The sequence below is a fragment of the Burkholderia sp. AU45388 genome (assembly GCF_030481585.1).
GTDB classification, from domain to species: Bacteria; Pseudomonadota; Gammaproteobacteria; order Burkholderiales; family Burkholderiaceae; genus Burkholderia; species Burkholderia sola.
Genome location: NZ_JAUJPV010000028.1, coordinates 1 through 57,671, shown reverse-complemented (window position 1 = coordinate 57,671; position 57,671 = coordinate 1). Strand labels below are relative to the sequence as shown.

Genomic DNA, 57,671 nt, shown 5'->3' with positions numbered 1-57,671 from the left:
GCCGATACCGCGGCTCAGTATTCGCCGTCGGCCATTTGTATGCACTGGCGGACTGATGACGTTCCCGTCGCCACTCTCGCTCGTCGGGTTGGTCACGGCTTGTTCGTCGCGTGGCTCGTTGCTGCCGCCATTACGCTTGCTGCGGACCTCGTCTGGTCTCCGCCCTCGCCTCTCGCGTTGCGCACACGCCTCGACTCGATCGGACGGCAGAGTGCCGAGCGTAGTCGCGCAAGCCGCGAAGGAGAGGTGAAGTGAGACTCCAGATTACGATCACCAGCATGCGCTCCGCGCCGGCGCCCGACTTTCCGAGCCATCTTTTTGCTGGCGCCGGCAGTGACCGTGCGACCTTCCGGGTAACGCGCGGCGCTGCGCCGTCGCGCGAAGCCATTTCCGTGTTGCTCGAGGACGCCATCGCAGATGTTTGCGTGACGAACTACGATCAGGTCATGGGGCAAGGCAGCTTCGTTGTTGTCGACGGAGCGGCGCCGGCGCCCGGTACGACGATCGAGCTCGATGACGACGCAGTCGCGGATTCGGTCGATTTGTCTGACGGGACGCCCCCGAGCTCGGGGGCGCCAATCCACCGACCCACGATCGAACAGTTTTACGACATGCTCGATCAGCACGACTGGTTTTTCGGTTACTCCGACGATTCCCGGGTATATCGGAATGGAAGCGACGACCTCGAACGTCTGAAGGCGATTGCAGTTTCCGTGGGCGACAACTATGCCGCGCTTCTCGCAGCCTTCCAAAGGCATCACTTCTCCGGTGAGCCATGGTCGACCCCTAAGTGGGACAAACCGCCTCGGCCCGTGAGCGGTGTCGTCAATATCCCGACGGCACCCGCGCCGGCGTCGACAGGGCCGAGCCAGCAGCAGGATGGCCGACTTCCTGTCGTACAGCGTCACGTGCAGCGCGACGACGACTTGGGCGAGTTTGCTGCGTATCAGCGACATTGCATTTCGAACTTGGTTGCCGCGGCTCTCGCCTGGCGGAACGCACGTCGTGCGTTTATGGGCGCAGCGGCGGTGTCGCACAAGCCCAGGGTTCGAAGCCAATTCTTTTGGATGCTCGGCTGGCGGCGGGGTCAATCCGATGCGGCCGAACAGGTCGAGGCGGCGCAGTCCCTGGGCTTCGCAGACGTGCAACTCGAGCAGGCACTCGGGCAATTGATGGACGCCGGCTTTGACGTCGACGCGCACCGGAGCCGGCCATGAGCGCATTCCGTGGCTTCCGGCTCGCGGTAGCGATCCTGCTTCCTGCAGCGCTGGTGGTGTCGCCTATCGCGGATGCTGACGGGTTGGACTACAAGTCCGCCTGGAGCTGCGACGGGCAGGAGAAATTCAACTGGTACTGCGATGACGACAAGCCTGCGGCGCCGTTAGGTGCGAGCGCGGCGAAACCGGCCGATTCCGACGACTTCGACCAGATCAAGTCGGCCGACGAGATGCGCGAGGCACTGAAGCACCGACTCGACGTCGCGAACATGGACCCGACGCCTGAGCACATCAAGGAGTACATCAAGCTCTGGGAGTACGTCCAGCAAAAGAGCGCGGTCTTTGCCGATCAATGGCGCCGCGTCGTATGGCAGAACCCGAGCCTCGATTACTCGCTCAAGCGTCCTACCAATAACGTAGCCGTCCACACCTACGACCGGACCCGGGATTCCGACCAGGAGGGGCAGCTGCGCGCGCTCGCGCAGAAGCACGGCCTGATTTTCTTCTTCCGCTCGGACTGTCCGTACTGTCATGCGATGGCCCCGACGATTGTGCTGCTCGCGCAGCGCTATGGCATCGACGTGCTGCCGGTCTCTCTGGACGGGCGAGGCATCGGCGAGTTTCCGAACCCGACGCCTGACCACGGGCAGGCGTCGGTCTGGGGCGTGCAGCAGGTGCCCGCCCTCTTCATCGCGTCGAAAGAGACTGGCGACCACGCGATGATCGGCTCGGGAACGATGTCCCTTCAGGACATCATCGACCGCATCTTCGTTCTCACTGCCTCGCAGCCTGGGGAGCTTTTCTGATGAAACCGATAAGCTGGATTGTCGCACTGACGGCTGCGGTGATTGCCATCGCCCCGGTCTATGCGCAGGCGATGTCGATGCAGCAGGTCTTCGACTCAATCAACGCCATGGGCAACGTATCGAGCCCGGGGGCGTTGCAGGGCGAGACGATGGATATGTACAGCGGCGGAAGCGTGTTCATGCGCACGCCACACAAGACTTACCAGCTCGCGAGTGTCACGGCCCCGGAATGGGGAGCGGGTTGCGGTGGGATCGACTTGTTCACCGGCGGGTTCAGCTTCATCAACAAAGAGCAATTTGTCGCGCTGCTGCGCAACATCGGCTCGAACGCGTTGGGCTACGCATTCAAGCTCGCCCTACAGAACCTCTGCCCGACCTGCGACAACGTCATGCAGTCGCTGCAGGCCATCGCGCGCGACGTCAACCGGATGAATATCGACTCGTGCCAGGCCGCCGAGGGCATTGTCAATGCCGTGACGCCGGTTGCATGGAAAAAGGAGCAGGCGAACCTGGCCGACACGCTCGGGCCATTCACGAACCTGTATTCGGATATGACCGATGCCTGGACAAATACAGGAAACAGCTCAGCGCAAGCGGCGCAGACGATCAACACGGCTACTGCATCGGATTCCAACCTCGCGGCGAAGCAGCCGTACGGCAATGTGACGTGGCAGGCGCTGCAGCAGCTGCCGGACCTGAGCACGTCGGATCGCGAATTCCTGATGTCGCTGGTGGGTACGGTCATTTTCCCCGACCCGTCGGATTCGGGCGGCACGGAGGTGAACCCCGTATTCCTGCCCAGAATCGGTAGCCTCACGGTGCAGGAGCTGGTCGGTAACGATCCCGCTGCGAACAGCGGCACGACGATCCAGGTGTACGTGTGCGACGAGACGTCGAAATGTCTGAATCCTTCCGTCCAGGAAATTGGGTACACCCCCTTCCGTACGCTGGTACAGCAAAAGCTGCAGGTGATCACAGATGCGATTGCGTCGCGCTCCGCTATCCCGAACCCGGCGGATACGTTTCGGTTCCTGAGCATGACGGACCTGCCGGTCTACAAAATGATCGCGGTCGGCACGCGTCTGAACAATTCGTCTCTTGCCGACCAGCTGTTAAGTACCTACCAGTCGCTGATCGCTGCCAAGTATGCCGAAGCGTATATCCACGGATCGGCTGAAGATCTTCGTCGAGCGATCGCGCGTTACGGCACGGTGAAATCCAGTACGTCGCTACTCGACGAGGCCACGAAGCTCAATACCAACATCGATACGGTGGAATCGGAAGCGCGCAGCGTCGTGATGCAAGCGTTCAGCCAGACGTCGAATGCATGGCAGCTGGTCGAGCAGCTCCAATCGATCGAGCGTGCCGTACACGCGAATGTGTCGTCCTCCCTTCGGAACTCGTTGGCGTTTGGCCAGACGTTGAATGGCGGGAGCACTCAATGAACATGGAAATCGACACCTATGGGAACGTCGATACCTTGTACTACGTCATGCAGGGTATCGCGTCTTTCATGGGTAGCGGCACCTGGTCAGGTCTCATCCGTTACACGCTGTTGTGTGGCGTGGTGATCTGGACGATTGTCGCGATCGGTCGGAAAGGCTATGAGATCTTCCGCTGGTTCGCCGCCGCGATGCTGATGACGCAGCTGCTATTGCTGCCGATTGAGAACGTGTTCATCACCGACGTCAACAACGTGCAGCCGACTCGGGAGGTGGATCACGTCCCGGCATATCTCGCTGCGGTTGCTCAGAGCTTCACGCTCATATCGCGTGTACTGACGCAGGCATACGAAACGATTTTTTCCGTGCCGGATACGCTTACCTTGAAAAAGGGCGATGTGGGTTTCGGCATCTCCGTACTGCAAAAGGTGAACAAAGCTGAAATCACCGATCCGGGACTGCACGCCGACCTTATCCAATTCTTCAAGGAGTGCACGGTCTACGACATCCAGGACGGCGCGATTGATCCGAAGACGATTATGAACGGCACGGATCCGTTCAATACCGTGTTCACGTCGACCAGCCCGGCGCGGTACGTGACGACCAACACGCTCACCGCGAACCCTACGACGGACACCTGTTCCGCGACCGGCACCTTGCTGCTGCTGCGCGTACAGGACGCCGAGCAAGCGGCCGAGCAGATGTATGGCAGCGAGATGTATCCGGAGATCGCCGACCCCTCCATGGCGAAGTCGGAATTCGTCAACGCGATCGGCGATTCGTACGGCTTCATCCTCCAGTCGTCGCAGAACGCGTCGTCGGCGCTGCGCCAGGCAATGTTCAACAACGTGTGGCGTCAGGCGGGCGCCGAGCTGCCCGCGATGCTGAGCGATCCGGCGCGCGTGGCCGAGGTCAACGCGTTGATGAGCTCGGCCCAGGCTGCAGTGGCGACGAACGGTTCGCTTGCCTCCATGGCGATTCTGGCCAAGAACACGCTGCCGACTGTTCGCAACTATGCCGAAGCGATCATCTATGCGGTTTTCCCGCTCATTCTGGTGCTCTGCCTGATCAGCGGCGCGGATGGGGCCAAACGAATCCTCGCGATGTATGCCAAGACGGTGGCATGGGTGTCTGTCTGGCCGATGCTCTTCGCGGTCATCAACGGGCTCTCGCTGATTCACCTGAGCCATGAGATGCGCTCGATGTCGCTGCAGGCCGGCGTGCCGTTCGGCATGGCGGCGAAGTTCGGGCAGACGTTGCTCGACGAGCAGGCGCTGCTTGGATACATGGTGATTATTACGCCTCCCCTTGCGTGGCTGTTGCTGAACTTCGCATCGGCCGGCGTTGTAGGTGCGTTTTCTCAACTGAGCGGCGCGCTTACAGGGTCCGCTCAACAGATCGGTGGCCAGCAGGCGCAAGGCGACGAAAACATCGGCAACGTGCACATGGATTCGTCGTCGATCGATAACGCGTCGCGTAACGTGACCTCGGCGAATAAGTACGACAACACCGTGCAATCGCGCACCGGGTCGATGAACGTCGATACCGGAACCGGCTCGGCCTTCACGAACTTTGCCAATGGCCTGATCGCTCGCACCGAGTTTCAGAACAGCCTCGGCGTTTCGGCCACCTCCCAGGACGCATTCGAGCGGTCGCTCGGCACCGACACCTCGACAGGTGTCGCGGCAAACCGAACGAATTCCACGTTCGCCGGCCGGGAGCAGCTTGCATCCAGCACGAACAGCGTCTCAAGCAGCCAAGAACGGGGAAGCTCGCAACGGCTCGCCGATGAGGCCAGCTCTGGGACGAGGGCCTCCTCGACGCGGTCCGGCGAGCGCCGGACGTCGAACGACCAGCAGTACTCAGTCGATCAGGCACATTCCGTTGAAGGGCAAACGTCGCTTGGCGGAAGAGGCTCGATCATGCTCGGCGGTGGCTTCGATAAGTCGTTTGGAGATGATGCGCAACCGGCCGGCAATGTCGGAGCTGGCGGTGGTGGGTCGGCAAGTGGCAATGGTCGGGGCTCGAGCGGCAATGGGCGGCAGGGATCCGGCAACCCCGCAGGGAACTCGCCTCTATTCAATCAAGCTGAAGAAGACCGACTGGCGCGCAAGGCAGAGTCGCTCGGGAAAACGCCACAAGAAGTGCAGGCGGTGCGCGACGCGTATCGATCGAAGGTTCGCGCTGCGGATTTCGCGACCGGCGGGGGCACCGGAAAGGGACGGTCCAGCCTTAAACTCGGGCTCGATGTTTCGGGTGAGGGCGGCTACACGCACTTCTGGCGAAATTCCGATGCACAGAAGTTCGTCGATCAGTACGGCAGTTTGGGAGCCTATACCGAAAGCGATCAAGTTAGCCGCGAAGGCTCACAGATCCACTCGGACTCGACAGGGATGGAGTCAGGGCAGCACGTTCGCAGCGACCATTCCGCCTCTCTGACGGACCAGGTTTCATCCGGCTCGCGTGTCGCTGCGGATCTCACTCGTAGCGCAGACGTGCGTCAGCGCGGATCGACGCAGGTGGTTTCGCGCGTCGACACCTCGACCAACCTGATGACGCCGGAGAACCTGCAAGCGGTCGCTGCGCGCAACGGCATGCGATACAGCCAACTGATGACCCTGCCCTCTCCGCAGATCGCTCAGCTGGTCGCCCAAGATGCAGCGATGCGCGACATCGTGTCGCGCAACTCGACGTTGCCGACCACGGCTCGCGATGGGGCCGCTCTGCCCGCGAGCGGGGCGGATGTCGTTCGTCAGAACCATCGCAACCAGTCCGGTGTTGGTGCAAGTGCTCCCGCGTCGTTCCAGCGATTTGCGGGTGCGGTTGGGCCAGTTGACACGGCACCGCTGGATGTTGCGACGCCGATTCCCGAAATCGTGACGGACGCTCAGCAGCGTGTGGATGCTATGCAGCAACGGGTCGCGAGCGAGTCCGCCGCGCCGATCAAGCAGGTGCATGATCATGTCGACCCTTCGGCTGACAACAAGCCACTCATGACGCCTGAGCGGGCGCCAGGTCGCCCGCTCTCTCCGTCGCCGGCGGCGACGCCAGCCTCCAACGATAAGGCGCCGCTCACAGCATGGGTGAACTCGATTCAACCGACCGGGCCGGTTGGAACAACATCGACGTCGGCAGCTGTTGAAAACTTCCTGCATCCGAGAACGACGGCAACTGGCCCGACGCGTGAAGCCGCTCAAGCGGCTGGAACCGGCACGGGCTCGCCTGCCACGCAACCGCGCCTGTCCGAATCGGACTTCCGGATCGTGACTCTTCCGGGCGGCAATGACCGCGGAGGCGACCCATCTGCTCCGCGCGACGAGTCTGCTGTCAGCGGCGGGGCGACTTCCCCGAGCGCTCTTGTTTCGGCGAGCCGACTCGGGCGCGGTTCTGCAGATGACTCACGTGGAGTCAAGTCGCTCCCGAGCGCGGACGTTGCAAACGATGACCCCAAGAACCAATGAAAAAGGGGCCTTGCGGCCCCCTCAGAATATGAAGAACTCACTGTCACCAATTTCGCAGAGAATCATTCGGACCGTGGTAGGACTGCTTCCAGCTATTGGTGTAGTCGTCGACAAAGCTACGCGACTTAGCGAAATTGTCGCCATATCCACCGCCCGACCTGTCAGTCATGGCGAGGTGACCGAGTTTTACCGCAATGCCCAATTGGACGAACACGCCGAAGATGCAGGAAAAGAGAGAGCCGAATGCCAAAATGGCAAACGGCAGCTGCATGACCGTAACCACGATGGCCGCAATCAGCAGCGTGGCCAGGTAGCCCCACATGATTTTCCGGTAAATCAATCGGCCACTGCGCGACGCAATAAACGACGTGAAAACCGAGAAAATCACGGCCGCCATTACTGCCATGAAATTCGCAAGTACATAGTCCATGATAAGCGTCCCCGTACGCAATTAGTATTGACGTTACGCCTGATTTCGCGTACTGGCAAGTTAATCCTTGATGACGTAATTCGTCGTGGCGTCAATTCATTTACGTCTTTAATTTGCGCGATCTCGACGGTGAGCCGAGTGCGTCTGGCCGCGCTCACGTTTCCTGCCCTGCTTCTTGCTGCCTGCGCCTCGCCGCACGGTGACGATGCCTGCGCCCGCTCCTATTCGGCGGACGGCCACACCTCCCACGTCGGGAGGCCGGCATGAAGTTTCTCCTCTTCCTCGCGATCGCCGCCGGTGTCGGCTACTACGTGCTGCACGACGGGCCGACACCCGATTTGGGCAATCTGTCATCGTCTGTTGGACATATTGCGAGCTCACTGAAGCACCCGGCCGAAACCACTTCACATTCAGAAAGCGCAGGCGCTGGGGACCGCGCGTCCGTGCAGTTCGCCACTTCGCCCGATGGCCAGGCCGAGGCCCTCGTGCTGAGCGTGATCGACAGCGCACAGTCGGAGCTCGACGTCGCCGCTTACGAGCTCACCAATCGTCGCATCGTTACCCACCTGATCGAGCGCGCCCACGCCGGCGTGCAGGTCCGTGTCGTCCTCGACCGCTCCCAGCTCGATGGCCGTGGTTCGAAGCTCGCGGATCTCGTCGCGGCCGGAATACCGGTTCGCATCGACATGGCCGTACCGCTTATGCACGACAAGTTCATCGTCGCTGACAGCGACACGGCACAGACCGGCTCGATGAACTACACGCAGGCCGGCGCCAACCACAACGCAGAAAACGTCCTCGTCATCTGGCACCACGCCACGGTTGCGGCAGCCGTGCGCGCCGCGTGGACGCGGCTATGGAATGAATCGAAGCCTTACCCAGGTGTTTGACCCGGCACGCATGCGCGCAAGCCTACATTTTGAAAGGAGAACACGATGCCTCATGTCGATTACGAAGTCGCCTGCCAGACGATCGGGCAGCTGATTGCCCACTATGTCGCCGTCATCGCTGAAGAGGAGTCGCGCAGCGAGCCGAACGCGCAGTGCATCGCTATAGCGGACGCGGAACGCAAGACTCTGGTTGCTGCTCGCGATGCGCTGCATCCGGATGATGCGGCCGAGATCGCTCGTGCGCTGGACGTCTACGGCCTGCGTGTCCGCCGACTGAATATCGGTCGCGCCTGACTCCGGAGCCCATCATGGACACTATTCCGGACGTCGTGATGCAGCGCGCGTATGCGCGCGTGGAGCGCGAGGCGATCGACGGTAGCCGCGAGCAGGCCGAGCCGAATGCGATCCTCATCGGCGGCCAGCCCGGTGCCGGCAAGACGGCCCTCGCGCGTCAGGCGATGGGGGAACTCAACGAGCGCGGTGGTGCCGTTTTGATCGATGCCGATCGCATGAGGGAGAACCTGCCGCAGTACAGCCGGCTTCTTCGCGAGGATCCGCAACACGCGGCCGATCTGACGCATGCCGACGCCGGCCGGTGGGCGGGCCGGCTAACCACGGCCGCGTCTGAAGCGCGCCGTGATCTTGTGGTCGACGGCACGATGCGCAACCCCAATAGCCTGCGCAATCTGGCGCGGCGGCTCAAGGAGCGCGGTTACACGCTGGAAGTTCGGGGCGTGGCCATGCCCGCCGACATGTCGCTCACGCGTGCGCAGATGCGTACAGAGCGCGAGATCGCGATGACGGGCGTGGGACGGGTGGTCAATCCCGAGCAGCACGACCAGCCGTATGCCGGCATGCTGGAAACGGTCGCGTTGCTCGAGCGCGAGAAGGCGGTGGATCGAATCCTGATCGTCGATCGGCATCACCGCGAGGTATATCGCAACGAACTGCATCAGGGTGAATGGCGCGAACCGCAAGCGGCCGCGGCCTCGATCGTGCGTGAGCGCGAGCGTCCGATGACGCGTGACGAGATCGCCAATCACCTTCAGATGCTCGATGACATACGTGACGCTCGTACAGAGCGAGGCGCGCCGGCGCCGGAGATAGCCGACATCGCGTTGCGTCGTGAGCAGGCGCTACGCGTCCAGGATGGGGCTGCACAAGCGCTGATCCACGGAGCGCCCGCCAACGAGCGGCCCGCACCGGAGCGCGGCTTGCGCGACGTCCTCCGGTCGATGACGCGAGATGTGCCGAACCTCGGTGGCCGCTTCCCCGATCCGGTCGCCGAGGAAATCGCCGCGTCGCGCCACCTGCCCGCGCTCGAGGCCACGCTGCGCTCGCACGGGATGACCCACCTGACACCGGTGGACGCCGGCGCGTCCTCGGTCGTGCTGGCGGCCGACGACCGGCATGTGGTGCGGCTCGGTACCGGCGAGCTTGCCGTTCGGCCGAAAATTCCTGAGGTCTTGCAGCCCGTGGCGAGCGGCACCGAAGGCAATCTGCGATACGAAATCATGCCCCGCGCGGATATGCGAGGCGTGACGCCGGCCGACGTCGCGCGGATGGCCGACGCGCTTCGTCAGCGCGGATACCACTGGGGTGATCAGGGGCTCGACAATCTGGGTGTCGTGAATGGTCGTGTCGTCGTCGTGGATCCGGGTGGAATCGAGCCGGCGCGCGAGCGGCAAGCGCTGGCGCCCACTCACCAACCCGAACCCGCAAAGGCGGAGGTCGAGGTCGACACGGCACGTGCGCCGCGCCGGCGTACCGTTGATCACGCGCGAGATGCGGAGCGCGGCCGCGCATTCGACACGCTGGGTCGTGACCAGGCGCTCGCCCTCTTCCCTGAGCTCGACGCGGCCTACCACCACCTCGAATCGCGGACCTCGATCAGCACGGTTCCCCGCAGCGAAATCGAGCGCGCCAACCTTTCTGAACAGATCCATCGCGGGCAGCTACCGGAGGGCGACGTGCCGGACGATGTTTCGCGACGGGCGATCGGCCTGGCCGGCGATCACCACAACCTGATTCTGCGCGATGCGCAGCAGTTGGAGCGCCACTACCGCGGTGAGGTGCTCGCCAACTCGACGCACCACTCGCTGGTCAAGATCGGCCAGACCGTTGGCATCGTCTATCCACGCGATCGTCTGTCCCGCGACGTCGAGGTCGGCGAGCAGGTCGCGATTCAGTATTCGCCGGACAGCACGCTGCACCAGGTCAAGGAGCGCGACCACGAAGCTGAACGCGCGGACCGATCACACGACCACCAGCTTTCGATCGAGCGATAGGGGTCGCCATGTCTATTTTCAATCGCCCCCGACGTGTGCAACCCGTTCCGCATTTCACGCGGCTCTATCTCGCCGAACGTCGACACGTTCGCCGTCGGCTGTGGACCAGTCCGCGACTTCTGCGAATCGAAGCGGATTGGGCAGCGCGTTACGTCGCGCAGTGGCTCGCACTGTGCTGGTTGGCATGGGCACCGGCGTTGTTCGTATGGTGGCAACTGATCGCCAACCGATTCCAGTTGGATTACCCGATCACCGTCGAGCCGCGCGCGTCGCTGCCGATGTACGCGTTCGGAGGCCTCGTCGCTTCGCTGTTCTACGCCTGGTGGCGACCGTACATCAGCTACGTGGAGCTGCAGGTCAGGCGCCACATGGACGACTGGTATCGCGCTGTATGTGAGGCAGAGCGATCCGGCCGCTTGTATTAGGCCAGCAACTAATCATCGCCCTTTTTTGACTGTTGATCACACCAAGAGGAAGACCATGAAATTCACGAAGAACACGCTCCTGATCGCCGGCTTGTCGGCCGCAGCGATGCTTGTAGGGTGCGCCACCACTGGCAACGAACACCTCGAATCGGCCACTCAGGCAAGCGTTCAGACCCAGATACAGCAGGGCAAGAGCACGAAACAGGACGTTCAGGATGCCTTCGGTTCACCGAACAAGACCACGTTCACCGATTCCGGGCTCGAGATCTGGACCTACGAGCTCGCGCACGCCACGCCGCACGCGATCAACTTCGTGCCGATCGTCGGTGCGTTTGCACATGGCGCTGACGTGCGGAAGAAGACGTTGACCGTGCTGTTCGACGACAGCGGCGTCGTCAAGAAATACACGTTTGCCGAGACCACCGACGTGGCCAAGGGAGGCATCGGCCAGTAAGTGCCACCACCGAATTGATCCCCGGAAGTGTGTATACCCATTTCGCACTTCCTTTGACGCCAGCCGGCTTGCCGGCTGGTCTTTTTCTCCACTCTCGCGTTTCTGTAGAGGCACCCGCAATGAATCGATATCGCGCATCTTCCATCGAGCGGCGGCAAGCTGCAGCCTCGATCACATGGCCAGAAGGCACGTTGATCCTGACCAATCCGGATCCCTCTGCCCAACGCATGTTGAAGGGCGTGGCAGTCGCGCTTGCAGCGGCGGCTTGCCTGTTTTCCATCACCGGCACAAACGGGCCCTTGCAGTCCTGGGCGCGCGCACGTGAGTACCTCGACATGCGACCTGCGATGGAGGCCGCGCTGAAAGGCGGAAATCGTTCCGCCGGTACATGGCTTGCCGTTCATTTCAGTCGCGACTATCCGGACTTGCTCCAGGCAGAGTCGGACGCTGGCGAACCGACAGCGATGTACCTGGTTGCTCGCATGCGCCTTCAAAAGCACACGGGTTCCGGCCACACCACGGCGGCGACCGATACGGATCACGAAATCGGCATGCAACTCATGCGTCGAGCCGCGGCGATAGGCAGTCAGGACGCCCTGCGCTATCTGGTCAGTGGGCCTGCGAACTGAACACCACGATGGAATCCGACAAATACGTGGCATGTAAAGGAGAAAGCCGTATGCATACGCGTACCCTTCCCCCCACCGTTCATCGTCGACATGTGCGAATCATGCTCGCCGTGTTGGCGCTCGTTACCTGGTTGCTGATCGCGCCCATTACTTACCTCGATGCGCTCGGATTCTGGAATAGCACGGAGCCCGTGTTCATTGCCACGTTCGTTACGGGGCTACTGTTCTCGCCGGCTTTCCGTTCGACGTGCGCTCGACGCGGAACGTGGAGCGCGCTACGTCGTGCGCAACGCGGGTTGCACAGTTTCGGCATGTGTGTCTATCTGATTTGCACGCTGTTGATGATCTTGATCGTCTGGAACTTCGATTCCCCGGCGGCCGGATTGGCGGAATCGGCTTTCGACTTGTGTTTCGACGGGATGGTGGCCGGCGCAACGCTGTACTTCTGGAGCTTACTGGCGCTGCCGGTCTTGCATGGTCTCGCCCGAGCTGAATTGGCGTGGAAGCAGCGAGGTGCACGATGACTGTTCGAACGCGCGTTCTGCGCCGTTTCGTCGTGGCCGTGTCGGTGGCGCTGCTTGCCTGCATAGTGAGTGGTGTCCTCGCTCGCCAGGCACACGCACAACAATTTCTCACGCCAGATCAAGCGTTCCGCGTTCGCATGACCGAAGAGCGTGGCGCTGTCGTCCTACATTTTGCGATCGCCGACGGCTACCGACTCTACGGCGATCGCTTCCGGGTCGCGAGTGATGACGGCCGGGCGCACCTCGGCGCAATTCAGCATGGCGCCGGCAAGGTCGTCGCTGATCCAAGCTTAGGGCGTTCGGTTGAGGTGTTCGAGCGCGAAGTGACGTTGCGCGTGCCGGTCAATGCTCGCGACATGTTCGGCCTCACCGTGACTTATCAAGGCTGTGCAATAAACCAGATCTGCTATCCGCCGATGCAGCGGACTTTTCCGGTGATTGCTGCTGCACTGCTGTCGCAGTCGGAGGCGTCGCGATGACGGCCGTCCTTTCTCGTTTCTCGCGGGCGCTCGAGGCGCGTATCCAGTACGCCTATGCGGTCTGTACGACAGACCCCGGTTCGCCAGCGTGGTTCACCTACCTCCATACCGCTCGGCAACACGCGATAGCACTCGCTCGAGCGTGCGCTAGCGACCACGACGGGGAATGTCCTCCTCTGATTGCCGATATCCCAATGCTGCGCGACGCCTTCGAGGGTGCCGTGCTTGAGATTCACCAAAGGCAGGGCCGTCAGATCGATGGCGATGTTGCCGAAAGAAACCCCCTCTGTTCCCGGAATCTTGGCGGAGGACAGGAACAGAGGGCTCCAGGTCCTGCGCGAGCGCAGGCGTAAACGTCCCGTAGACCGGGCACTCGTTGTTAAGCGGGGATTGTAATGAAATTTTCGAAACGCCCTACACCAAGCGGTTTATCGATCGCGATCGCCGCGGCGATCGCATCGATGGCTGGTCCAGTGCATGCTCAGACGTCTGGAGACGGTGCGCTTTCAGATGGTAATGGTGCCGTTGCCTCTGGCGATTATTCCGTTGCGATCGGCACGGCGGTTACCTCTGCCGGGCCGCGCTCGTTGAGCTTTGGTTACGCGTCGACGGCGGCCGGAGCCGATTCGATCGTGCTCGGGACGTCCAGCACCGCGCAGACGAATGCGGTAGCGGTCGGCAATACGACGGCGGCCGGTACGAATGCAACGGCAATGGGTTCCGCCGCCACTGCTGCGGGCAATGGTTCCGTCGCGATCGGAACCGGCGCCGTCGCGAACAATTCTCAGGATGTCGCAATCGGATCGGGATCCACGACCGGCGCCGCACACCCGCTTAGTAGCTTCGGTATTGCTGGTGAGAACTACTCGGTGGCGGGATCAACGTCCAACGGGGTGGTGAGTTTCGGTGCGCCGCAAAGTCCGAGGCAACTGACTAATGTCGCCGCCGGCGCCGTTAGTGCATCAAGTCTCGACGCCGTCAACGGATCCGAGCTCTATCAAATGGGACAGGCAGTTGGAAGTCTCTCGACGTCGACGAGTCAGTCCGTGACGTCGCTGTCGACTGCGATCGCCAACAATGCCACAGGAGTTGCCGCCGTCTCCTCCGGACTCGCTACGCTGTCCACCACCGCCTCACAATCTTTGTCGTCGCTATCGACAGGGCTCTCGAGCAACACGGCCAACGTCACGAGCTTGTCGAGCAGCGCAGCCTCAAGCGTAGGTTCGCTCTCAACCAGCGTGGCCGGCGCCGGTACGGCGTTGGCCAGCTTGTCGACCGGTATTGCGCAGTCGGCCACGTCGCTGTCAACCGGCCTGGCAAGCAACACGGGCAGCATCACGAGTCTGTCGAGCAGTACGGCATCAGGCTTTGGTTCGCTCTCAACTGGGCTGTCCGACGTCGGCACGACGGTCGGGAGCTTGTCGACGAGCACGGCTGCAGGGTTCTCGTCACTGTCGACGTCGACCGCTCAAACGATCGGAAGTCTGTCGACAGGCACGGTCAGCGCGATTGCGACGTTGTCGACTACGACAAGCCGATCGATCTCGTCTCTTTCGACTGGCCTGGCTGACGACGGCGCGACACTCTCGGCAATGCAGTCCGGTCTGGCTGCAGGGACCGTTGGTCTGGTTCAGCAAGCGGGCGGTGCCGGCACGGGCGCGATCACGATCGGCGCCAGTACCGGCGGTACGGTGCTCAACGTCGCCGGCGACGCGGGCGCGCGGCAGGTCAAGGGTGTGGCTGCAGGCACAGACGCTACCGACGCGGTCGACCTGCAGCAGCTGCAGAGCTTGGCGGGCCAGACGGGCGCGATCGGCGCGAGCGCAGTTAGCTATGACGACGCGTCGCATACCCGCGTCACGCTCGGTGCATCAAGTTCGCCCGTGACCCTCACCAACCTCGCGGACGCCTCGTTGAACGCGAGCAGCACCGACGCTGTGACGGGGCGGCAGCTCTATGCTGCCCAGCAGGCGACGAACGCAAACGTCGGCGCGATCGCTGCCCTATCGACGTCAACGCTGGCGGCAGCGTCCTCGCTTTCCACGGGCATCGCCAGCAACGTCGTCTCGATCGCGAGCCTGTCGACTAGCACGACCACGGCGCTTTCTTCCCTCTCGACCGGCTTGTCGTCGGCCAACGCCGGCGTATCAGCCCTCGCGTCCAGTCTTGCGAACGGGACAGTCGGGCTGGTTCAGCAGTCCGGCGGTGCCGGTACCGGCACGATTACGATCGGCGCCAGCGCCGGCGGCACCGCGCTCGACGTTGGCGGAACTGCGGGCGCGCGGCAGATCAAGGGCGTAGCCGCCGGCACGAACGCCACCGACGCAGTCAACCTCCAGCAACTGCAGGGCGTAACGGCCGCTATGGGTGCCGTGGGCGCCGGCGCAGTCTCCTATGATGACCCGATGCATTCGCGCGTCACGCTCGGCGCTTCCGCAGGATCGCCCGTCCTGCTCACTAACGTCGCAGACGCGGCACTGACGGCCACCAGCACGGACGCGGTGTCTGGTCGGCAGCTCTACACCGCCAACCAGGCGATCAGCACCTACGCGGCCTCGATCGCAACGCTGTCGACGTCGACTGGCTTCGCCGTGTCGTCGTTGTCCTCCAGCGTCGCCAACGGTGGGGCGACGCTTGCCGCGCTGCAGTCGGGACTGGCGGCCGGCACGATTGGCCTGGTGCAGCAGGCCGGCGGTTCTGGCACCAGCACGATCACGATCGGCGCCAGCACCGGAGGTACGGCGCTTGACATCGCCGGCACCGCCGGCGCGCGCCAGGTCAAGGGCGTAGCTGCAGGCACTGACGCCACCGATGCGGTCAACCTCCAGCAGCTGCAGGGCGTGGCGTCTCAGGCCGGGGCGCTCGGCGCGAGCGCGGTCGTCTACGACGATGCCTCGCATACGCGCGTCACTTTAGGCACGGCAGGTGCGCCCGTCACCTTGACCAACGTCGCCGATGCGGCCTTGACGGCGAACAGCACCGACGCGGTCTCGGGACGGCAACTGTATGCGACGAACCAGAGCGTCTCCGCCCTGGCTGGCCAGCTCGCAACGGGTACCGTCGGGCTCGTGCAACAACGCGGCGGCTCGAGCGCCGGCGCCATTACGATCGGCGCCACTACTGGCGGGACCGACATCGACGTCAGCGGCCTGGCTGGCGCGCGCCGCATCTCGGGCGTGGCAGCGGGTGTGAACACCACCGACGCGGTCAATGTCGGCCAGTTGAACCAGGTTATCGGTACGGTCAATACGATCGCCGGCAACGCGCTGTCTTACGACGATCCCACGAAGCTCAGCGTGACGCTTGGAGGGCTCGGAGCCGGGGCGGCTGTCACCATCCATAACCTCGCGCCCGGCTTGTTGTCAGCAACCAGCGCGGATGCGGTCAACGGCGCGCAGCTCTTTGCGACGAATGCAAACGTCGCCGCGAATACCAGCGCGATCGACGCACTTTCTTCCCGGCTTGGCGCGATCCTCCCGTCGAGGTTAAGTCAGAGTCTCCCCGAGCCCGGTCAGGGCAGCCTCAAATATGCCGCGTTTAACAGCACCGGTGCCGGATCCGTCGCAACCGGCGCGGATGCGACGGCGATCGGCAGCAATGCGATGGCTGCGGGCGATCGCAGTGCCGCACTCGGTGTGGGTGCCGTTGCGCAAGGCAGCAGCTCGATCGCGGTCGGCAGTGCTGCGGACGCAACTGGCGCCAATGCCGTGGCGCTTGGCGCCGGCTCAGTGGCCGATCGCGACGATTCGGTGTCGATCGGCAACGCGGCCACTGGTATGACGCGAACACTGACCAATGTCTCGGTCGGAACGGCTCCGACCGATGCCGTCAACGTCCAGCAGCTGAACGACTCGGTGACGAATCTGAGCAACCGCATCGAACACGACCGACGTGACGCCAACGGTGGCATCGCCGCGGCTGTCGCGATCGCCAGTCTGCCCCAGGCGCCGGCGCCCGGAAAGAGCATGGTGGCCATCGGGGGCGGGACGTACGGCGGGCAGTCCGCCATGGCGCTCGGCATTTCAACGTATGCCGGCCACTGGATTCTGAAGGCGAACGGTTCGACCGATACGCGCGGCACCGTGGCCGCCGGCGTAGGCGCTGGATTCGTCTGGTAACCAGGGAGATCACCATGAATTCGAAACTTCCTGCTGGACCGGTCGTGGCGACGGTCATCGGTCTGAGCAATCCCGACGTGCCGATTACTTTCGAGCGCGCGCTGCAGGCTCGTGTCGACTACGCGATGGCGATCTGCACCACCGATGAAGGATCCGAAGCGTGGGACGCACTCCTGAAACGGGCACGCTATGGGGCGAGCGATCTTGGCCGAGACCTTGTCCTGGTCGGTGCCGACGATCTCCGTTGTTCGCCGCTGCTCGCCGACGTGCCCGTGTTGCGAGACGCGTTCGAAAGTGCCGTCAACTGGGCGCAGGTCGACCAGGCCAGCGCCGAGGCTGAACTGGCGGAGGCCTTGGCTGAAGCCGAGAGCGAGCTGGCGCGAGAGAAGGCGGCCGACGAGCGGCGTGCCAAAACGAAGGCGGCAATCGAAGCCGGCGATTGGCCGGCGCTGGATCTACCAACGCCCGAAGCCTTCGTCCAGGCGCTGGCCGCGGGCAAATCGGTCGACGTCGACGGCCACTGGTTCGACTTCGTCAGCGACGAAGGTCTGTGGTGTACGAACCCGTATGGCGTCGATGCCTATTTCGGAGACGCCATACCGTCGATCGCCTACGCCCGTGAACTGCTCGGTGCGATCGCGCTCGGCACCGTTTTCGGCGACGTCCCGCCTGACAGCGATTGAGCTGCCCTATCCCCATACCGGAGCTACCCCATGACCGATCAGGTGTTTCGAAGTGGCAAACCCGTAACCGCGCACAGCATCGTGTCGGCCGCGATCGCAGGCGACATGACAGCCGATGAGGCCGTGGAAGTCGTCCAGCTGCTGATCGAGGCCCGCGCGCGCGGTCTCGACGTGAGGCAGGCCGCGCCCCGGTCACCCAAGGCGCCCTCGCGGAGCTCGGCCAAACGGTCGGCCACCGTCTAAACCAGGAGATCTGGCATGCAGAACTTTGAATTGGACGGGCAGGAATACGAGGCGGGAAGCAATAGTTTCCTTGCGAAACTGCCAGCTGCGCACGAGGCGAAGACACGTCCGCTCTGCCTATGCTCGACCCCGCCGATTCCGATGTACATCGCACGTTTCGAGGGGCGGTATCAGGTCAAGCGTATGCCCGGTACCGGCGCGAAGCACAAGCTCGGCTGCGATTCGTACGAAACCCCGCCCGGCCTGAGCGGTTACGGCGATGTAGAGGGATCGGCCATCGTCGAGGATCCGGAGTCCGGAGAGGTCACACTCAAGTTCGGCTTCGCGTTGGCGAAAGGCGCGGCGCGGGAGATGCCGGAGCCCTCTGGCGATGAGCCTGACAGCATCAAGACGGATGGCAAGAAGCTGACTTTGCGGGGTTTGCTGCACTACCTCTGGGAACAGGCCGGCCTGAATCGCTGGTCGCCGGCCATGACCGGCAAGCGGAACTGGTCGGTGATCCGCAAATATGTGCTGTTGGCCGCCGCGGGCAAGAACGCGAAGAAGATGAGCCTCGAGGACATGCTGTACGTCCCCGAGATGTTCGTCGGCGACCAGAAGGATCGCATCGCCCAGCGACGCACGGAGCATCTCGCCCGGATTTCTGTTTCCGAGTCCGGGAAGCCGCACTTCGTGCTGGTGATCGGTGAGCTCAAGGAAATCGCGACCGCTCGCTTTGGCTTCAAGCTGGTCATCAAGCATCTCCCCGACTATGGCCTGATGGTCGACGAGAAGACCAAGAAGCGGATCGAGAAGGTCTTCGCGTCGGAACTCGATATCTGGGCGGCCACGGAAGGCGCCCACCTCGTGGTCATCGCCACCGCGAGCCTGTCAGCGGCCGGTATCGCCACCGTCCAGGAGGTGTCGATGATGCTGACCAACGAATCGTGGATCCCGTTCGAATCGCTCGCCGACAACGCACTGCTGAAGGCTTTGGCCACCCGTCGTTACCAGAAGTGCCTGCGCTACAACCAGACCGCGAAGCATCCAATCGCCACGGCGTTGTTGACCGACGCCGAGCGCGGTACGGCGCTCTATGTTGTACCGGCCGATGTGTCGTCCGGCTACCAGTCCGAGCTCGACACGCTTATCGCGGAGTCGGAGCTGGATTCTTGGATCTGGCGGCCGGGGACAGAAGTGATGCCCCCGCTTCCCTTGACCGCCTTCGACGCGGCGCGCAAGGCCCAACGGCAACCGCGGCCGCTCGCGTCGGCACCGGCCACCGATGCCGTAGCGGTACCGGGGCCTGCGGCTGCGCGCGAGTCCGAAAACAGAACGCGCGGGGCGGTTAAGGCGCCCGAAACGGAACCGGATCCGACTCCGCTGTTCGCCGAACCTCCGGTCGTCGATGAGCCGCCCCCGATGTTCGATGAAGAACCGCCCTATACCGATGAGGATAGACCGGCGAACTGGTTGTGAGTGCAACTGGTTATGGAATCTCGCAGTTCCGCTGGACTGAAAGAGATTATTTGGGAATGTTGTGTATCGCTAACGAATATGGAGAACTGAATAGGCCAGCCAAAAAAACGCCCCGATTGCACTCGGGGCGCGACCAAGATGACGTACGACAGGGACCTTCAGCGTCGCAGGCGTCACATCAGAAAGTTCGGATTCTAGAACAGAAGCGTTCCCTGTCAAGCGTCATCTATGTGACAGCAATTTAACGAATCAGCACATCAGATGATGATCCAGAACAACATTGGCCGTATTGTCGGTGAGGCATTGAAAACAGATGCAACGGCGCTGCCGCTCCCCTCCGTGGTAGCGGTTGGCGCTGACCCGGATATCCAAAATTCAAGGGTATCGGGTACGGACTGAACCAGCTCATGACTCGGCTGATTCCCGGCACGTCGCCGAATTTGGCGCACGCCCCGACGAATCCGACCTGTCCGGCCGCCAGCGACGACTGGATGGCTGCGCCTACGCACGCCCCCAGTCGACGCGCGGCGCTGCCCGCGCGCGTTTGGCCGGCGGATATTCCGTGTCCGGCGCCGGCGAACAGCCCCCGGCTGCTGCGCGAGTTGAAGTTGCGCCTCGGCCGATATCTTGAAACGCCGCAGGCCTGGTTGCCGGCCCTGAACGCTGCCAATGGAAGCCGCCGCCAGCAGCGCAGCGAGCGCCGTATAGCCTGCGTGCAGCTGGTGCGAGCGCTTGTCAAATTTTGTGACGTCTCGACGTTGCGTATTGCAGTGCCGGCGCAGAGCGGCTGGGTGGATTTCACCCTGCCCTACCTGGCCGAGCAGGCGGGTCTCTCGGTGCGCCGTGCCGAGCGCGCGCTGCGCGACCTGGTCACCGCACGGCTGGTGAAGAGCCGGCCGCAGTGCGAGGTAGCGGTCGGCGACGAAGGGCCGCGCTATCGTGGGCTTGCGGCCATTCGCTACGTGACGCCTGCACTGTTCGAACAATTCGGCCTGGGCAAATGGCTGCGCCATGAGCGCACACGTGCCCACCTGCGTGCGCAGCGCCGACGCAATGCCGCGCGCAAACGCGAGCGGAAGGCCCATGCCAGTGCCGGCCAGCTGCGCACGCTGCTCACCGACAAACTGGCGGCTGCTCAGGCTAAGGCTGCGGCTCGGAGCACGCGCTCCGACGGCGATCGTCGTGCCGATCTCGAGCGCGCGATCATGATCCGCGCCGGCGAACTCAAAGATATCTATCCGGACTGGGATCGCGACCGGTGTTTCCGGGTCGCGCGTAACCAGCTCGCCCCACCCGCCTAGGGTCCAAACGGTTTCCTCCTATCTATCGCTACCGCGAGGATGGCGCTTGCGCGGATCCGTCGTCGTGCCGTCTTCTGCCGGCATTTTGTGTCTCATTCGCTGGTTTTTGGCCTGGATTCTGACGCCGTGTCGCCGCCTGGCCGTTCGCAACTGTGGATAAGTGCATTTAACTGTCGGGACGGCTGGCCGTTAAGTGTCGGGGCTTAGTCAGAACCTATCTCTACCTATACCCCATATCAACCCGCGGCAATGCCGCGGTGTCACGCGGGCTCCGCCCGCTTGGCAGGAACCCCCCACGGGCTGCATGCGCTTTCCACCGGCAGGCCGTAAGCGGTACGGCGGCCGCTGGCCGCCGCACCGCTAACGGCGCGACAAAAGATTTCGGGGCGCGTCAGAGCCGCACCCCGAAATCAGCGCGCGCGCGTGCGCGCCCGTCTGCCTGCAAGCAACTTCGACCATCCTCGGCTGCTGAGCTTTCAGAGAGGGGGTAATCTGCATACACAACTAACGGTCAAACGGCGTGCCTCCGCCAAAATTATCCTCCTGCCACTCCATGCCCCGTGTCTACAAGAACGCTCCGGCAAACGGAAACTCCATGTGCAGTTCGTCGATCCGCCACATCAGCAACTGGTCCGCCTCGCTCACTGGCTGCGGCCGAAGAAATCGCTGGGCGGTCTGACGCCTGCGACCTACGCTCGCCAACTGGCGGCAAAAACAGAGACATCAACCCCGGATTCTAAAGTCGGGCGCTACTGAAAATGGGGGGACGTCGCCGGCAGCGCATGCGTACGGTCAATCATCGCTTTGCGCTCAGCAGTCCGGCTTTGCTGAGCGCTCCTGACAAAAAATTGTTCTCCAGCGTCAAATGTCCGATCTTCGCGCGCAGCGTTTTCACGTCCACCGGCGGCTCGTTCGACGGTGGAGCTGCCGCGCCGAACATGTCCGCCGCACGCTCCTGCAGTTGCCGCTTCTACTCCGTGATCTGGTTCGGGTGCACATCGAACTGCTGCGCCAGTTCGGTCAGCGTGCGCTCGCCCTTGACCGCCGCCAGGGTCATTTTCGCTTTGAACACCGCTGAGTGCGTCCGGCGGGTTCTTTTCGTCATCTTTCCGGTTCCTTTGCCTGCATTATCGCTGGCTCAGGCCCGGCCATTCCACTCACCCGACTGTCCGAATTTGCGCGGCCACCTCTCTTCTCGACGCGACAGAAACTTTGCGCCCTGACCTAGCGATACCCGCACACACTTGAACCACAGCCTCGTAGCCCCGACCCCGCCCGCGACCGGAATCCGCGGCAACAAAAACGGATCGTCGTTCGCACCGGCGCATCCGCGCCGGGTCGTCGTCGCGTTGCCGTAACCGGCAGCGATGACCTCATCGCGCACGCGCGCATCGAGATCGCCGTACGGATAGCAGAACGATTCGACGCATTGGCCGCTCAGCATTTCGAGTTGCCGCTTCGATTCGGTCAATTGAAATGCCGAGACAGGTGTCGGCACATACGACAGCGCAACGTGATCGAGCGTATGCGAGCCGATTTCATGGCCGTGATCGCGCCACGCGAGCATGTCCTCACAGGTCATCAGCGGTGAGCGCTTGGTCGGCGCGCCAGCATCCCAGTCGTTCTCGCCGCCGAACCGGCCGGCGACGAAGTAGCAGGTCGCGGTGAACCCGAGCGCGTCGAGCACGGGCATCGCATGCGTGAGCACGTTGCGAAAGCCGTCGTCGAACGAAATTCCGAAGACCTTGCCCTGCCGCTCTCCGCGCAGGTATGGCTGTAGTTCGCGCACGCTCAGGCCACGGTAGCCGAGCCGCTTGAACAGCGCCATCTGGCGGCGGAATGCGTCGGGCGCGACGCTCAGGCTGCGCAGCCGGTCGGTCGTCGGCGGCAGTTGGCGGATCTGGTGATACGTCAGGATCGGATAACGTGGGGTGAGCGCAAGCATCGGCGGATCGCAGGAAGGCGGGATTACGCGGCCTTGCGGAAAATCCGCATGGTCTTGAAGTCTCCGACCTCAGTAAAATCGGCACTGGCGGCCCACCGCGCGGTGATCGGTGCGGCATTCCGGTAGGCCAGCGGCTCCTTGTGGCGCAGGTCCCGGCACTTCTTCCAGATATTCACTGCCATTTCGTAGATCTCAATGAAGTCACCCAGCGGTAGGGGTTGTGCCGAATCGATTTGTGATAAACGGACAAGGTCGCGTCGATGAACGCGTCAAACGAGAATTCGCGCTTGCCTTTCAGCCGCGCGCTGCGCCCCATCGCACGGACGCAGCCGGGTTCCTGCACGATCGCGCGCAGGATCGCTTCGATCGCCGCGGGCTCGCGCGGCGGGACGACCCAGCCGTCCACGCCCGGTTCGACGTTCTCGGGCAGCCCGCCCACGCGCGTCACGATCGCCGGGCAGCCGAGCGACATCGCTTCGCGGCACGCATACGACAGGCTCTCGTGGTACGACAGCACGAACGACACGTCGATGATCGAGAACGGCGCTCGCACATCGTCGAGCCGCCCGGTGAACGCAGTGCGCGACGCCATGCCGTGCCGCGTGAGTTGCTCGCGCTGCTGGCCGGACGGCTCCGCGCCGACCAGCAGCACGCGAAACCGCTCGCGCTCGGCTTCGGGCAGGCGGCCGAGCGCGGCGATCAGGTCCATCCAGCCTTTTTCGGGCGCGGTGCCGGCGCTGCTGCCCAGCACGATCGCATCCGCGCCGGCCGCGCCGAACAGCGCGATCTTGCGGCGGCGGATCTCGTCGGCCGCGAGTCGTTCGGCAGCCGGCCGACGCACGCCGTGCTTGACGACGGTGACGTTGCCGTACGGCGAGCGCAGCGCGAGCATGCTGGCAACGTAGTCGCTGACCGCGATTGTGTGGTCGGTGGCCAGCCGGGCGCGCAGCAGGTTGCCCAAGCTGTCGGCGCGATAGGTGTTGTGCTTGGTCAGCACGACCGCCGGCCGATACCGGCAGCCGAGCAGCGCGAGCATCACCTGCCGGTGATCGGCGGACCCATTCACGTGGATCACGTCGAAGCGCTCGGCGGCGATCCGCTGGCGCAGCCTGAGAATCTCCCGGCACAGCCGGTTCCAGCGCGGCTTGAATTCCATGTCGAAGATCGCCACGTCGGGACTGTCCTTCAGCAATCGCGACAGGCGGCTGCCTTCCGGCGACGCCACGGTCACGCGGTGACGGCCGCTCATCGCGACGGCGAGATCGCGGACGTATGTGTCCTGGCCGCCGCCGTAATCGCCGTGGAAGTTGGTGTACAGAATGTTCATCATGCGTAGCACCTATTCACCCGTACACATTAAAGGACTCAAGATTCAGACAATGAATGATTCACCATCAAACTTGTCAATAACGCCATTTGTGCGCTACCAATTCACCATAGGAACCGCGCGAGACGTGACAGATACGTGAAGCGGGGTCGTGTCGGAGTCTGATACCCGTCACAAAAACTTTGCGCGTCCAAAAGCAAATACTATTTGCGTTTGAACACCCCAGCAGCCGTGGCACAGAGATACCCTGCTACACATCAATGGCGGATACATGGATTCGCTTAAGGCACGTGGCCCGCCTCTACCATTTGGCTTACGGCGGGCCACACCACACTTTTCAGCTCAGGGGTTGCGCGGATAAATGTCCGTAAGCTTGACATTCCATGTCGAATCGGTCGCCATCAATGCCTGGCTCAAACTTCCGTGCACGGGGGCCAACTGGAGATCGAAATTCGCCAGGCTGAACACGGGCGTCGCCGGAACGAGATCGGTCGCCCTCCCTGTCGTCGTGTCGAGCTTTACGGCAAGGATGCGCACCTTGTCTTCCGCGGCGGGTAACGGCATCAGTCGAGGTACGCGATCCGAGAGCGAGGATGTCGTGCCCACCGCAGTCCACTGCGGCGCCGCATCGGCAGGATCGTCGTTGAGTTGATACAGGAGATAGGTCAGCTCTCCGTTCAGCTCGATGGGAACACCCCAGTATTTATTGTTATCGTCAGCATAGAGATAGCCGAGAATCACCGGGTAGCCATCGAGCGTGGGCCAGTCGCCCGACAGCGGCACATTGAACGACTGCGATGCGCTGAATCCACTTATCTCGCGCAGGGGGATGCTGCCTACCAGTGTGGCCGTACCATCAGTTCCGACATTGGAAAAGAGAAGATTGTCGAGGGAAAGAATCCCGGCGTCACTGGAGACGCTCCCGGTAATCGCCCCTCCCCTGACAACTGCATTGATATCGCTGATATGCGGCTTGGACGCGATCGCGGCAATATATTTGCTCGTGAAATCGCGGTACTTGGGCGAAAAATCTATCGCCTGATATTGCGACTGTGTTGCGCCAGATATGAACGATCGAGACGGAAAGTAGACAGACAGGCCAGACGCGCTACTGTAATTCGCACTGGTGTTGCTATATACTACCGCCTGACTGATCGCATTGGCCAGCGCTACGGAACCCTGAACCTTGTCGGCGATGTTCCGAGAGAATTGTTTCAGATCGACCAGATCGAGGGAGGGGTTACTGTCGGTGCCGCTACCATTGCCGCCAAAGCCCAGCGAGGTCGCCCGCATCCAGGCCACCCGGGCCCAACTGTCATCCGAACCGGAAATCGCCGAGAGCACGGTTCCCGTCCATGATTCGAGCGTAGTCTGAACGTTGGCGATCTTGCTCAGATCGATCAATGACAGCGTACTGAATTCCCTCTCGCCGTCCTGCTTTTCGATGTACGAATCGGCAACCGACTTCCCAAACGTACGTGCGTCTTGCGTCGCAGAGGCCACGACAGTAGTCCAGTTCCAGCCGCTGCCGGGTTCGAGTTCCTGCGACGCCAAAAGATAGTCGGCATATGGGCTCAGTGCGCTCGCGACTTCAACCGTCGCCATCAGGCATGCGTCGAAGCCGATCAGATCAAAGCGAATATTCGCCGCTTTCTCGCCGTCCGCAATCGCCTTCGACAAATTCGGCAATGTCATCTGCGACCCGTTGAAATTCTCATCGCCACCATATCCCGTCCAGCCGCCCCCGTGATCCCACAACAGCAGCTTGTAATTGCCGGCCGGGTACTTGCTTTTCGTCCATGCAATGAAGTCGGACAGGGTTGACGGCGCCCCCATGTCGACCTTGCCCAGATCCGCGACCTGCTGAAGCTTGCCGTTGGCGATGACATGGCGCTTTACATTGATCCAGTTCGGCACGAGGCGAGTGGGGTCGTTGACGACATTCGCACCGCCGGTTTCGATCACGATATTGGCATTGGGCGGCAGGGTTGCCTTCAACATCTCTTCGAGGTTCTTCGTAGCATTTCTACCCGCCTCGTCGTTTCCACGACCACTCTCAAGATCGGAGCCGAGCATATAAACCATCACGGTGGTAGCGGCTTGCGGTTGGGGCGACGCAGTATCGTCGCCACCGCACGATGCCAGAAACACGACAAGCGAGAGTGCTGTCACTTTCATTGATAACGATTTCACGATATCTACTCCATTTTTCAACAATGAATTTGAACTCCAAATTGGAGGACGATATTTTTATGCAGTGATATTTTGCCGAACGACCGGTTCGTCATTAATAAACCGGACGCGTGTTCAGATAGCTCGGTCAATATTTGTAATGACCGAGCCAATCCCGGAAATATTTCGCCTGCGAATGCGTTCGGCAAATGCGAACGATCGATGTCCCCGCCCGTTACTGGACGACTTGAATCGGTACGGCGATATCCTGGTTGCGCATGGACGCCGCGGCCGCACGCGGGCTCGTATTGATCATCACGTAGCCGAGCACGCCCGGTGTCGCGTTCGGCCGCACCGTGACGGTGACACGTCCATTGCCGCTGTTGACGCTGCCTCTCTCGACCGACGCCACCAGCCAGTCAGGCAAATTGGTGATTTGCCAAGCCAGCCTGATCGGCGTGGAGTAATCGCCTGCGGAAATCTGCAGCTCCGTGGATTCCCCCGCCTTCAGGCGTATCGCGTTATTACGTCCGGCAGGGACTGGTCGGGTCGTGCCGTCGTCGTTCAGAACCTTTACACCGAATGCCGGAGTGGAATAGCTGAGGGTGTAAGGCTTGGCCAGCTTGTAGTCGTACAGATAAGTTCTCGATATCAGGTCATTGTCCGCCCGCAGACCGAAGTTGCCTTCGAATTTCGAAACCTTGATCTGCACGCTCTCTTCGACGGCGGGATCTCCCTCGGGCACGCTGAACAATACCCAGGCAACCGTCCCGGCCGTGCCGACGGTAGTGGGATCGGTTTTCCAGATATCATTGGCCGACGTCGCATGGGAAGAAATAAACTCCGCGATGCCATGTTCGGAAGACGAAATCAGATTTTGTGCGGAATAAGTATACGAAGTCGCAATTTCGCCGCTTACCGACGCAGTTACACCCTTGTCTCCAAACGAAAGAGATCCGCCCATTTTTTGCGTCACCGTGGTGTTTCTCTCCACGGTTTTGGGCATGTAATTATCGACATTTCCCTGGATCACCACACCACCTCTGACGACCGACAAGGAAAATGCCATATCATGGAGGTTGTTGTAATAACCGCAGTAATCACCCTTCACGCACGTATCCTTGCGCGTCGGATGCGTCTTGTTGATGCGTGGTTGCGGCGTCGTTTCCCAGTTCGCCTTCACGAGGTAATAGTCGTTCTGCGTGCTTGAATTCAGGCGATACAACGAAAACTGGAGTTTCGCGCTGCCGGCCTTTTGGTCGGACTGCCACCAATTGTCCGTGTACGACTCGAGGCTGACTTCCTGCGAGCTGTTGCCGAGCAGGGTCCATGCGGAAGGGTCGGGATTGGCATTGCCGGCGATGCCCGCCGGAGAGTCCGCCGTCGCGCGAACCATAGCCGACTGCACTGCGGATTTCGTCAGACGCTGCCGCGCCTGGCTCGCCCGAACCGGGTCCAGGCAGCGATCGATGCCGTTCCCGTCCGTGGTGCCGTCCTGTATCTGGCACTCTACCGGCGCGCCGTCGACGGCGGATTTCGCCAGGATGAAGCCCGACGACTGCTCGCTCTTTGTGGCGACAGGGATCGACGAAGCTACCGGTACCGTGCTGATGATGCCATCGGTGCCGCTCGGCTCCATCGCGGCGACGCCGCTATCGACCTTGAAGACCGGCATATCGTCCGTCGGCCCCCAGATGTCGACATCGCCGTCGGCCACGATTGCATAGCCGGCATCGTAATGCGCAGCTATTGAGCATTTGTCGACATTCCCTGGCTGTACCCGGTATACCGGATATCCGTCGACGCTCGGAACGTGAGCGGTACTGCTGCAGCTCGGGAATGCTGAAACCTGCACATTCGGAGAAGCATCCCCACCGCAGCCGGCCAATGCCGCACTGGTCAACAGCCCCACACCTAAAACCCGCGTACCGAAGATCGTTGGCCTCTCATTTTTCATTATCTAAATTCTCTCCATTTTTCGATGCGCTATTCGCATAGCTTCCCCGCCGGTGATTGGCCGCTCGCCGACTCGCCATCGACTTGCGACGCAAGCGGCGTATGCAGTATCGATTCGGTTGCGGGATGTGGAGTACTCGCCACATCGTTGGAGCGGACGATACCGCGGAGGAACATGCAAGTGGGAGTCAGGCCTTTGAAAGACTGTCGCTAAGGTTTGCCGGGCTCGATAAAATCTTCGTCCGAGAACAGGGCGCGCGACCGGATGCCGAGATCCAGGCCGAACCGGGGTCGCACTCGGTGCTCGAAGGAGCCGACCATCAGCTGCGAGCTCAAGTTAGCGGCGGATGTTGCCGTTAACCCGGAAGAAGAGAAATCTCGCCCGTAAACAGTCCGGCGCTTCGGGTAGATAAAGCCATCGGACTCTCTCGCCAATCGATTGCGAAATTTACATGCCACAAGCAATTGAACGATCACGCTCCAGCGACATTTCCGGAATGCGGATCCTGATCATTGACGATAATCCTGACGATCGACTGCTGCTGGCGGAGTACTTCGGCGGCATCGGTTGCCGCATTTTTGTCGCATGCGACGGCCAGGACGGCTTTCGCAAGGCGCTGGCCATTATTCCCGACCTGATCCTGATGGATGTAGGCATGCCGGTATGCGACGGCCTGACTACCACACGCCTTTTACGATCTGTTCCAGATACGCGCGCGATCCCGATTTGCTTCCTGACGGCAGCCGGCCAACCCGCCGAGCGCGTACAAGGGCTACGGTTAGGTGCCATCGACTACGTGTCCAAACCCTTCGATCTGAAGGAGGTTCACCTGCGCCTCAGCATTCATGCGCGTGCAGGCCGTTACGCATGCGGCAAAAACACTGCCGCGTATCCGGGCGATACGCTGGATACGCGCTTGTTTCGAGACGCCCGCTACCATCTACTTGCCCGTCTTCACGAGGCATCTCCCGTTCCGTCTCTCGCGCGTACGTTGAGCACGAATACTTTGCGGTTGAACCTGGTCTTCAAACGATGCACCGGCATGACGGTCTCGCAGTTCCTGTTCGAAGCGCGCATGCAATATGCGACAAGCCTGCTTACACAAACGACTATCGACATCCAGACGATCGCCGAGGCAGTGGGATATGGAACCCGGCAGAATTTCTCGACGGCGTACCGAAAACGATTCGGCGCTTCCCCAAACGAGTCACGGATAAAGCAATTCGATGTATGACGCAGTGCAATACTTTGCGAATCGGTCTGTTTTGTTTGGTGCCGGATATTATTTTCGCCCGCCGCCGACGGCTGCCGGTTTCCGAGATATCCTCCCTGCGGTACATTGCTCCGCCGACGCGATGGTGACATTGCGGCACGACGAATGATCATTATTATCGGCAACACAATATGCATCCGTCCGATCTCTCCGCACGCAGCACATCGAGCAGCTGATTTATGACCCGCGTCCTTGTTGTCGATGACCACCTCGACGATCGTAGCCTGCTCGCCGAATTCCTCCGACAACAGGACTTTCGCGTATTCATGGCGAGCGATGGCCTAGACGGGGTGAACAAGGCACGTGCCGTCCAGCCGGACCTGATTCTGATGGACATCAAGATGCCGGGTTGCGACGGGCTCACTGCGTGCCGCAGACTGAAAGCCGATCCGACCACTTCAGACGTACCATTGATTTTCCTGACCGCATCAAGCCAACCCGAGGAACGCGTTGCCGGCCTCGAGGCCGGTGCGATCGACTACATCACCAAGCCGTTCCATTTCGACGAGGTAAAGCTGCGCGTTGCCATGCACTTGAGATTGAATGGCATTGCGACCGAATCGGAACCGACAGCAGGCGTCCAGCCGCTTAATCAGGACGCTACGAATATCGACCTCGCGCTCTTCCGTCAAGTCAAGGCCATCGTGCTCGCCAACTTCGCCGACGAACCCGACGTCGAAGCGCTTGCCGCTCGGACCGGTACTTCACCACGTCGCCTATCGCAAGCGCTCAAACGTTGCATCGGGCTCACAGTATTCGACTATATTCGAGAAGAACGACTCAAGGAGTCGAGGCGTCTGCTGCTCGAGAGTAACAGCGACATCGTGACCATCGCGCGTAGAGTCGGCTATACGAACGGTGCGAACTTCGCGACCGCGTTCAAGACACGTTTTGGCGTCTCCCCGAGTATGCTTCGCCGCGCGGACAGCCACGCGAATGAAGCGCTGACCAATCCATGATCGGCCGACGCACGCATGCGGGGAGCCAGCTGGCACTGGCGTGGTTGCTGATGTTTTTCGCATTGAGCGCGTTTTCGGCTGACCTTCGATGGCCGCAGGCAATCGACGTCGCATCAGGTTCCGGGTACCGATCGCTGGCGAACGACGTCATGCTGTTCGACGATCGCACGGCAAACCTCGCAGCTGACACCGTCTTGCACAGCGACGGCTGGCAGCGTGCGACCGCGCGCACGCTGTCACGAGGTTTCACGTCGTCGACCATCTGGATCGCAGGCACACTCGCAAATCAAGGCGCGCAAACCACCACGCGATGGATCTCGGTCGATCCAGTACGTCTCGAAGACGTCGCTTTCTACGTGGTCGATCAAGATGGTAACGCGGCCAAGGTGCGCTACCGTTCCGGAATCGGAGCGCCGATCGCGAACCGGCCGCTCGAAACCGTCAGTACTGCGTTTCCGGTCACGCTGACACCTAGCCAGCAAATGCGGTATCTGATCCGCGTGCGAAGCCGTTCATCGCTGACGCTGTCCTTGCATCTCTGGCACCCGAGGAATTTCCACGTGGAAGCCCAGCGCAGCATCACCGCGCATATGCTGCTGACAGGCGCCATGCTCGCGATGGCCGTCTTCTCGGCAGTGCTCGCAGCTGTGTGGCGCGACCGTGTCTTCGTGATACTGACGGCAACCGTGGTGTCCGAAGTCATCTACGAATTAGCCTTCGAAGGCTATCTTTACGCACTGCTTCTTCATCAGGGTGGCGACTGGCTCGTGCGCCTGCCGAGCATCGCGGGCAACATCAGTGTCGCTCTGTTCTCGGCGCTGCTGTATTCGTTCATTGGACTCGACAAATTCGGTGCATGGCGCTGGTCTTACAAGATCATGATTGCGGCGCTTGTCGCCGCCGCCGCCTGGACCGCGTTCGGGGACTATCGCACAAGCGCAGCGGTCGCCATCCAGGGCACACTCCTCTGCAATCTGGTGTGGATAGCATCCGTGGCTCATGCGTACCGGCGCAAGGTGGCGAACGCGCGCCTTATTCTGATAGCGTTTCTTCCCGACTGTGCGACGCTCTTCATTCGCCTCGGTGTGCTATCCGGATTCATTTCCACCAGTTTTAGCGCAGGCACCGCACAGATCTGGGACAGTATCGGCGTGCTGGTTTTGCTATCGATGATCGTCGGCGGCAGGTCGCGTCAGTTACTGCTCGAGCAACGACAAGTGCAGCGGCTGCTTTGGGCTGAACGCGAGGCCACTCAGGAGCGACTCGAGAATGCGGTTGCCACACGTACCCGCGAGCTGCGTAGCGCACTTGAGCAGGCCGACGGTGCGATACGGGCAAAGAGCGACTTCCTCGCCCGAATCAGCCACGACCTCAGAACGCCGCTCACATCGATTATCGGCTTCGCCGATCTCATCCAAGCGGATGGTCGCGAGGATGCGGAACGCGGTCGAGTCATCCGCCGCAGCGCCAACCACATGCTCGGTATGGTCAACGACCTGATCGACTATGCTAGGGGGCGCGAAGCGGACACGCTGTCACCCCAACCTGTGTACACCTACGCTCTACTGGACGCCGTTTCGCAGCATGGCGATGCACTCGCGAATCGCAGCGCTAACGAGTTTTCTCTAAACGTCGTCGGAGATCTACCGCCAGTCATCGAACTTGATGAACAGCGTATGCACCAGGTGCTTGGCAACCTTCTGGACAATGCAGCCAAGTTCACGAACCACGGCAGTATCCTGCTGACCGTCAGCGCGGATCCTGTCGATAGCACGCAGCGGCGCTGGAATCTGCGCTTCTCCATATCCGACAGCGGGTGCGGCATTGCTGTCGTCGATCACGAGCGCGTTTTCGAGCCGTTCGTGCGCGTAGGGGAACACAACCATCGGCCAGGTATCGGTCTGGGGCTTTCTATTGTCAAGCTATGGACCGACCGGATGGGGGCGACCTTGACATTCGACAGCACCCCAGGAATCGGGACGAAGGTCGTCATCGAGCTTACGGTCGATGAGGTGGATGAAGCGGGAGTCGACAGTCTGCGCATGCATGAATCGGCCGATACGCTCCCGCTCATAGACGGAGGGGGAAGACTCGTGCTGTTGGCTGAAGATACGGCCGAGATCCGAGAGTTGTTGCGCGGAGATTTGCTCAGCCTCGGATTCGCGGTTGAAGCCTACGATAATGGCGCGTCAGCGGTCCGGAGACTGATCGCGAAGAATTGCCCGATTCCAGCACTCATACTGACCGATCGACTCATGCCAGAGGCATCCGGGCATGACGTGTTGGCCGCCGCACGAAGCTGCCATCCACATGTCCCAGTCGTTCTCGTTTCCGCTGTGCCGTTCAGTCAGGCAGCACGGCCAGATGCGAGCGAATGTTTCGACGCCCAGCTTCTCAAGCCGATCAGTCTTGCCGATTTGCGTAACACAATCGCTACGCTGCTGAAGATGCAACGTGATCACAGACCGGCGCAGCCCGCATCGCAAGATCCGCCGTTTCTCGAACCACCTGCCGCGGTATTGCTCGACGAAGCACGCGTGCTGATCGAGTTGGGCGCGATATCCGATTTGCTTGACTGGGCGGAAAAGATTGCTCGGGCGGCACCACGGCATGCACCCTTTGCGGCTAAAGTCAGTCAACTGGCAAAAAGAGGAGAGTTGCGGGAACTTCAGTCAATGCTCGACTTTTCCTGAAGCGCTAATGCATCAACGTCAATCTGGCGAGCTGGTACAAAAGAGTGGTTAGGTCGAATCGGTGGCGGAAACCAAACGTGAGATCGAGGCTTGGCGCCGAGACTACAATGAGACTCGACCTCACATGACGCTCAAGGATCTCACGCCGGGCGAATTCGCCCGGCAATGCAGCCTTCGACCTACGGCCGAAGGCTCATGAAAGACCGAACACTAACGCTCGGCACTGTCCAAGAAGGCAGTGAATACGAGTGTCGCTGCGAGGCTGTGGATTGAGTCGGAAGAGCTCACTGAAGCGGTCTTTCGATGAACCGATCGTGCGCGGATCTATCGTCTCCGCGGCCTATGGCTGGCTCCCCTGAGCGGGATCCTCATTTCCACGTTGACGTGGTGTCCCGCATGCGCGTCTGTCCTGTCGCGCTCGCACCGACATTGGCGTGAGCGGGTGACCATGGGCACTCGACCTGAGCTTTAGTCAGACGGATCGTGGCGGAGTAGCGCCATATCAGGATAAACACCGAATCTCTTCAGCAACGCAAGTGCGTGCCGTAATTACATTTGTATTTCTTCGTCCTTGCATTTTCATATGGAGATAAAAATGACCTTCCTAATCAATCTGAAGATTGGACGCCGGCTCGCGACAGGATTCGGGTTGTCCCTTGCCTTCGTATGCTTGCTCGGAGCAATGGCGCTGTGGCAAATCGGGCGGGTCTATCAAGAAACGGAGAAGATATCCAACGTTGTGGTGCCGACCGTGCAAACGCTCGGCGACTTGCGCTCTCAAGCCAATGCCGTTCGGCGGGCGACGCTTCGCGGCCTCCTTGAAGCGGACCAACAAGGGCGAGATGCACAACGCGTGGCGCACGATACGGCATTGCGGCAGTACGACGCAGTGTTTTCGCGTTACAAATCATTGGCGACATCAACTGGCGGCGCCCAATTAGTGCGAGAAATTGAATCTAAATGGTCGGATTTTCAGAGGTTAAACCAACGACAGCTCGATGCGATGGCTCGGGGCCAGACGGACACGCCTGAGGTCCGGGAGTTAGCCACCAAGGCGGCGGCTGTCGAATTTGCGAGCTTCGTCAAAGCGGTTGATGCGGCCGTTCAGGCCAGTCGGGAACAAAGCGAGGCAGCGAATGCTTCGGCATCGGCGAGCTATCACGAGGCAGTGATCGAGACAGGACTGCTTGTAGCGATAGCGTTTGTTGCCGGTATCGGCGTGGCTATTCTGATTACCCGCTCGATCACGCGCCCCCTTGCGCGAGCAGTGTCCGTCGCGCAAACCGTTGCGCAGGGCGATTTGACTTCGGAAATCGACGCCTCTGGAAAAGACGAGACGGCAATGCTCCTGACCGCACTGAAAGAGATGAACGAGCGTCTGGCGCGTATGGTCGGAGACATTCAACACAGCGCGGATAGCATCGCGACGGCATCCTCCGAGATTGCGGCCGGCAACATTGACCTCAGCCAACGGACGGAAGAACAAGCCGCGTCGCTGGAGGAAACGGCCGCGAGTATGGAGCAATTGACGTCGACCGTAAAGCAAAACGCCGACAATGCGGCTCAAGGCAGCACGTTTGCTCAAAATGCTTCGGAAGTGGCGGTGCGCGGCGGCCATGTCGTGAATCGGGTGGTGGAGACGATGGACGAAATCAGCGCGAGGACAGACCGCATGTCCGCGATCATTGCTGCTATCGAGGGCATCGCGTTCCAGACGAACATCCTTGCTCTTAATGCTGCGGTTGAAGCCGCGCGCGCTGGCGAGCAAGGCCGAGGATTCGCGGTCGTCGCTGGTGAGGTGCGCTCGCTTGCCCAGCGCAGCGCGACTGCCGCGAAAGAGATCAAGGATCTGATTACCGAATCGGCCGATGGAGTGCGCAAGGGCGCAGAATTGGTCGCAGAGGCTGGTGTCACCATGAAGGATGTGGTGAGCGCTGTTGCGCGCGTCACTGATCTGATGGAAGAGATTTCAGCCGCCTCACAAGAACAGCGCAAGGGTATAGAGCAAGTCAATCAGGCCGTCACTCAGATGGACGAGGTCACCCAGCAAAATGCCGCCCTGGTCGAGGAGTCGGCGGCTGCGGCCCAATCCATGTCATCTCAGTCGTCCGGCCTGAAGGAAATGATTTCTGTATTTCGTATAACTAAGCACAGAGATTTATCGGTACCGACAAGCGAACCTGTCCGGTTTCCCGCAGCGGCTTCAGCACATGAGAGGAAGAACAGGCCGGCCACGTCGTATGTACGAAAACTGGCCCCCGCCGCGAGCGTCGCGCCGACTGTCGCGTCATCGTCCGACTGGCAAAATTTTTAAGTACGGCCAGTAAAAGCTCATCAGACGAGTGCGGTTGAAAAGGGCTCATGCTAAAACGTGGTCTCAGTCGAGCAAGGACGCACCACAGGTAGGTGTGTTGGTGGTGATCGATTGAGATCAGTCCGTCGCGCACTGTGTTCTTTGAACCGCGCGCGGTTCGATTTTATCGAAGCGTGCGTTGGAATTCCTGTCGCGGTGAATGGGATGATTCGGTGGAGTGTGCCCAACACTGTCTTGATAAGGCGTAGAGCCTGCTAGGCCGATCACGCAGCCGCAGTGTCATTAAACCAGCCTATACGAGCAGAATCTGCTCTCCGAATACCACATCCGCTATGGCGGCTACGGCGGAATCGGCTACTATCATGTGTCGGACATGTACATCGCGCTGTTCAGCCATTTCATTCCGTGTGGTGTTCACGAGGCCGTCTACATTCTCGACGGGCTGATCGAGAACGGTGCCGATATCAAACCGGATACGATTCACGGCGATACCCAGGCCCAGAGCGGCCCCGTGTTCGGATTGTCGTATGTCATGGGGATCGGGCTGATGCCGCGCATGCGCAACATCAAGGACCTCGTCCTGTACAAGGCCGACAAACGTCGCAAGTACGAGCACATCGACAGCTTGTGCCGGCAGGCGATAGACTGGGGGCTGATCGAGCGTCACTACATCGACATGATGCGCGTCGCGGTATCGATCAAGGCCGGCAAGATGACGCCGTCGGCGATCTTGCGCCGGCTCGGCTCGGAGAGCACGAAGAACAAACTCTATTTCGCGTTCCGCGAACTTGGGCGAGTGATTCGGACGTTGTTCCTGCTGAAGTATCTGGACGATCCGGAGCTGCGTCGCACGATCCACGCGCAGACCAACAAGAGCGAGCAGTTCAACGACTTCGCGCAGTGGCTGATGTTCGGCGGCGACGGCGTGATCGCCGAAAACATCCGGCACGAGCAACGTAAGGTCGTCAAGTACAACCACCTCGTGGCCAACATGGTGATCCTGTACAACGTTCAGTGGATGTCCCGTAAGCTGAAGGAGCTGCAAGAAAAGGGCCATCCGATCGATGCCGATGTCCTCAAAGCGCTATCCCCATACCGGCGCGACCACATCAATCGGCTCGGCGACTACCTGCTGGACCTGCTACGGCCGTTTTTCCCTCTCGATCCGACCATCGATTTCGCTTTTAAATCAGCAGCTTAGTCCGAGATGTGGCGGATTTTTCACGAATCCCGGCCAACCCTCTGGTCTGGCTTCCGTGCTCCTTGCATTCGACGGTGTCCCCCTTCCGGGCGATCGGCTTGCCGTTCACGACGTCCGCATTTGATCCCGCCGTGACGGTTCCGCCATGCGGCCCCAGCGTGTCGCCCACCACAATTACCTGACGAACCATGCTTTCGCTCACTTGTCGTTACAGGCTAATCTCGCGAATACTAGGCATGCCGGTTTCCGCGTTCGGACTTCCGAGGTAAGTCCATTGAACATCGTTCATCGCCAGGCCAGGAAACCTTTCACTGCCTTGCGGGAACACTTGACCTTTCTCGACGAACGTCTGCTGATTCCATCGGTTGAATGGCCTCGCCAGCGCATGATCGTCGGCAACGCGGGCTTCCCATATGCCACTTTGCGGGCACTGCTGCTGACCGCCACAGATAAGGCGCGAAGGGAGTTCGGGAACCTGTCTCAGCAAGCGAGCTTCGATCATGTGTTTCAGGGAATCTTCACGCTGTGGAGGCAACGGGTACGCATCCCCCAGGTAGTGCTACTGGACCTGGTCGGCAGTGAGCCAGCTCAACGGAGACCCTTCGAAACGCTCGCCGGCGTGGTAGCGCTCAGGCATGTTCCCGCGGGCGGGAATGAGCTGGGATTTTTCTGCCGACGCGGCCCCGTACAACGCCAGCCAGTATCCGTCGCGCGGGACAACCTGGTTGCCTGCAACTGAGATCGTGCTCGTGTCCAGAGATGCCGGTGCTCGACACTCAGGCCCAACGCGGCGTTGGCCACCGCGTAGCTGCACAGTTTGTCCGTCACGATGATGCGCGGGCGGCCGTGGCGCTTGAGCAGCTTGCGCATCAGTCGCTTGGCCGCTGTGGCGTCGCGCCGACGCTGAACCAGGACATCGAGCACGTGTTGATCCACGGCTCGCCAGAGCCAGTGCTTCACGCCGCGGATCTTCACCACCCCATCGTCAAGGTGCCATTTGTCACTGCGGCTTGGGGCCGTGGCACCAATACGCTGAGCGATCGCCAGACCAAACTTCGCGGCCCAGCATCGTCCCGACTCGTAGATCAGCTTGATGCCCCGTGCCACAAGCATTTGCTCGACTATGCGTAGGCTCAGCGGAAATCGGCAGTACAGCCACACTGCGGAGCTGATCACGTCGGGTGGGAAGCGGTGGCCCTTGAACGAGATCGGCGAATCACAGTGAGGCGCGAGGGCATGGACGGGCTTGTTTGTGCCCTACTATGCAAGACGCTCATGGAACGAACTGACAATACCCAGCCACCGAAACTAACCCAATATCGGTAATTTTCTGGATTCAAATGACAATGCGTCTCATTTACAATGTAAGTGATTCTCCTTCGGAGTACGGCCATGAGTAGCAGCCTCCCCGGAATACCGGACATCTCTACGGACAGCGCAGGGCAGCTTTCCGCGACTGCCGCCGTGACGGCGCACGCGATCAGCGACACCCTGCGCATCCCGCTGGCAGCTCGCGCCTTAGGCGACTCGCTCTTTCCTGAGGTCGCCGTTCACGATGCCAGTGCGCGCGATGCACTGGCCCGTCTGGGCGACGACGGCAGCCTGTGGCTCAAGCAGCGCTCCACCGTCTATGGCGTGCTGGCGCGCATTTGCGTTTTCCGCGACTTGGCGCTGGATTATCTGAAAGACCATCCGGCCGGCCATGTGGTCAATCTTGGCTGCGGGCTGAGTCACTATTTCCAGTGGCTCGACAACGGCCAGGCCCGCATGACGGACGCGGACCTGCCGGACGTGATCGCGCTGCGCCGCGCGTTCCTGGGGCTGCCTGGCGAGCGCCATGCACTGCTCGACCTGGATCTGTGTCAGCCCGGGTGGTGGGATCGGCTCGGCCTGCCGAAGGCGCGCGATGCGGCGCCGGTCTTCCTGATGAGCGAAGGCGTACTGATGTATCTGCCGGCCACCGCCGTGTCCGCGATCCTCGCCGAGTTCGGCGAGCGTGCATCGGCTGGCTCGGTGTTTGCCTTCGACTCCATGTGCTGGCTGGTGGCCGGACGTGGGAAGCAGCATCCGTCGATCCGCCATACGCATACCGAGATTTCTTGGGGGCTACGCCGTCCGGCCGATCTGCTCGAGCCGCATCCGCGCCTGCGACTGGCGGCGGCCCATCGCGTAATGGAGGGCTACGGTCTGCCGCACTCCATCCTCGGGCCGATGTTTCGGGGAGTTCTGCGCGTGCCGTTGTACGCGGTGTATGAATTGCGAACCCGGGATGACTGAGGAAGGAGCCCGCGCCATGTCAATCCAGAAGTCGCCTCAAGATCGACTGACCTCCCGCCTGTTGAGTGCGGGGCTCATCGCTGGCCCGCTGGTCATCACCGTTGGCTTCGCCCAGGCCATCCTGCGCGACGGTTTCGATCTGCGCCACCATGCCAGCAGCCAGCTCGCGCTCGGCGAATTCGGTTGGGTCCAGTCGCTGAACTTCATCGTTGCGGGCCTGCTAATGCTGGCCTTCGCTATCGGCGCGCGCCGGGTGTTGAAAGGGACGCCCGGCGGTTTGTGGGCACCTCTGCTGCTCGCCGTATTTGCGGTCTCACACGTGCTGGTCGGCCTGTTTCGCACCGATCCCGCGTTTGGCTTTCCACCCGGCGTCGATACGCCGCCTGGCTTGCCTGCCTACGATCAAGCGACGACGCACGCTATATTGCACGCACTCTTTGGCAGCGTTGGTTTCATGGCATTGACCGCCGCCTCGTTCGTGCTGGCGTGGCATTTCGGACAACGCCACCGCGCTTGGATGATGGCCTCGCTGATCGTCGCTGCGATCATCATCGGCATTGCCATCTATGGCGGCCTGTGGGAATCGCAGCACGTCGATCCGGTGATGCGCTCGACAGCGCACTTCGATTTCCTGCCGATGTGGGCGACCCTGCCGCTGATCTGGGGCTATCTGACGGCGTTGGCCTGGAGGCTACGCCGATGACGAGTTGGAATCAGCACAAGCGACTGCTATGGTGTCACGGATCGGCGTAAAGGAGCCGGGGATGATCGGCGTAATGGCGCCAGTAGAACTGGGGGTAAAGCGCGGGTTCGAACGGTTTCAAGGTTGCGGTTTTTTGCCGTTTTTGGCAATGTCAACTTGAAGGTGGCGCTGGGTAAAATAGAGGAATGAAGAAGACACCCTCGCCATATCACGGTTTCCGTTTCCCGGCCGCAGTCATCGGCTGCGCGGTACGCTGGTACCACCGTTTCAACCTGAGCCTGCGCGACATCGAGGAATTGCTGCTTGAGCGCGGTGTCGTGGTGAGCTACGAATCAGTGCGCAACTGGTGTGAGCGGTTCGGCACGATGTTCGCGTATCGGGCCAAGGCAGTGCGGCCAGGCACGGGCACGACGTGGCATCTCGATGAACTGTTCGTGAAACTGCGTGGCGAACTGTACGTGCTGTGGCGCGCAGTGGATGAGCACGGCACCGAACTGGACGTGCTGCTACAAAAGCGCCGTGACAGAGCTGCGGCAAAACGCTTCTTCAGGAGGATGCTGCGTTCGCACCCGGTACCCCGGAAGATCGTCACGGATCAGCTGCGCAGCTATCCGGCTGCAAAGGCCGAAGTGCCGCAACTGGCCGGCGTGAAGCACGTCTTCGTGAAGGCCTCGGCCCGTGTCAATAACCGCGCGGAGAACAGCCACCAGCCGACGCGCCGGCGAGAGCGCCAGATGCAGGGTTTCCGTGACCCGCGGCGCACACAGCGCTTCCTGTCGAACTTTGGTCCAATCCGTCAGCACTTCGCGTTGCCGCGGCATCGAATGAGTGCAGGCCATCATCGTGCACAATTGCGGGCACGTCTGTCCAACTGGTTCCAGTGGACTGTCGCCGGGTCGACGAGCATTGCCCAGTAATAAGCAGGAGTCTTGTGCATACCGGATCGGCGCATGCCTGCACCGGCAACTTGACAATGCCGCGACAGCCACCTGCGCCGCACCGCGCACCGGGGAAATCGTGCCGATTTCCACACCAGCACCGAACGACTCGGGCGCGTTGCATCACGCTCGACATGACGCCGCGCGTGGGAGTCGCACCATGACGATAATCGGTGTATTGAGCGTACCAGCCGCTTGCGCGTCAGACTAAGTCTTGCGTAATTGACGCATTGCTGCGAGTGCGACGAGCGCGCCCGCCGTGGAGGTGACAATGTCGAGAAACACGCTGTTGGCTACCGATAAATCTAGGACATGAGCAATACCTGAGACCACGCATGCGCCCATGATACCCAGGACGATATCGCGAATGATCTGGTATGGGCGTCCACGCCAGACCACCCCGGCAAAGCAGCCTGACGCGCCACCGATGAGAATCCACGTTAGCAGGCTATGGGAGGTATCGCTCACGATGATTTATCCGCGACTGGCCGGCACGGCATTAATATCGAGTTGATCGAAGCGTTGGCTGTGCTGCACCTGGTGCAGGACGACACCCGCTTCGTAATACTTGCCCGCGTTCAGCAGTGCCGACGCCTGATCGATACGCTCGGCGGTTTGGTCGAGTGGAACGACATCAACGGTATAGGCGACATTGACGTCAGCAAGTTTCAGCGCCTTGATCGCCCCTTCGCGGTCCCCCTTCTTCAAGGCCACGTTAGCGTTGGCGACTGCCTTGGCCTTGACCGGCTGGGCGGCGAAGTCATCCAGTACGGTCATGTCACCGCCGACCGGCAGCCATGCCGTAGCTTGATTGCTCGTAGCCGTGTTGGCGTGTGCACCGGCGGCGTCGCTCAGCGTCGATTCGGCCTTCATGAAGGCCGAGTTGTCGGACTTCGCCGCCTGCATCGCCGTCTTGGCGTCGGCCAGCAAATGGGTGGCCGCCTCAGGATGGCCGTCGAAGAGCGCAGATCGGGCAATCATGACGTCAATCATGGCCCGATTCCCGGCATGCGACAGTTTCGTGAAATCCTGATTGACGGCCTTTGCCTGGGTGACGGCCGCGACCGCATAGCCCGCGGGCACAGTACCGCAGACCAGCAATGCGACCGACATCACGCAGAAGGTTGCTTTCCTTCTATTCAGGGTGGACATGTCGAATTCTCCTTCTTTGATCGTTGTTGTTCCCGTAGGGCGGACTGGACCTCACGCAGTTGCATCATTCACGCGCCCTGAACACAAGATATGAGGGCGGACTTAAAAGAAACTTAACCCTGGCGGTCAACACGAGATTTCACCAACCCATCTGGCGCACAGTGGAAGCCTCTCGGTGGAAATCAATACATGAGTTGATTCGGATTCCGCAGAATGGAATGCGTTCGCGTCGTGCTGGCACAGAGAAATACGAATTGAGGTCACTTGCTCGTCGGTTTCGACGACAAGTCGCCAGCGCCGGGCCTTGCTCATGTCCCGGTAGATGCGCGGAGCATGTTTCATCCTGACGAGATCTTTACTGAGGCCGGCCTGAAAAAATGGAACCGACAGATTCCCTCGTCTCCTTAACCTTGCGCTCCACGGCCTTCAGCCGTCCGCGTTCGTCGGTGGTCACTCCATCACGCTCGCCATAATCGACCTGGTTTGCCCAATGCGAGCGGCGTCTGCGCCGTACAGCCCATCATCGGTACCATTGACTCGACCGCCGCTCACGTCGACGAATGTTCGCTGCTCGCGCATCAGATGTACTGCACGCTCGAGGACTTCCGGGGAAAACTTGGCTACTTTCTTTCTCGTTTATGGCTCCATTGTCGCGAGCGTTGGCGCTTTGCCCGGTGAATGTGGATCTCCCTTGCGTAGGTCACCTTGAGTTTCGTCATCCGTCGCGCTACATTGCCGCTCGCAGCATTCGGCGCGGGCTCCGCGCATCATGTAACGCGTACGTAAGGAACCCCGATGGGGCAACAGGCGGAAGGCCACGACGACACTCCCGACACCCCGGCCGGCCGTGAGGCCCTCGCACCGGTCGCAGGGGCCGCCGCGTTGCTGGCCGTCGCACTCGGCACGCTCGGCGCCGTCGACTTCTTGCCGGTCGACCTGCGCTGGTGCGCGCCACTCGCCAGCGCATGGTGCAACGTGCTCGTCGTCGCGATCGGCGTGCTGCTCGGCGATCGCGCGCGCCGCGCTGCGCCGCAGGGTCTGGCCGCCGGCCTGCTCGCCGCCGGGTTGCGCCGCGTATTCCGTCGCCAGCAGGCGCCGGAGCAATACGACAACCCGTGGCCGGCGATCGCCGCCGCAATCGACTGGCGGCCGTGGGCCGTTACCGCGGGGGCCGCGCTCTCCGCCGCGATGGCCGCGCTCGCGTGGCTGCCGCCGTCGCCGCTGATGTTGATCCGCGCGATGGCCGCGCCCGAACCCACGCTCGCGGCCGGCACCGCATGCCTGGTGCTCGCGTTTCTCACACTCGTCACCGAACGCCATCACGCAGTGGCCGCGCGCCGCTCGGCCGTGTCCGCATCGCTCACGCGGATGCTGCGCGTGGCGCTCGCCACCGCGCTCGCGGGCGTGCTGGCCGCGGCATGGTTCGCGGTCCGGCATCGCACGGCCGACTGGCTCGTGCAGGCGACCGCGCTGCTCAATGCCGCCGTGGCGGCCGAGCTCGCCGTTCGCGGCGTGCTGTCGTGGTTTGCGGTGCCGCGCGGCGCCGTCGTGCCGACCAGCGCGATTGCCGGCCTGCTGAGCCGGCGCCCGGCGCCGTTCGCGTCGCTCGGCGCCGAGCTGCGGCATCGCTACGGCATCGACCTGAGGCAAAGCTGGGGCTGGCGCAGCTTCGTGCGGCTGCTGCCCGTTGCGCTCGGCGCGACCGTCGCCGCGGCGTGGCTGCTCACGGCCGTCGTCGTGCTGAACCCCGAACAGCGCGCCGTCTATGAACGTTTCGGCGCGCCGGTCGCCGTCTGGCAGCCGGGCCTGCACGTCGGGCTGCCCTGGCCGTTTGGGCGTGCGCGCATCGTCGACAACGGCGCCGTGCACCAGGTCGCGATCGCGGGCAGCGCGAACGGAGGCGGCGCCGACCCGCGTGCCGTGCCCGCCGACGGTCCGACGCCCGACGGCCTCAATCGCCTATGGGATGCGCCGCATCCCAGGGAAACCACCCAGGTGATCGCCGGCGCGAACGGCGACCGCCAGAACTTCCAGATCGTCAACGCCGACGTGCGGGTCGACTACCGTCTCGGTCCGACCGACGCCGACGTCCGCGCGGCGCTCTATCGCACGATCGATCCGGAAAGCACGGTACGCGTGAGCGCCAATCGCGAGCTGGTGCACTACCTCGCGTCGCATACGCTCGAATCGCTGCTCGAAACCAATCAGGCTGCGATGGCCGAGCAGTTGAAGCGCGCGATCCAGCAGCAGCTCGACTGGCTGCAGAGCGGCGTCGACGTGATCGCGGTCGTGATCGAGAGCGTGCATCCGCCGACCGGCGCGGCGGCCGCCTTTCACGACGTGCAGGCCGCGCAGATCCGCGCGCAGGGCAGCGTCGCGCAGGCGCGCGGCTTCGCGGCCGGTCTGCTCGGCAACGCACGGCAGCAGGCGCTCGCCAGGGTTGCGCAGGCCGAAGCGCAGGCGGGCGACACGCTGTCGTCGGCGCGCGTGCAGCAGGTCGATTTCGACGCCGATCTGGTCGCGTACCGGCTCGGCGGCCCCGCGTTCCCGTTCGAGTATTACCTCGACCGGCTGCAACGCGGGCTGCGCAACGCACGCATGACGATCATCGACGACCGGCTGGCCGACGGCACGCGGTCAACCGTCGATCTGCGCAACACTCCCGCCGGCGATCTGGCCGGCATCCATTGACATGACGCGGCGCGTTCCGCGCGGGCGGCGCAATCCGGCGGCAATGGGCGCCGCCGCGCCGAGCGCAGGCGACGCCGCATGCGGGGCGACATCGTGAGTCTGTTTCATTCACACGCGCATGACCATGCGCACCACGGCCATGGCCACGACCACCACGCGCATCACGACGCACCGCAGCCGCCCGGCGCATTGCGCGTGCGCGTCGCCGTCGCGCTGCTGTGCGTGCTCGTTGCGCTCGCGGTCGCGAGCTTCGTGCAGGTGCGGGCCGGCGAGGCGTCGGTGATCACGCGTTTCGGGCGCCCCGTGCGCGTGCTGCTCGAACCGGGGCTCGCGTGGCGCCTGCCCGCGCCGATCGATGCGGTGACGCCGGTCGACCTGCGCCTGCACACGACGTCGAGCGGCCTGCAGGACGTCGGCACGCGCGACGGGCTGCGCATCATCGTCGAAGCCTACGTCGCGTGGCGTGTGCCGGCCGATGCGCGCGACATCGGGCGTTTCATGCGCGCGGTCGGCAACGAGCCGGACGAAGCGGCGCGGCAGATCCGCTCGCTCGTCGGTTCCGCGCTGCAGACGACGTCCGCCGGCTATGATCTCGCGTCGCTCGTGAACACCGATCCGGCCCAGGTGAAGATCGGCGAATTCGAGGACGCGCTGCGCCGGCAGATCGACGCGCAGCTCTATGCGGCCTATGGCGTGCGCGTGGCCCAGGTCGGGCTCGAACGGCTCACGCTGCCAGCCGTCACGCTCGCCGCGACCGTCGACCGGATGAGCGCGGAACGCGAAACCGTGGCCGCGCAGCGCACCGCGGACGGCAATCGCGAAGCCGCGCAGATCCGCTCGGACGCCGAGCGCGACGCGCGCATCGCGCTGGCCGACGCGAACGTCAAGGCGGCCGGCATCGAGGCGCAATCGCGCAAGGATGCGGCCGACATCTACGGCAAGAGCTATGCGGGCAATCCGCACCTGTACACGATGCTGCGCTCGCTCGACACGCTGAACACGGTGGTCGGCACCAATACGAACCTGATCCTGCGCACCGATGCCGCGCCGTTCCGCGTGCTCGTGCAGGGCCCGGCCGACCCGGCGGCGCAGGCCGCACCGGCGCCGAAGGCGCGCAAGGCGGCCCGATGAGCGCCCAGCCCGCCGCGCCGCTCGGGCCTGGCGCCCAAGCCGTGCGCCTGTCGTTCTGGTTCGTCGCCGCGGTCGCGGTATTGGCCGCGTGCGCGTGGGCCGGTTCGAACATCCGGCGGATTCCGGCAGACAGCCGCGCGGTCGTGATGCGCTTCGGCGCGCTCGTGCGGACGCAGGATGCCGGGCTCGTGATCGCCTGGCCGCAGCCGTTCGAATCGGTCCTGCTCGTGCCGGGCGCTGCGCGCGTGCTCGAACAGCGGATCCGCTCGCTCGATCGCGATCCGCGGGCGCTCGCGACGTCCGCGCAGGGCGTCGCGCGGCTGCCCGACGCGCTGGCCGGTTCCGGCTACGTGCTGACGGGCGATGGCGGTGCCGTCGCGTTGAGCGCGGTGCTTTATTACCGGGTCAGCGATCCGTATGCGTACGTGCTGCAGCAGGACCGTCTCGACGCCGCGCTCGAACGGATCGTGTCCGCGTCGGCCGTCGAGGTCGCGGCGGCCCGCGATCTCGACGCGATCCTGGTCGCGCGCCCCGAGCAGCTGGCCGCGGACCGACAGATGGCGGCCCGCCGCGAGCGCTTGCGCGGCGATCTCGCCGACGCGATCGAGCGGCATCTGCGCGCGCTCGATGCGGCGCACGCGGGGCTCGGCGTCGAAGTTGCCCGCGTCGACGTGCAGCCCGCGCTTCCGGGCGCCGCGGCCGATGCGTTCAACGCGGTGCTGACGTCGCTGCAGCTCGCCGAGCGGACCATCGCCGAAGCGCGCACCGCCGCCGAACAGCGGCGGCAGGACGCGCAGCAGGATGCCGACCGGATCGTCCAGGACGCGCAGGCGCGGGCGTCCGAACGCGTCGCGACCGCGCAGACCGACACGCTGGAAATCCGGCAGCTCGACGCGACGCTGCGCGAGAACGGCGATCCGGGGCTGCTGGCGCGGCTTTACCGCGATCGCGTGCAGCGCGTGCTGTCGAAGGCCGGACGCGTGACGACGATCGATCCGCATGACACCTCCAACCTGATCCTGCCCGGGAGCGCCCGATGAATAGGCTCGCCGAACCGGTCGTCACGCCGGATCCCGCGCCCGCCGCGACGGCTTATGCGCTGTCCGGCGACGAACGCCGCACGATCACGCGGCAGATCGCGCTGGCGCTGCTCGCGGGCGGGCTGCTCGTGCTGTCGTTCGCGTGGCGCACGCTGGCGTCCGGTAGCGATACGCTCGCACAGCTGCTGGCCGCGCTGGCGTCGCTGATCGTCGCGGGGCCGGTGTTCGCGAGCGCGTGGCACAGCCTGCGCGCGCCGAGCCTGCACGGCGTGACCGACCGCCTGATCGCGCTCGCGATGCTGGCCGCCTGGGCGATCGGCGACATGACGACGGCCGCGTTGCTGCCGATCGTGATGACGTTCGGCCATGCGCTCGAGGAGCGCAGCGTGCTCGGCTCGCAGGAAGCGATTCGAGCGCTCGGCCGGCTGACGGCCGGCCGCGTACGCCGCATCGGCGCCGACGGCGGCGTCACCGAGGTCGCCTACGACGCGTTGCGTGCGGGCGACCGCATCGAGGTGGTTGCCGGCGCGCGCATTCCGGTCGACGGTATCGTGACGGCGGGCACGTCGAGCGTCGACAATGGTCCGATCACCGGCGAATCCGTGCCGCTCGACGTCGACGCCGGCAGCACCGTCTATGGCGGCGCGCTGAATCTCGACGGCGTGCTGCGCATCGAGGTCACGCACACCGGCGAGGAGTCGACGCTCGGCAAGATCATCGCGTTGATGCAGCATGCGGAACAGGCGAAGCCGCCCGTCACGCAGGTGCTCGAGCAGCACATGGGCGCGTATCTCGCGCTGGTGCTACTGATCGCCGCGATCGTCTGGTTCACGTCCGCGAATGCGTCGGCGATGCTCGCGGTCATCGTGGCCGCGTGTCCCTGCGCGCTGGTGCTCGCCGCGCCGTCCACGGCCATCGCCGGGATCGCCGTCGGCGCACGGCACGGCATCCTGTTTCGAAACGCTGCGTTCCTCGACAAGATCGCCGAGGTCGACTCGCTCGTGATCGACAAGACGGGCACGCTCACGCGCGGGGAATTGCAGGTCCGGCAGGTGTGGCTGCAACCGGGCATCGACGGACCGTACGCGCGTGCGCTGGCCGCGCGGCTCGGCGAGGGCAGCGCGCATCCGGCGAGCCGCGCGCTCGTTCGCGATGCCGTCGCGTCCGGTCTCGCCAGCACCACCGTTGCCCCGTTCGATCGCACGCGGGAACTGCGCGGGCTCGGCGTCGTCGCCGACACGCCTGAAGGCACGGTGGTACTCGGCCGGCCAGTGTTGCTCGCCGACCATACCGACGCATTGCCGCCGCCCCCGGACGGTTTCGACGGGCCGCTCGTCGGCCTCGCGCTCGACGGGCGGCTGCTCGCGTGGTTCGGTTTCGCCGACACGCTGCGGCCCGAAGCGCACGAGGCGCTGGCCGAACTGCGTACGCTTGGCCTTGCACGGCAGACGCTGCTCACCGGCGACCGTGAACCGGTGGCGCGCAAGGTCGCGGCCGAGACCGGCATCGAAACCGTGGTCGCGCACGCACTACCGCACGACAAGCTCGATTACGTGATGCGCGAGATGGACGCCGGTCGGCATCCGCTCGTCGTCGGCGACGGACTGAACGACGTGCTGGCGATCAAGGCCGGCTCGACCAGCATCGCGATGGGCGAGCGCGGCGTCGACATCGCGATCGCGTCAGCGGACGTCGTGCTGCTCGGTGACGATCTGAAGCGGATTGCGACCTGCATCCGCCTCGGCCGGCACTGCCGGCGCACCGAGACGACCAATGCGGCGATCGGGCTCGCATGGACGCTCGCGGTGATCGCGCTGGCCGCGACCGGGGTGCTCGGCGCGGTGTGGGCCGCGATCCTGCACAACGTCGGCACGTTCATCGTGATCGCCAATGCGGGCCGGCTGCTGCGGATCGATGACAACGTCATGCCGTAATTCTCCACTTTCAAATGGGACAGTTTTGTGGGCTAGGGTCAAGAGCCGGAATTTTCCAGCTGAGACTGGGACGGAAATTGGGCTAGCCTCATGCGTCGGTCCGACAGATGTCCGCCTGGTACGGTTTTCATTTGATCCGTCTCCTTCAGTCACCAGCATTCTTGTTTGAGTTCACGAATCACTCAGGCAACCGAAACTGCTCGATATCTGCTGCCCCTTTCATCCAATTGGGCCTGCGCCCCCGCCCCGACCAGGTGCGGCCCGTGGTTGGATCCATATACTTCGCGACGCGCTTGGGGTGCGAGCTTGAGCGACACTGCTCGGCCATTGCCCGCTTGATCTCGTCGAGCGAGATATCGTAGGTCAGCATGGTTCGCACGATGCCCACCAGAATCTCTTCGATATCGTTTCGACGAATCTCACTGATCTTTTCGTGCAACTGTTGTTGCTGGCTGATCAATTCGAGATATTTTTCCATGTTCGAACAACGTCATCATGTAGAGAATCGGCTTTCGTCAGGTGACTCTTCGATTTATTCGACAGAGTCGTCCGGGGTATTTACACCAGCGCCTGACGATAAAGGCGTGCCCAACGGCCGTGTAAGCGGCCCAGCTGCTCGGCTCGCTGGTCAACAGCATCGTCCGGTTCGCCTTTTCCCATGCGTGCATGCTCGACGCGCAGTCGACCGGTAAGCGGCACCGAACGACGATAGGTTTCGTCGAACCCGCGCCGATACGCGCTCAGCAACTGGGCAGCGGTCGGTTCATCGACGTTCTGGTAAAGCGATTGCCTCAGGTACGAAAGAATCTCGAGCACCGGATAAAGTGGCTCTTGCGCGTACCGCTGAGTTGCATACTTGATGATCTGATTCATGGGATCAACCTGCTCGTGAATAGTTTGACCGGCTCAGACTCCAGCCTGCGTGCCGGGCCTCATGCCTTGCAGATCCGCGCGAATTCGATGCAACACCGACGACCAGTCCCCCGCTCGCTCCTGGCGGTACAGCCGCATGGCCGAATACCACGGGCTGTCGTCGCGCTGCGTCATCCACATCCAGCCCGGGTTCGTGTTCAGCATCAACCACGTCGGCACCCCCATCGATGCGGCCAGATGCGCGATCGGCCCGCTTACCGTCAAGACCAGGTCCAGTCCGCGCAGGTAATGCGCGCAGCGCTGCAAGCCGTCAAACGTCTTCGTATGGTCGAGAATCGGTAACCCGCTCTGATGCAATGCATGGATATCCGCGCCTGCTCCGCGCGGTAGCGCATGAAACGCGATGTCCGTCAGTCCGGCCAGCGCCGGGCCACACGTGTGGGGATCGATCGATGCATGATGGTTACAGTCGGCCCCATCCGTGCTCAACCAGTTCAGCCCGACGCGCAGCGGTAAGCGTCCCGCCGCTGCCTTGAGCGCCGTATAAGGTGCCCGGCCATCTGCATGCAGTGCTTCGAGCGCCGGGCCGATGTCCTCGATGCCGATGTCCAGATAGAGCGGCACGCTGCCCAGTGGCAGGTGGAAATCGAAGTGCTCAAGCGTCTCCGTGCCCGCACTGAGCACGCTCACGTGCGGGCCGAGCATGGCCAGCATCCAACCGTGCAGCGCGGCCGGACACGACAAGGCCACCTGAGCTTCACGGCAGCGCAGGTCGCGCGCAAGCAACGGCACGAACCGCGAGAACGCAATGCTTTCGGCCAGGCCCTGGTCGCACCACACCAATACCGTCTTGCCGCGCAGATCCTCGCCGTTCCAGCGCGAGAGCGACAGCTTCTCACCGCGTGGGCCGCTCAGTTGCGTGTGAGCGCGCCATTCGTAGTTGAGCCAGCCGCGCTCGAAGTCGCCCCTGGACAACTGCCTCTGCGCCTGAGCAAAGCGGACCGCCCCGTCGGCAGGCGCAAGCTCGACTGCCCGCTCGATCAGCGAATCGGCCTCGCTCCACCGGCTCGCCTCTCGCAAAATCTGCGCATGCAGTAGCAGCGAGTCGGGACAATCCGGCGCCAGCGCACGCGAGCGTTCGATAGCGATTTCGGCAGACTCCGTTTGCCGGCGCGACTGATAGACCCGGGCCAGCGTGAACCACGCGGTCGCGCTCTCGGGTTCGTCGACGATCGCTTCCTCGATGTGAAACGACGCGCTCGGGAAATCACCCATCTCGAGAAACACGCGCGCCAGGTTCGTATTGACCGAGGGAAACTGACCATCGAGCTTGCGGCAGCGCTGGTAGGCCTGAATGGCCGAGGGCAGATGCGCGCTCTGCTCAAGGGAGTAACCCAGGATGAACCACGCACGCGCATGTTTGGGCTGGTCTTCGCAATACGCGAGCGCCACCTCGCTTGCCCGCTCGTAGTCGCGCTGCTTCCATAGCAGCACGACCCACTCCCGAATCCACTCGCCCAGTGCATGATCCGCGGCGAAGGCCTGCTCGAAGCAGTCCAGCGCGCCGGCCACATCGCCTTGGGCAAGCAACACGCGCGATCGCTCGACAAATGCCCAACCGCTGCGTGGATCGAGCTCCAGTGCCCGGGTCGTCGCCTGTTTCGCCACATCGGTCCTGCCGCGCATCCTGCAAAGTTCGGCCCACAACACCCACGTCTGGGCATCCGCGCATTGCGCTGCAATCTCCGCCTCGATCAGCTCGCTTGAGCCCACCAGATCGCCGTGCCGCAATAGCCACAGGGCGTCATCCACACGCCGGGTCTCACGCGGGTTTTCTCTACGCGATGCGTCCATGGTTTCTCCGTCAGTTTCTCGCGAGCAGACCGATCGCGAGGATCGTTCCGCTTGCCGTGCCGATACAGCAAGCCAGATACAGGCCGAGAAATTTTGCTCGCGGCCGAAATATCGGTGGGGCGGGCAAGCGCGAACGCTCGGCTTCAACCATCAGCCCGGCCACCACAAGGTCCAGTGCCGTCACAAACCACGGCACCAAGGAATCCGTCAAAATGGGCGCGCCGAAATACACCATCCACGCGCTGTTGATCAGCGTGGACACGGAAAGCCCCCCAACCATGCCTGTCAAATACCGGGTGGATTTCGACATGTCCTCATAGCCTCAACTCGGTTACCGCGCATCGAGGGTGGAGGCACACCATCACCCCCACCCTCGATCGCGCCTACGCCCGCCTTACCACTGGTACGACACGCCAGCACCGTAGGTCGTACCCTGAGCGCTGATGCCCACGCCGATCTTCGCCTTCAGGTTGCCGGTGAACCGGATCGACGCGCCCAGGGCCGTTGCGGCATAGCCCTGGTAACTGCCGCCTCCGATGCCCACTGCGATGGTCTTGCCCGGATCGACTTCCGGGATCATCGTCAGCGCGGTGGCCGCGGCAATCCCCGAATAGGCCCGGCTGGCGACCTGGTTGACGCTGGACTGAACGCGCCAGAGCTGGTTCATGTTGGCCGCGTCGGTGCCGTTCACGCCCGGCGCCACGTTGGTCAGGCGCCGCTCGTTGCCCTCGGAGCCAAACGACACCGTGTTCGGCTCGGAGGCGACGGAGCCCGCACCGATGGCCACCGAGTTGGCGCCCGCTGCTGTGGCGTTGTTGCCCATCGCAGTGGCGCTCGTGCCGGAGGCGACGGCCCCCTGACCGATTGCCGACGAGCCGCTACCCGAGGCGTTGGCGCCTTGACCCAGCGCCGTCGCGTTCGACCCCGTCGCACTCGAGCCCTGGCCCAGCGCCGTCGCACCGGAACTGGACGCAACCGCTCCTTGACCGACCGAAGTCGCACCGGTACCGGTCGCACTCGAGCCTTGGCCCACCGATGTCGCGTTCGAGCCCGTCGCGTTCGAGCCCTGACCCAGCGACGTCGAATTGCTGCCCGAGGCCGTCGACTGGCCCCCGATCGCCGTGCTGCCCGTGCCGTTGGCCTGCGCACCGGAGCCCGCCGCGGTTCCACCCGTGCTCGTCGTGGACAGCGTCCCGCCCGAGCTCGTCGACAGCGACACAATGTTGCTCACCGCACTGCTCAGCCCCGTCGACAGCGACGTGATCGTTGCCGTCGTGCTGCTCAGCCCGGTCGACAGCGACGCCACGTTGCTGCTTGTGGCGCTGACCGTGGTCGACAGCGAGTTCAGGCTGTTCGAGGTGGCCGTGGACAGGGACGTCAACGCGCTGGTGGCCGTTGACAGTTCCGCGACCGCCGCGGTCGACAGCGACGACACCGCCTGGCTCACCGCATACAGCTGCGACCCGTTGACCGCGTCGGTCGAGCTTGCCGACACCCGGCCGGCCGCCACATTGATGATCTGGCGTTCCGCGCCCGGCGCACCGACGCTGACCACGCTCGTCGGGGAAGAGCCAGCGAACGTGTACGTCGTTCCGCCGATGCTCATGCCCGAAGTCGGGTTCGCCGCGCTCGTCACCGAGCCCGAGCCCAGCGCCACGTCGTTGGCGTTGTTGGCCACCGCCCCCGAGCCGAAGGCCAGCGAACCTGCACCGACCGCGCTCGACGCGTTGCCCAGCGCCACCGAGCCGATGCCGTTGGCGCTGCTGGCGTTACCCAGCGCCACCGCACCCTGGCCCGTCGCGACGTTCAGGTTGCCGGCCGCGACCGCGCCCTGGCCGGTGGCCGTGTTGTTGGCGCCAGCGCCCACTGCCCCGGTTCCGGTCACCACGTTCGGGTCGCCGATGGCCACCGCGCCGTTGCCGGTTGCGGTGTTGCCCACCCCGATCGACACCGCCTGGCCGCCGGTGGCGCTCGCGTTCTGACCGATCGCGATGGCTCCGTCGCTGCCTGCGTTGGCCGTGTCGCCGACCGCCACGCTGCTCGCGCCGCTGGCTGTGGAGTTCGGGCCGATCGCGATGGCATTGGTGCCGCTCGCCGAGCTGTCCGCGCCGGTGGCGTTGGCGTGGAAGTACTTGGTGCCGCCGCCATTGACCGCGGTGGAGATCGACGAAAGCTGGCTGCTCGTCGCGCTCAGGCCGGTCGAGAGCGACGTGATGTTGCTGTTCGTCGAGCTCAGGCCCGTGGACAGCGAGGTCAGGCTGCTGGTGGTCGCGGTCGACAGCGACGTGATCGAGCTGGTGGCCGTACTCACGCCCGTGGACAGCGAGTTCAAGCTGCTGGTGGTAGCGGTCGACAGCGACGTGATGTTGCTGTTGGTCGTGCTCAGGCCCGTCGAGGCCGAGGTCGACAGCGAGGTCAGCGTGCTGTTGGTCGACGACAGGCCGGTGGACGCCGACGTGCTCAACGACGTCACCGTGCTGTTCGTCGTGCTCAGGCCCGTCGAGGCCGAAGTCGACAGCGAGGTGATCGAGCTGTTCGCCGACGACAAACCCGTAGACGCGGACGTGCTCAGCGAGGTCACCGTGCTGTTGGTCGTGCTCAGGCCCGTCGAGGCCGAGGTCGACAACGACGTGATCGCGCTCGTCGCGGACGACAGGCCCGTGGACGCCGAGGTGCTCAGCGACGTCACCGTACTGTTCGTCGTGCTCAGGCCGGTCGAGGCCGAGGTCGACAACGACGTGATCGAGCTCGTCGCGGACGACAGGCCCGTGGACGCCGAGGTGCTCAACGACGTGACCGTGCTGTTGGTCGTGCTCAGTCCGGTCGAAGCCGAGGTCGACAGCGACGTGATCGAGCTGGTCGCGGACGACAAGCCGGTCGACGCCGACGTGCTCAACGACGTCACCGTGCTATTCGTCGTGCTCAGTCCGGTCGAAGCCGACGTCGACAGCGAGGTGATCGAGCTGGTCGCCGACGACAGACCGGTCGAGGCCGAGGTACTCAACGACGTCACCGTGCTATCGGTCGTGCTCAGACCGGTGGAAAGCGACGTAATCGAACTGGTCGCGGACGACAGACCGGTCGATGCCGAAGTCGACAACGACGTGATCGCGCTGTTCGCGGACGACAGACCGGTGGAGGCCGACGTGCTCAGCGACGTGACCGTGCTATTGGTCGTGCTCAGCCCCGTCGATGCCGAAGTCGACAACGACGTGATCGAACTGTTAGCCGACGAGAGACCCGTCGAGGCCGACGTGCTCAACGACGTGACCGTGCTGTTGGTCGTGCTCAGGCCGGTCGAGGCCGAGGTCGACAGCGAAGTGATCGAACTGGTGGCCGATGAAAGGCCCGTGGAGGCCGACGTGCTCAGCGACGTGACCGTGCTATCGGTCGTGCTCAGACCGGTGGAAAGCGACGTAATCGAACTGATCGCGGACGACAGGCCGGTCGAGGCCGAGGTCGACAACGACGTGATCGAGCTGTTCGCCGACGACAAACCCGTGGACGCCGACGTACTCAACGACGTCACCGTGCTGGTGGTCGTGCTCAGCCCCGTCGATGCCGAGGTGGACAGCGACGTGATCGCGCTGTTCGCCGACGACAGACCGGTGGACGTCGACGTGCTCAGCGACGTGACCGTGCTGTCCGTCGTGCTCAGGCCAGTCGAAGTCGACGTCGACAACGAAGTGATCGAGCTATTCGCTGACGACAAACCCGTTGATGTCGAGGTAGATAACGACGTAATCGAGCTGTTAGCCGTGGACAGGCTGACCGAAGTAGAAGACGATAAGCTTGTGATGGCGGAAGTCGCCGTACTGGCTACGGCATACAGTTGACTACCGTTGATTGCGTCGGTACTGGTTCCGCTTATAAGCCCTGAGGCAACATTTTGTATCCGCCGCTCCAAGCCCACTTGTCCGACGCTCAATATGCCGCCCGATGCGCTAGATCCGGCATAGCCACTGAATGTCGTCCCGCCAATCGTCGTATTATTGACAGGTGTGGAGCCAGCAGTACTACCGGATAATGCCGTTGAAACAACAGCGCCGTAGCCAAGTGCCACCGAGTTCACCGCACCGGCAGTTGTATTTGAGCCGAGAGCCACAGAATAATTTGCCGAGGCCGTTGCATTATCTCCGAATGCAATTGAATTTGAACCGGTCGCACTCGACAACCCGCCGATGGTTGTGGAATTTGTTCCGACACAATTCTGTGTGGCGCCATACAGAGCCGTAATATTGCACCCGGTCGTTGAGTACACATTGGTTCCACTGCCATTGAAAATTAACGAATACGCGCTAGCTGAAATAGGTAATGGTAATCCCAAAAGAGCAAGAACAATACTCGTAGCCTTTAAAATACCATTAGCCGAAGTGCTTTTCGCGTCAGTTGCACCAAGTTCCGAAACAACCACGAAGCAACTGCGACGTTTACTCCAAACCACCTTGTAAATATTATTCATATTTTACTCCGATTTTAATATGATTTCTCGATCCCCAAACGTCCAACTGAAGTGCCAGGAAGTTAAAGCAAACTAATTGCTATCCATGCAGCACGCTAAAAACCTAGAAATTCGACCAGCAGTACTCACCCCAAAATTGGGGCCCGAACAAAATGGTTCGTTTCGACTACTGTTCCGCTCCGGAGGGGAACTCTTTTGTAACTATTTGTTTTGTATGAGGTCGGTGTCGCCGGCAGATGAGCGGACAAAAACGAACGTTTTTGTCCAGTACAATTAAGGGGGGACTCTTACAGAATTGCGCGTTCCCGATGAGCAATGGTCCGCCGATAGATTCACGCCTTGGCGGGGCTGAAAAAGCCAACGTTTGCTTTTGTCGGAGGTTTTCCGCTGCACGGTCGTTGGAATTCCTCGCTGAATTTCCGGCGATCCGCAATACAACGGGCCACTCGGGGATGTGCCATCCCAGGCTGACTCTCTATAGGTACAAGTTATGAAAATTGGTTACGCGCGCGTCTCGACTGACGAACAAAATCTCGATTTGCAGAAGGACGCCTTACGGCACGCCGGCTGCAAAGTCATCTTTTGCGATCAGGGTATCTCCGGCGCGACCTTCCAGCGCCCCGGCCTCGAGCGCGCCCTGCGCCGTCTGAAGGATGGCGGCGTCCTCGTCGTCTGGCGCCTCGATCGATTGGGACGTTCTCTTGGTAAGCTGGTTGACCTAGTCACCTATCTAGAACAGCAGGATGTCAAGTTCGAATCGCTCACAGAAAATATATCGACAGATTCGTCCAGCGGCGTCTTGCTGTTTCATATGATGGCTGCTATGGCCCAGTTTGAGCGCACCCTCATAAGCGAGCGCACCAAGGCCGGCATTCAGGCTGCCAAGGCACGTGGGAAACGGCATGGACGCAAACCCGCCTTAAGCGCGAGCCAACAACAGCAAGCGCTGACTCTCATGAAAACTGAGTCGATAGCGTCTGTTGCCGGCCTGTTCGGCGTCAATCCGCGCACGTTGGTACGCATGCGCGCCCGACTCGCCAACGAATAAACTTTAATGCGATAAAGCAACGAGAACCGTATTGTCAGGTTGTTTGCGTCAGCGGCTTGTATAGTAGGGCACGAACAAGTTCGTCCATGTCCATCCCTTCGCGCCTTACCTTGATTCGCCGATCTCGTTCAAGGACGACCACTTCCCGCCCGACGTGATCAGCTACGCGGTGTGGCTGTACTACCGATTTCCGCTGAGCCTACGGATGGTCGGGGAAATGCTGGCGGCAGGGCGCATCAAGCTGACCTACGAGACAGTACGCTGCTGGGCAGCGAAGTTTAGTCTGGCGAGCGCCCAGCGTATCCGTGCCACGGCCCCGCGCCGCAGTGGCATGGCACCTTGACGAGGTAGTGGTGACGATCCGCGGCGCGAAGCACTGGCTCTGGCGAGCCGTGGATCAACACGGCGCCGTGCTCGATGTCCTGGTTCAGCGTCGGCGCGACGCCACGGCGGCCAAGCGACTGATGCGCAAGCTGCTCAAGCGCCACGGCCGCCCGAGCGTCATCGTTACGGACAAACTGCGCAGCTACACGACGGCCAACACCGCGCTGGGCCTGAGTGTCGAGCACCGGCGGCACAGGGGGGCTAAACAACCGCGCGAGAATTCGCACCAGCCGACTCGCGTGCGCGTTGCCCTGCCTTGTCCGTCTGCCGAACAACCTGACAATACCCCCACCGCCCGTGACAGCAATCATGAAGTTTCATTACTGATTTTCTCGAATGATCGCCGCCGCAGCCGCCTCGGCCTCTCCCGCGACGCCGTCGTGCACGCGCGTGCTGACGGCCGGCGTCGGCGGCTCGCTGTCGAGCGCGTGACCGTTGCGGTCGTGCGTGTCGACCGTCGCGCGCATCGAGAGCCCGACACGCAGCGGATGCGCG

Annotated in this window: 47 protein-coding genes and 7 pseudogenes (1 of these 54 running past the window's edge); 36 read left to right on the top strand and 18 right to left on the bottom strand. The window is 62.4% G+C overall.

Going from position 1 to position 57,671, the window contains the following annotated elements; translation table 11 throughout:
* The 5 genes in view from QZM72_RS31340 to QZM72_RS31320 are tightly spaced (each overlapping or abutting the next) and all read left to right on the top strand, a layout consistent with a single transcriptional unit that may run on beyond the window.
* On the top strand, positions 1-255 hold the 3' portion of the coding sequence (locus QZM72_RS31340; protein ID WP_301740017.1) for a hypothetical protein. 243 nt of this gene lie to the left of the window's left edge; only the last 255 of its 498 coding nucleotides appear in the window; the start codon falls outside the window, past its left edge; the stop codon is at positions 253-255.
* Positions 252-1,217, top strand: a complete 966-nt coding sequence (locus tag QZM72_RS31335; RefSeq protein WP_301740016.1) for a hypothetical protein — start codon at positions 252-254, stop codon at positions 1,215-1,217. Before QZM72_RS31340 ends, QZM72_RS31335 begins: the two co-directional genes overlap by 4 nt.
* Positions 1,214-2,023, top strand: coding sequence for a conjugal transfer protein TraF (locus QZM72_RS31330; protein WP_301740015.1), 810 nt, complete (start codon positions 1,214-1,216; stop codon positions 2,021-2,023). The genes QZM72_RS31335 and QZM72_RS31330 overlap by 4 nt, the downstream gene beginning before the upstream one ends.
* Complete coding sequence (locus tag QZM72_RS31325; RefSeq protein ID WP_301740014.1) at positions 2,023-3,468, top strand: conjugal transfer protein TraH; 1,446 nt, start codon at positions 2,023-2,025, stop codon at positions 3,466-3,468. The genes QZM72_RS31330 and QZM72_RS31325 overlap by 1 nt, the downstream gene beginning before the upstream one ends.
* Positions 3,465-6,926 carry a conjugal transfer protein TraG N-terminal domain-containing protein gene (locus QZM72_RS31320; RefSeq protein ID WP_301740013.1) on the top strand — a complete coding sequence of 1,154 codons (3,462 nt, stop codon included), beginning with the start codon at positions 3,465-3,467 and terminating at the stop codon, positions 6,924-6,926. Before QZM72_RS31325 ends, QZM72_RS31320 begins: the two co-directional genes overlap by 4 nt.
* A 43-nt stretch (positions 6,927-6,969) precedes the next feature.
* On the opposite strand, the gene QZM72_RS31315 is transcribed toward QZM72_RS31320, so the two are convergent.
* On the bottom strand, positions 6,970-7,356 hold the full coding sequence (locus QZM72_RS31315; protein WP_301740012.1) for a hypothetical protein: 387 nt from the start codon (positions 7,354-7,356) through the stop codon (positions 6,970-6,972).
* 263 nt (positions 7,357-7,619) lie between these two features.
* On the opposite strand from QZM72_RS31315, the gene QZM72_RS31310 reads away from it, so the two are divergent.
* The 15 genes from QZM72_RS31310 to QZM72_RS31240 all read left to right on the top strand — a co-directional run bounded on the left by QZM72_RS31310 (position 7,620) and on the right by QZM72_RS31240 (position 21,604).
* Positions 7,620-8,246 (top strand): phospholipase D family protein, encoded by a 627-nt coding sequence (locus tag QZM72_RS31310; RefSeq protein WP_301740011.1) that lies wholly within the window; start codon positions 7,620-7,622, stop codon positions 8,244-8,246.
* Positions 8,247-8,291: 45 nt separating this feature from the next.
* A complete protein-coding gene (locus QZM72_RS31305; RefSeq protein ID WP_301740010.1) occupies positions 8,292-8,540 on the top strand; it encodes a hypothetical protein in 249 nt (82 codons plus the stop codon).
* Between the two features lie 14 nt (positions 8,541-8,554).
* Positions 8,555-10,534, top strand: a complete 1,980-nt coding sequence (locus QZM72_RS31300; RefSeq protein ID WP_301740009.1) for a zeta toxin family protein — start codon at positions 8,555-8,557, stop codon at positions 10,532-10,534.
* Positions 10,535-10,542: 8 nt separating this feature from the next.
* Positions 10,543-10,959 carry a hypothetical protein gene (locus tag QZM72_RS31295; RefSeq protein WP_301740008.1) on the top strand — a complete coding sequence of 139 codons (417 nt, stop codon included), beginning with the start codon at positions 10,543-10,545 and terminating at the stop codon, positions 10,957-10,959.
* Between the two features lie 55 nt (positions 10,960-11,014).
* Entirely contained in the window at positions 11,015-11,413 is a 399-nt protein-coding gene (gene bamE / locus QZM72_RS31290; protein WP_301740007.1) for an outer membrane protein assembly factor BamE, read from the top strand.
* Between the two features lie 119 nt (positions 11,414-11,532).
* Positions 11,533-12,042: a hypothetical protein gene (locus tag QZM72_RS31285; protein WP_301740006.1), complete on the top strand. Its 510-nt coding sequence runs from the start codon at positions 11,533-11,535 to the stop codon at positions 12,040-12,042.
* Between the two features lie 50 nt (positions 12,043-12,092).
* Complete coding sequence (locus QZM72_RS31280; protein ID WP_301740005.1) at positions 12,093-12,566, top strand: hypothetical protein; 474 nt, start codon at positions 12,093-12,095, stop codon at positions 12,564-12,566.
* A complete protein-coding gene (locus tag QZM72_RS31275) occupies positions 12,563-13,045 on the top strand; it encodes a protein-disulfide reductase DsbD N-terminal domain-containing protein (RefSeq protein ID WP_301740004.1) in 483 nt (160 codons plus the stop codon). The genes QZM72_RS31280 and QZM72_RS31275 overlap by 4 nt, the downstream gene beginning before the upstream one ends.
* Before the next feature lie 395 nt (positions 13,046-13,440).
* Positions 13,441-17,163, top strand: coding sequence for a YadA-like family protein (locus tag QZM72_RS31270; RefSeq protein ID WP_301740003.1), 3,723 nt, complete (start codon positions 13,441-13,443; stop codon positions 17,161-17,163).
* Positions 17,164-17,177: 14 nt separating this feature from the next.
* Positions 17,178-17,846 (top strand): hypothetical protein, encoded by a 669-nt coding sequence (locus QZM72_RS31265; RefSeq protein WP_301740002.1) that lies wholly within the window; start codon positions 17,178-17,180, stop codon positions 17,844-17,846.
* Positions 17,847-17,876: 30 nt separating this feature from the next.
* Positions 17,877-18,089 (top strand): hypothetical protein, encoded by a 213-nt coding sequence (locus QZM72_RS31260; RefSeq protein ID WP_301740001.1) that lies wholly within the window; start codon positions 17,877-17,879, stop codon positions 18,087-18,089.
* A gap of 15 nt (positions 18,090-18,104) precedes the next feature.
* A complete protein-coding gene (locus QZM72_RS31255; protein WP_301740000.1) occupies positions 18,105-19,547 on the top strand; it encodes a DUF1173 domain-containing protein in 1,443 nt (480 codons plus the stop codon).
* A gap of 261 nt (positions 19,548-19,808) precedes the next feature.
* Positions 19,809-19,946, top strand: a complete 138-nt coding sequence (locus QZM72_RS31250; RefSeq protein ID WP_301739999.1) for a hypothetical protein — start codon at positions 19,809-19,811, stop codon at positions 19,944-19,946.
* Positions 19,947-19,954: 8 nt separating this feature from the next.
* Entirely contained in the window at positions 19,955-20,848 is an 894-nt protein-coding gene (locus QZM72_RS31245) for a Crp/Fnr family transcriptional regulator (RefSeq protein WP_301739998.1), read from the top strand.
* A gap of 597 nt (positions 20,849-21,445) precedes the next feature.
* On the top strand, positions 21,446-21,604 hold the full coding sequence (locus QZM72_RS31240) for a hypothetical protein (RefSeq protein WP_301739997.1): 159 nt from the start codon (positions 21,446-21,448) through the stop codon (positions 21,602-21,604).
* A gap of 11 nt (positions 21,605-21,615) precedes the next feature.
* On the opposite strand, the pseudogene QZM72_RS31235 reads toward QZM72_RS31240, so the two are convergent.
* The 6 genes and pseudogenes from QZM72_RS31235 to QZM72_RS31210 all read right to left on the bottom strand — a co-directional run.
* A pseudogene (locus QZM72_RS31235) lies at positions 21,616-21,953 on the bottom strand (transposase); the annotation flags it as partial.
* 33 nt (positions 21,954-21,986) lie between these two features.
* Positions 21,987-22,793 (bottom strand): polysaccharide deacetylase family protein, encoded by an 807-nt coding sequence (locus QZM72_RS31230; RefSeq protein WP_367620046.1) that lies wholly within the window; start codon positions 22,791-22,793, stop codon positions 21,987-21,989.
* 23 nt (positions 22,794-22,816) lie between these two features.
* A complete protein-coding gene (locus tag QZM72_RS31225; RefSeq protein WP_301739995.1) occupies positions 22,817-22,969 on the bottom strand; it encodes a hypothetical protein in 153 nt (50 codons plus the stop codon).
* Positions 22,966-24,120 carry a glycosyltransferase gene (locus QZM72_RS31220; RefSeq protein ID WP_301740069.1) on the bottom strand — a complete coding sequence of 385 codons (1,155 nt, stop codon included), beginning with the start codon at positions 24,118-24,120 and terminating at the stop codon, positions 22,966-22,968. Before QZM72_RS31220 ends, QZM72_RS31225 begins: the two co-directional genes overlap by 4 nt.
* Positions 24,121-24,462: 342 nt before the next feature.
* Positions 24,463-26,298 (bottom strand): clostripain-related cysteine peptidase, encoded by a 1,836-nt coding sequence (locus QZM72_RS31215; RefSeq protein ID WP_301739994.1) that lies wholly within the window; start codon positions 26,296-26,298, stop codon positions 24,463-24,465.
* A 229-nt stretch (positions 26,299-26,527) separates the two neighbouring features.
* Positions 26,528-28,249: a hypothetical protein gene (locus QZM72_RS31210; RefSeq protein ID WP_301739993.1), complete on the bottom strand. Its 1,722-nt coding sequence runs from the start codon at positions 28,247-28,249 to the stop codon at positions 26,528-26,530.
* Positions 28,250-28,745: 496 nt separating this feature from the next.
* Here QZM72_RS31210 and QZM72_RS31205 point away from each other — a divergent pair, with 496 nt between their 5' ends.
* From QZM72_RS31205 to QZM72_RS31180, 6 genes and pseudogenes are all read left to right on the top strand, one after another.
* Positions 28,746-29,483: a response regulator gene (locus tag QZM72_RS31205; protein WP_124702978.1), complete on the top strand. Its 738-nt coding sequence runs from the start codon at positions 28,746-28,748 to the stop codon at positions 29,481-29,483.
* 218 nt (positions 29,484-29,701) lie between these two features.
* The gene (locus QZM72_RS31200) at positions 29,702-30,481 is read left to right on the top strand and encodes a response regulator (RefSeq protein ID WP_301739992.1); all 780 of its coding nucleotides are present in this window, start codon (positions 29,702-29,704) and stop codon (positions 30,479-30,481) included.
* Entirely contained in the window at positions 30,478-33,174 is a 2,697-nt protein-coding gene (locus QZM72_RS31195) for a hybrid sensor histidine kinase/response regulator (protein ID WP_301739991.1), read from the top strand. The genes QZM72_RS31200 and QZM72_RS31195 overlap by 4 nt, the downstream gene beginning before the upstream one ends.
* Before the next feature lie 55 nt (positions 33,175-33,229).
* A pseudogene (locus QZM72_RS31190) lies at positions 33,230-33,373 on the top strand (integrase core domain-containing protein); the annotation flags it as partial.
* 396 nt (positions 33,374-33,769) lie between these two features.
* Complete coding sequence (locus QZM72_RS31185) at positions 33,770-35,488, top strand: methyl-accepting chemotaxis protein (protein ID WP_301739990.1); 1,719 nt, start codon at positions 33,770-33,772, stop codon at positions 35,486-35,488.
* Positions 35,489-35,777: 289 nt separating this feature from the next.
* Positions 35,778-36,689, top strand: a pseudogene (locus QZM72_RS31180) (transposase); the annotation flags it as partial.
* On the opposite strand, the gene QZM72_RS31175 reads toward QZM72_RS31180, so the two are convergent.
* Positions 36,673-36,879 carry a PAAR domain-containing protein gene (locus tag QZM72_RS31175; RefSeq protein ID WP_301739989.1) on the bottom strand — a complete coding sequence of 69 codons (207 nt, stop codon included), beginning with the start codon at positions 36,877-36,879 and terminating at the stop codon, positions 36,673-36,675. The pseudogene QZM72_RS31180 and the gene QZM72_RS31175 overlap by 17 nt on opposite strands.
* Before the next feature lie 84 nt (positions 36,880-36,963).
* On the opposite strand from QZM72_RS31175, the gene QZM72_RS31170 reads away from it, so the two are divergent.
* Positions 36,964-37,428: a hypothetical protein gene (locus QZM72_RS31170; protein ID WP_301739988.1), complete on the top strand. Its 465-nt coding sequence runs from the start codon at positions 36,964-36,966 to the stop codon at positions 37,426-37,428.
* Positions 37,429-37,451: 23 nt separating this feature from the next.
* Here the strand turns inward: QZM72_RS31170 and QZM72_RS31165 are convergent.
* A pseudogene (locus QZM72_RS31165) lies at positions 37,452-37,898 on the bottom strand (IS6 family transposase); the annotation flags it as partial.
* A 183-nt stretch (positions 37,899-38,081) separates the two neighbouring features.
* Between QZM72_RS31165 and QZM72_RS31160 the strand changes: the two are divergent.
* The 3 genes from QZM72_RS31160 (at position 38,082) to QZM72_RS31150 (ending at position 40,586) form a co-directional block, all read left to right on the top strand.
* Complete coding sequence (locus QZM72_RS31160; RefSeq protein ID WP_301739987.1) at positions 38,082-38,966, top strand: class I SAM-dependent methyltransferase; 885 nt, start codon at positions 38,082-38,084, stop codon at positions 38,964-38,966.
* 16 nt (positions 38,967-38,982) lie between these two features.
* Positions 38,983-39,669 (top strand): DUF998 domain-containing protein, encoded by a 687-nt coding sequence (locus QZM72_RS31155; protein ID WP_301739986.1) that lies wholly within the window; start codon positions 38,983-38,985, stop codon positions 39,667-39,669.
* Between the two features lie 185 nt (positions 39,670-39,854).
* Positions 39,855-40,586, top strand: a complete 732-nt coding sequence (locus QZM72_RS31150) for an IS6 family transposase (protein ID WP_301739985.1) — start codon at positions 39,855-39,857, stop codon at positions 40,584-40,586.
* A gap of 228 nt (positions 40,587-40,814) precedes the next feature.
* On the opposite strand, the gene QZM72_RS31145 is transcribed toward QZM72_RS31150, so the two are convergent.
* The 3 genes and pseudogenes from QZM72_RS31145 to QZM72_RS31135 form a co-directional block, all read right to left on the bottom strand.
* On the bottom strand, positions 40,815-41,075 hold the full coding sequence (locus QZM72_RS31145) for a GlsB/YeaQ/YmgE family stress response membrane protein (RefSeq protein WP_301739984.1): 261 nt from the start codon (positions 41,073-41,075) through the stop codon (positions 40,815-40,817).
* A 6-nt stretch (positions 41,076-41,081) separates the two neighbouring features.
* Positions 41,082-41,759: a YfdX family protein gene (locus tag QZM72_RS31140; RefSeq protein ID WP_301739983.1), complete on the bottom strand. Its 678-nt coding sequence runs from the start codon at positions 41,757-41,759 to the stop codon at positions 41,082-41,084.
* 388 nt (positions 41,760-42,147) lie between these two features.
* A pseudogene (locus QZM72_RS31135) lies at positions 42,148-42,338 on the bottom strand (IS3 family transposase); the annotation flags it as partial.
* 216 nt (positions 42,339-42,554) lie between these two features.
* On the opposite strand from QZM72_RS31135, the gene hflK reads away from it, so the two are divergent.
* From hflK to QZM72_RS31115, 4 genes are all read left to right on the top strand, one after another.
* The gene (gene hflK / locus QZM72_RS31130) at positions 42,555-44,450 is read left to right on the top strand and encodes a protease modulator HflK (protein ID WP_301739982.1); all 1,896 of its coding nucleotides are present in this window, start codon (positions 42,555-42,557) and stop codon (positions 44,448-44,450) included.
* A 78-nt stretch (positions 44,451-44,528) separates the two neighbouring features.
* Positions 44,529-45,581 (top strand): protease modulator HflC, encoded by a 1,053-nt coding sequence (gene hflC / locus QZM72_RS31125; protein WP_301739981.1) that lies wholly within the window; start codon positions 44,529-44,531, stop codon positions 45,579-45,581.
* Positions 45,578-46,621: an SPFH domain-containing protein gene (locus QZM72_RS31120; RefSeq protein WP_301739980.1), complete on the top strand. Its 1,044-nt coding sequence runs from the start codon at positions 45,578-45,580 to the stop codon at positions 46,619-46,621. The genes hflC and QZM72_RS31120 overlap by 4 nt, the downstream gene beginning before the upstream one ends.
* Complete coding sequence (locus QZM72_RS31115; RefSeq protein WP_301739979.1) at positions 46,618-48,555, top strand: cation-translocating P-type ATPase; 1,938 nt, start codon at positions 46,618-46,620, stop codon at positions 48,553-48,555. The genes QZM72_RS31120 and QZM72_RS31115 overlap by 4 nt, the downstream gene beginning before the upstream one ends.
* A 178-nt stretch (positions 48,556-48,733) precedes the next feature.
* On the opposite strand, the gene QZM72_RS31110 is transcribed toward QZM72_RS31115, so the two are convergent.
* The 5 genes from QZM72_RS31110 to QZM72_RS31090 all read right to left on the bottom strand — a co-directional run bounded on the left by QZM72_RS31110 (position 48,734) and on the right by QZM72_RS31090 (position 55,744).
* Positions 48,734-49,033 carry an H-NS histone family protein gene (locus QZM72_RS31110; protein WP_301739978.1) on the bottom strand — a complete coding sequence of 100 codons (300 nt, stop codon included), beginning with the start codon at positions 49,031-49,033 and terminating at the stop codon, positions 48,734-48,736.
* Positions 49,034-49,113: 80 nt separating this feature from the next.
* On the bottom strand, positions 49,114-49,428 hold the full coding sequence (locus QZM72_RS31105; RefSeq protein ID WP_301739977.1) for a hypothetical protein: 315 nt from the start codon (positions 49,426-49,428) through the stop codon (positions 49,114-49,116).
* Between the two features lie 33 nt (positions 49,429-49,461).
* Positions 49,462-51,282 (bottom strand): lipopolysaccharide assembly protein LapB, encoded by a 1,821-nt coding sequence (locus QZM72_RS31100; RefSeq protein WP_301739976.1) that lies wholly within the window; start codon positions 51,280-51,282, stop codon positions 49,462-49,464.
* Positions 51,283-51,292: 10 nt separating this feature from the next.
* On the bottom strand, positions 51,293-51,592 hold the full coding sequence (locus tag QZM72_RS31095) for a hypothetical protein (RefSeq protein ID WP_301739975.1): 300 nt from the start codon (positions 51,590-51,592) through the stop codon (positions 51,293-51,295).
* A gap of 84 nt (positions 51,593-51,676) precedes the next feature.
* On the bottom strand, positions 51,677-55,744 hold the full coding sequence (locus QZM72_RS31090; protein WP_301740068.1) for a YadA-like family protein: 4,068 nt from the start codon (positions 55,742-55,744) through the stop codon (positions 51,677-51,679).
* 490 nt (positions 55,745-56,234) lie between these two features.
* On the opposite strand from QZM72_RS31090, the gene QZM72_RS31085 reads away from it, so the two are divergent.
* Positions 56,235-56,792 carry a recombinase family protein gene (locus QZM72_RS31085; RefSeq protein WP_301739974.1) on the top strand — a complete coding sequence of 186 codons (558 nt, stop codon included), beginning with the start codon at positions 56,235-56,237 and terminating at the stop codon, positions 56,790-56,792.
* 154 nt (positions 56,793-56,946) lie between these two features.
* Positions 56,947-57,421: pseudogene (locus tag QZM72_RS31080) on the top strand (IS6 family transposase); the annotation flags it as partial.
* Positions 57,422-57,496: 75 nt separating this feature from the next.
* On the opposite strand, the pseudogene QZM72_RS31075 reads toward QZM72_RS31080, so the two are convergent.
* Positions 57,497-57,671, bottom strand: a pseudogene (locus QZM72_RS31075) (hemolysin secretion protein D); the annotation flags it as partial.

Excerpts from the sequence above, each read along its gene's own strand:
- QZM72_RS31330 (WP_301740015.1), top strand. The coding sequence starts at position 1,214 with ATGAGCGCATTCCGTGGCTTCCGGCTCGCGGTAGCGATCCTGCTTCCT.
- QZM72_RS31325 (WP_301740014.1), top strand. The coding sequence starts at position 2,023 with ATGAAACCGATAAGCTGGATTGTCGCACTGACGGCTGCGGTGATTGCC.
- QZM72_RS31320 (WP_301740013.1), top strand. The coding sequence starts at position 3,465 with ATGAACATGGAAATCGACACCTATGGGAACGTCGATACCTTGTACTAC.
- QZM72_RS31315 (WP_301740012.1), bottom strand. The coding sequence starts at position 7,356 with ATGGACTATGTACTTGCGAATTTCATGGCAGTAATGGCGGCCGTGATT.
- QZM72_RS31310 (WP_301740011.1), top strand. The coding sequence starts at position 7,620 with ATGAAGTTTCTCCTCTTCCTCGCGATCGCCGCCGGTGTCGGCTACTAC.
- QZM72_RS31305 (WP_301740010.1), top strand. The coding sequence starts at position 8,292 with ATGCCTCATGTCGATTACGAAGTCGCCTGCCAGACGATCGGGCAGCTG.
- QZM72_RS31300 (WP_301740009.1), top strand. The coding sequence starts at position 8,555 with ATGGACACTATTCCGGACGTCGTGATGCAGCGCGCGTATGCGCGCGTG.
- QZM72_RS31295 (WP_301740008.1), top strand. The coding sequence starts at position 10,543 with ATGTCTATTTTCAATCGCCCCCGACGTGTGCAACCCGTTCCGCATTTC.
- bamE (WP_301740007.1), top strand. The coding sequence starts at position 11,015 with ATGAAATTCACGAAGAACACGCTCCTGATCGCCGGCTTGTCGGCCGCA.
- QZM72_RS31285 (WP_301740006.1), top strand. The coding sequence starts at position 11,533 with ATGAATCGATATCGCGCATCTTCCATCGAGCGGCGGCAAGCTGCAGCC.
- QZM72_RS31280 (WP_301740005.1), top strand. The coding sequence starts at position 12,093 with ATGCATACGCGTACCCTTCCCCCCACCGTTCATCGTCGACATGTGCGA.
- QZM72_RS31275 (WP_301740004.1), top strand. The coding sequence starts at position 12,563 with ATGACTGTTCGAACGCGCGTTCTGCGCCGTTTCGTCGTGGCCGTGTCG.
- QZM72_RS31270 (WP_301740003.1), top strand. The coding sequence starts at position 13,441 with ATGAAATTTTCGAAACGCCCTACACCAAGCGGTTTATCGATCGCGATC.
- QZM72_RS31265 (WP_301740002.1), top strand. The coding sequence starts at position 17,178 with ATGAATTCGAAACTTCCTGCTGGACCGGTCGTGGCGACGGTCATCGGT.
- QZM72_RS31260 (WP_301740001.1), top strand. The coding sequence starts at position 17,877 with ATGACCGATCAGGTGTTTCGAAGTGGCAAACCCGTAACCGCGCACAGC.
- QZM72_RS31255 (WP_301740000.1), top strand. The coding sequence starts at position 18,105 with ATGCAGAACTTTGAATTGGACGGGCAGGAATACGAGGCGGGAAGCAAT.
- QZM72_RS31250 (WP_301739999.1), top strand. The coding sequence starts at position 19,809 with ATGATGATCCAGAACAACATTGGCCGTATTGTCGGTGAGGCATTGAAA.
- QZM72_RS31245 (WP_301739998.1), top strand. The coding sequence starts at position 19,955 with ATGACTCGGCTGATTCCCGGCACGTCGCCGAATTTGGCGCACGCCCCG.
- QZM72_RS31230 (WP_367620046.1), bottom strand. The coding sequence starts at position 22,793 with ATGCTTGCGCTCACCCCACGTTATCCGATCCTGACGTATCACCAGATC.
- QZM72_RS31220 (WP_301740069.1), bottom strand. The coding sequence starts at position 24,120 with ATGAACATTCTGTACACCAACTTCCACGGCGATTACGGCGGCGGCCAG.
- QZM72_RS31215 (WP_301739994.1), bottom strand. The coding sequence starts at position 26,298 with ATGAAAGTGACAGCACTCTCGCTTGTCGTGTTTCTGGCATCGTGCGGT.
- QZM72_RS31210 (WP_301739993.1), bottom strand. The coding sequence starts at position 28,249 with ATGAAAAATGAGAGGCCAACGATCTTCGGTACGCGGGTTTTAGGTGTG.
- QZM72_RS31205 (WP_124702978.1), top strand. The coding sequence starts at position 28,746 with ATGCGGATCCTGATCATTGACGATAATCCTGACGATCGACTGCTGCTG.
- QZM72_RS31200 (WP_301739992.1), top strand. The coding sequence starts at position 29,702 with ATGACCCGCGTCCTTGTTGTCGATGACCACCTCGACGATCGTAGCCTG.
- QZM72_RS31195 (WP_301739991.1), top strand. The coding sequence starts at position 30,478 with ATGATCGGCCGACGCACGCATGCGGGGAGCCAGCTGGCACTGGCGTGG.
- QZM72_RS31185 (WP_301739990.1), top strand. The coding sequence starts at position 33,770 with ATGACCTTCCTAATCAATCTGAAGATTGGACGCCGGCTCGCGACAGGA.
- QZM72_RS31175 (WP_301739989.1), bottom strand. The coding sequence starts at position 36,879 with ATGGTTCGTCAGGTAATTGTGGTGGGCGACACGCTGGGGCCGCATGGC.
- QZM72_RS31160 (WP_301739987.1), top strand. The coding sequence starts at position 38,082 with ATGAGTAGCAGCCTCCCCGGAATACCGGACATCTCTACGGACAGCGCA.
- QZM72_RS31155 (WP_301739986.1), top strand. The coding sequence starts at position 38,983 with ATGTCAATCCAGAAGTCGCCTCAAGATCGACTGACCTCCCGCCTGTTG.
- QZM72_RS31150 (WP_301739985.1), top strand. The coding sequence starts at position 39,855 with ATGAAGAAGACACCCTCGCCATATCACGGTTTCCGTTTCCCGGCCGCA.
- QZM72_RS31140 (WP_301739983.1), bottom strand. The coding sequence starts at position 41,759 with ATGTCCACCCTGAATAGAAGGAAAGCAACCTTCTGCGTGATGTCGGTC.
- hflK (WP_301739982.1), top strand. The coding sequence starts at position 42,555 with ATGGGGCAACAGGCGGAAGGCCACGACGACACTCCCGACACCCCGGCC.
- hflC (WP_301739981.1), top strand. The coding sequence starts at position 44,529 with ATGCGGGGCGACATCGTGAGTCTGTTTCATTCACACGCGCATGACCAT.
- QZM72_RS31120 (WP_301739980.1), top strand. The coding sequence starts at position 45,578 with ATGAGCGCCCAGCCCGCCGCGCCGCTCGGGCCTGGCGCCCAAGCCGTG.
- QZM72_RS31115 (WP_301739979.1), top strand. The coding sequence starts at position 46,618 with ATGAATAGGCTCGCCGAACCGGTCGTCACGCCGGATCCCGCGCCCGCC.
- QZM72_RS31110 (WP_301739978.1), bottom strand. The coding sequence starts at position 49,033 with ATGGAAAAATATCTCGAATTGATCAGCCAGCAACAACAGTTGCACGAA.
- QZM72_RS31105 (WP_301739977.1), bottom strand. The coding sequence starts at position 49,428 with ATGAATCAGATCATCAAGTATGCAACTCAGCGGTACGCGCAAGAGCCA.
- QZM72_RS31100 (WP_301739976.1), bottom strand. The coding sequence starts at position 51,282 with ATGGACGCATCGCGTAGAGAAAACCCGCGTGAGACCCGGCGTGTGGAT.
- QZM72_RS31095 (WP_301739975.1), bottom strand. The coding sequence starts at position 51,592 with ATGTCGAAATCCACCCGGTATTTGACAGGCATGGTTGGGGGGCTTTCC.
- QZM72_RS31090 (WP_301740068.1), bottom strand. The coding sequence starts at position 55,744 with ATGAATAATATTTACAAGGTGGTTTGGAGTAAACGTCGCAGTTGCTTC.
- QZM72_RS31085 (WP_301739974.1), top strand. The coding sequence starts at position 56,235 with ATGAAAATTGGTTACGCGCGCGTCTCGACTGACGAACAAAATCTCGAT.